Source organism: Chitinophaga agrisoli, from assembly GCF_008386695.1.
Taxonomy (GTDB): domain Bacteria; phylum Bacteroidota; class Bacteroidia; order Chitinophagales; family Chitinophagaceae; genus Chitinophaga; species Chitinophaga agrisoli.
On sequence record NZ_VUOC01000001.1, the window covers coordinates 634386 to 692056 of the forward strand.

Genomic DNA, 57671 nt, shown 5'->3' on the forward strand with positions numbered 1-57671 from the left:
ACAGACCCGGACCAGCGCCTGCAGGAGCAGGAATATGATAAATTGCTGCAACAGGCCGTAGCCATGCTGCCACCCCGGCAGGCGGAAGTATACCGCATGATAAAAATAGAAGGCCTTTCCCGCTTCCAGGCCGCCCAGCAACTGCAGGTATCCCCGGAAACTGTTAAGACCCATATGGAGTTGGCCATTAAAAAGATACGCGCCTTCTGCCTGGCCCATATTGGCCTGCAGCTGTTATGGATGGTGATTACCCGCCTTTTTTAAAAAATATTTTCCCCCGCATTCCCCCAACCGCATTTTTCCGCACTCAATACTATAAAGGGCCCATAAACCCCCTTTGCTCATAATGGCAAATACCCGGCTGGAATACCTGTTCATGCGTCACTACGAAAAAACGGCCACTCCCCAGGAGAAGGAGGAGCTGCTGTCCATGATACAGGACGAAGCACACGCGGCGGAGCTTACCCGCCTGGTGGATGAGGCCCTGCGCCGCCGGGAACCGGCCTTTGAGCTGGAAGACGATAAGGCAGACGCTATCCTGTCTTCCATCCTGCACACCGGATCTGATATTGGGGAGTACAATATGATCAACGTAGCGCCGCCAGCCAGGCGTAGTAAGAATTGGTACTACGCCGCGGCGGCAGCTATACTGCTACTGGGCATAGGCGGCATTTACCGCTGGCTGCAACAGCCGGTACGGGTAACGCCACAGGTAATAACGGCGCCCATGGCAAAAAAGGATGTGGCCCCGGGCACCAATAAGGCCATCCTCACCCTGGCAGACGGCTCCACCATTACCCTGGATGATGCCCATAACGGCGCACTGGCCCAACAGGGTAATGTGCAGGTCATAAAACAGGACAGCGGACAGCTGGCCTACCGCCCCATCAACGGCAACCAGAACAATTCATTACAATACAACACCATCGCTACACCACGAGGGGGACAATACCAGGTGGTTTTACCGGATGGCACTAAAGCGTGGCTCAATGCTTCCAGCTCACTAAAGTATCCTACTGCCTTTACCGGAAACCAGCGGATAGTGGTACTTACGGGGGAAGGCTATTTTGAAGTCGCCAGAAACGAGCAGCAGCCCTTCCTGGTACAGGTCCAGGGGGTAAATGTGGAAGTATTGGGCACGCATTTTAACATTATGGCTTACCCGGACGAAAGCGCCGTTAAAACCACCCTGCTCGAAGGTGCGGTGAAAGTGACCAAAGGCGGCGCTTCCGCGCTGCTTACGCCAGGCCAGCAGGCCAGTATTGGCCCGGAAGGCGCGCGTTTTATTACGAGGACAGTGGACGTGGAGGAAGACATAGCCTGGAAGAACGGCTATATCCAGTTCAGCGACGCCACCCTGCCGGCCATTATGCGCCAGGTATCCCGCTGGTACGATGTAGAGGTAAGTTATGCCAATACCATCCCGCAAAAGGAATTTGCCGGCAAAGTACCACGCACCGTGCCATTATCACAATTACTGAATATGTTACAGTATACGGGCTTACAATTTAAAGTGGAGGGGAATAGGATCACGGTGATCAACTAAAGGATAACACGTACACAGATCAACCAAAAGAAAGGAACAGGCTTAACACAAGAGCAAGTACAGTATAGTATTGTTTCACATCAAAAACAGTCGGCTATAGAGTAAAGAAACAACCACGATTATGATGCCCGTAAAAAAAACCGGAAGCGTTCGCTCCGCCCCCGGTTACAGGGCAATTTGAACAATTGTTATGGAACAACGTAATTAATCACCCACAATCCAAAACTATGAATTTTATCGCTTGGCGCCAAAACAAGCATGGCGCCGTATTGCTGTCAACCAAATCCGCTCCGGATCACACTACAGCACCGCGTCTGATACATTTCAGACGACGCAAAATATGGATGGTTATGAAATTAACGACGGTTTTACTTTTAGCAGGTTTTTTACAGGTAAGCGCCAGCGGGTACGCCCAGCAGGTGAAGCTCACCGGTAAACAGCTTAGCCTGCAAGAGCTTTTCCGGCAGATCGAAAGACAGACCGGCTATTCCTTCCTCTATGAAAAAAGCATTGCCAAGGACAGCAAACCTATTAACATAGACCTGGCCAGCGCGCCCCTCCCGGATATGCTGGAGCACTATTTGAAAGATCTTTCCCTTACGTACAAGTTCTTTGATAATAAGATCATTGCCGTAAAGGAAAAAGAAGCCGCCAAAGCGGCTGATAATGTCTCTCCTCCGCCACCACCTGCTATCAGCATATCCGGGCATGTAACGGATGATAAGGGTAATCCCATCCCGGGCGTATCCGTACAGGTAAAAGGCACCAGCAAGGGTACCGTTACCAATGCGGACGGATCTTATACCCTGGCCAATGTAGACGAGGGCGCTACGCTGCTGTTCTCCTACATCGGCTACACCTCGCAGGAACTGCCGGTAAAAGGCAAAAACACCCTGAATGTGCAGCTGATGCCCGGCCTGAATGCCCTTAATGAAACAGTGGTGATAGGTTATGGCGTACAGCGCAAATCAGACCTCACCGGCGCGGTTAGCTCCGTAAGTGGTGAAACGCTGCACGAGCGCCCCGCATCTACCGTAAACCAGGTACTGGGCGGGCGTATACCCGGCGTAAACGTGACCTCCAATACCGGCCGCCCCGGTGGCGAAACCTCCATCCGCATACGCGGTAATACCTCCATCAGCATCACCAACAACCCGTTGTATGTAATAGATGGTATTATCCTGAATGTGTCCAACCTGGCGAACGGCTCCAATCCTATTGATTTCATCAATCCAAATGATATTGCCTCCGTAGAGGTGCTGAAAGACGCCTCCGCCACCGCTATCTATGGCGCCCGCGGCGCTAACGGCGTGATCCTGGTTACCACCAAACGGGGTAATAAGAACGGCGGCAACGTATCCTACAGCACGGACTTCAGCCTGGGACAGCTGGCCCGCAAACAACGCCTGCTGAACTCCAAAGAGTTCCTGCACGTAGAGGATGTGGCCTACCAGAATGCGCAGAAATTTGATCCCACCGGCTGGGCTGCCGGCAAGTATGTGGATCCTAAGACCAAACGCACGGATCCCCGCCTGTTTGACGAGAACGGCAACCCGCTGTATGATACAGACTGGCAGGATGAGACCACCCGTAACGCCGTTTCCCAGAACCACCAGCTGGCCTTTACCGGCGGCAATGGCAAGGATAACTATGGCGTATTCCTGGGCTACCGCAATGAAAACGGTATCGTGATGGAATCTTTCCTGAAACGCTACTCCGCCCGCTTTGTGTTTGACGGCCATTTTAAGGACTGGCTCAAATATGGCGGCAGTCTTAGCTACAACGATCAGAAAGAGAACCAGGTAGATGTACAGGGCGCGGGTAATATCCACTCCATGCGTCAGCTGGTAGAAGAGCTGCCCATCATCCCCGTACATTATCCTGATGGCGGCTGGGGCGGCAACGTAGACTACCCCGGCATGGAAGGCGGTCCCAGCCCGGTGAACATCATCACCAACCGTACTTTTTATGTAAAAACACAGAATATACTGGGTAACGTATATACCAACATCACCCTGGCCAAAGGGCTGGAACTGCGTACCACGGTAGGCGTGAACACGATCAACCAGGAAACGGACCTGTACAGTAGCCGTGACCTGTACCGCGTATCGCTTAACCAGAGCGGTATTGCTACCGTTACCAACCGCCGCGATAACTCCTGGCAGTTTGAGAACTACCTTACCTATAACCGGAAGTTTAACGAGGTACACTCCCTCACCGGTTTATTAGGCGTGGCCTGGCAGCACATCAACAGCTTTAACGTAACCGCCAATGCGCAGAACTTTTCTGACGATTACTACCAATACAATAACCTGGGCGCAGGGGCTACGCTGATAGCGCCTTCTTCCGGCGCCAGCGCTTATGGCCTGAACTCTTATTTTGCCCGCGTGAACTACGGTTTTATGAACAAATACCTGTTCACTTTTACCGGCCGTATAGATGGCTCCTCCAAATTTGGCGAGGCCAACCGCTATGCGGTGTTCCCTTCCGCGGCAGTGGCCTGGAAAGCATCTGAAGAAGAATTCATCAAGGATATTCCCACTATCTCCAACCTGAAAGTACGCGCCAGCTATGGCGTTACGGGTAACTCAGAACTGACCGCCTACCAGGCGCTGGCAGGGCTGGGTAACTATTCCTATATCTTCAACGGCGTAAGGGCTACGGGTGTTGGGCTGGGTGTACTGGCCAACCCTGCCCTGCGCTGGGAGAAGACCTCTCAGCTGGATGCAGGTATCGAACTGGGACTGTTTAAAGACCGGGTGAACCTGGAACTGGATGTATACCGCAAGCTTACCAATAACATGCTGTTAAGCGCGCCCCTGCCGCCCAGCAGCGCGTTTTCCACCATCTTCAAGAATGTGGGCAGCATGCGTAACCAGGGTCTGGAATTTGCCATCAATACCATCAATGTAAGCGCTAAGAACTTTACCTGGAGCACCACCTTCAATATAGCCATTAACAAGAACAAAGTGCTGGCCCTGGCTGGCGGCAGCGATATCTTCCCCGGTTCCGGACAGGTAGTGCGGGTAGGCTATCCCGTAGGCTCTTTTTACGGTTATGTGAACCTGGGCACCTGGGGCACCAAAGAAGAAGCGGAAGCCGCCAAATACCTCAAGAAACCCGGCGATATCAAATACCAGGATGTGAATAACGATGGCGTGATCAATACCAACGACCAGGTGATCATTGGCAAGGGTATCCCGGACGGTTTTGGCACCTTCCTCAACACCTTCAGCTACAGGAACTTTGACCTTACCCTGGACCTCCAGTATATGTACGGCAATGATGTGCTGAATGTGACCGCCCTCACCGGCGAAGACCGCCAGGGTATCGCCAACAGCTACGCTACCGTACTGGACGCCTGGACGCCCGACCACCAGAATACGCATATTGCCCAGTGGAGGCCCGTAACCGCCGGTTACGATACCAAACTGGATTCCTGGAAAGTAAAGGACGGTTCCTTTATCCGTGGCCGTAACCTGTTGCTGGCTTACCGTTTCCCCAAGGAAACGCTGGACCGTTTGCACATTAGCCGTTTAAGGATCTATGGCGGCGTGGAGAACTTCTTCCTCATCACCCAATACAAGGGTTATGATCCGGAAGTATCTACCAGCGGCCAATCCTTTGCACAGGGTATTGTAAACAACGACTATCCCAAAGCCCGCACCTTCCGGATCGGTTTGGATATAGGGCTTTGATCTACAACATAGCACAGTCATTTTTTTGATCTTTTACTTATTACTTCATCACTATGCAGCATATAATAAAAACGGTACGGGAATTACTGCTGGGCGCTATGGTAGTAGCAGCCGGAAGCGGTTGTTCCAAGTTCCTGGATGAAACAGACCCGTCCAACTTTACGATGGACAATTACTTCACCAAACCGGCCCAGGCACAGAGCGCGGTGAATGCCATCTATCAGAGCCTCATATCCATCCCCACGGGGGACTACGGCGGAGCGCCCTGGATGATGCTGGAATTTCCCACAGGTCTGGCCAACACAGAATATGGCCAGTCTGTAGATAACCTCAACATCCGTAACCTGGTCAATACCGCAGAGAATAACCACGGCATCCAGAAATGGACCAGCAGCTACCGCGGCATAGGCAATGCCAACCTGGCTATTGAAAAGATACCGGGCATCAATATGGACGAAGCCACCAAGAACAAACTGCTGGGCGAAGCGCATTTCCTGCGCGCTTACTTCTATTTTGACCTGGTAAGGATCTTTGGAAAAATACCGCTGATCACCGGCACGGTGACCTCTACCTCGCCGGAGATCTATTCCCCCGCAGCAGCAGAAGAAGACGTATACAAACAGATCGTAGCCGATCTGACCGCGGCAGAGCAATCCGGCCTTCCCTGGACGGATGCCGGCGGCCGGGCTACCATGGGCGCGGTAAAATCACTGCTGGCCAGCGTATACCTGACCATGGCCGGTTATCCCCTGCAAAAGGGCAGCGAGTACTTTCAGCTGGCCGCTGCAAAGGCCAATGAGGTGATCACTTCCGGCAAGTTTGACCTGTTCACCTCCTATGATGACCTGCATAGCCTGGACAAGGAGAACACGGGCGAACATATTTTCATGGTGCAGTTTGCCGCCTCTAACTGGACGACCTCTATGGACTTCCAGAAATTTATACTGCCGTATACCAAGAACATTTCCCTGCTCAACAACCGCACCGGCGCTATCTATGCGTCCGATGAGTTTGTGGCCTCTTTTGAAACCGGCGACAAACGGGCAAAGGACAGGCAGTTCTTTTACAACACGTATACACTGACTACAGACCGCAATACCACTATTGCCCTGGGCGGCAACTACCTGTACAAGTTCTTTGACGTACAGGCCAATACCGTCACCGGCACCAGCGGCCTTAACTTTCCGCTGATCCGGTATGCAGAGGTGTTGCTGATCTATGCAGAAGCCGCCAACGAAGCAGGCGGGCCTACCGCCGCTGCTTACGAAGCGGTGAATAAGATCCGCAGAAGGGCAGAGCTGACAGAGCTCTCCGGGCTTACCCAGGGGGCTTTCCGCGAAGCGGTATGGCGGGAGCGCTACCACGAACTATGCTATGAGAACAAGGTATGGTTTGATATGGTGCGTTTGAGGAAAGTATTAAATATTACCAACGGCACATTTGACGCTTTCGAGGGACATAAATTTACATACGGTCCGGTATTGTCTAAACGGGAATTGCTCTTCCCCATCCCGACCGTAGAAATTAACAACAACAGTAACATTGACCAGAACCCTGGCTATTAACACAACTAAGAACTAAGACCCATGCACAGGAAAGACTTTATTAAGCTCACTCTCCTGGCCGGCTGTGGAAGCGCGGTGCTGCCTGCTTTTATGCAGGCGGCGCCTCCCTCCATACCGCCCTACCTGAAAAACTATGCCGCCCTGTATAACAAAGACCCGCGGGGCGCTGCCCTGCAATGGTTCCGCGATGCCAGGTACGGCCTGTTCATCCATTATGGCCTGTACTCCCTGCTGGGCCGTGGCGAATGGGTACAGCTGCGCGAAAAGATCCGCGTAGCGGACTACGCCAAACTAAAGGACCAGTTCACCGCAAATAAGTTCGACGCCGACATGATCACCGATATGGTATTGGATGCCGGCATGAAGTATATTAACTTAACTACCCGCCACCACGATAGCTTCTGTTTATGGGATACCCAGTACAGCGATTTCAAAAGCACCAACTCGCCCGCCAAACGCGACCTGGTGCGCGAAATGGCGGAGCAGTGCCAAAAGAAAGGCCTGGGCTTTTTCCTGTATTATTCCCATGGCAGGGATTGGAAACACCCGCATGCGCCCAATAACGATGAGTGGAAGAACTCTGCCCGCCCGGATTATGATCCACCGGAAACCGCCTATAAATACGGCAAAGAGCATCACCTGGAGCAATACGTGGAGTTCATGGATAACCAGATAAAGGAACTGCTTACCAACTACGGCCCGGTAGCCGGTATCTGGCTGGATGGCCGCACCGTACTGCTCTCGAACGATAAAACGCCTTTTCATGTACAGCAGTTGTACGACATGATCCACTCCATGCAGCCGCAGGTACTGGTATCCTACAAAAACGGCCTGCTGGGCACAGAGGATTTTATGGCGCCGGAACGTAACTGGAAAGGTGGCATGCAAAAGCCGCTGGAGCTCTGCGATACCATGCAGCCGGATGGCTGGGGTTATACCAAAAGCGACGATAACAAACATAAAACAGCAGACCAGGTAGTGCAGATGCTGAAGACCGCCGCCACTTACCCGGCTAACCTGCTGCTGAATACCGGCCCCCTGCCTTCCGGTGAGATACACCCGGATGATGTGAAAGCGCTGAAAGAAGTAGGCCGCCGCATCCGGGAACAGGGCTGGGAAAAACTATTAGCGAACGCAAATCATTAAACGACTTTTCAATACGTATGCCCGTCCTCAAAAGAACCCGCCGTCCTGTGCGCCCTGGTATGCCCGCCTTGTTACTGGTTTTATGCCTGCCACTGGCTGTACCCGCCCAGGTTCGCGTTAAATCAGCATCCACCGGTACACACGCCGGCGTCAAAATTGCCTGCGATACCAGTAACCAGCCCGTTGCCTTTGGCGTGGCGCATATTACTGGCGCCTTAAAGGCCGCCGGGCAAACGGCCACCCTCACGCCGGATAAAACCGGCGCGGATGTGGCAGTGTCCATAGCGGCCAATACCGGCCTGCAGAAAGAAGGTTTCCGCATCGCCCGGGAGGGCGGTACGCTGGCCGTTACCGCTCCGGATGCTGCCGGCGCTATGTATGGCGCACTGGAAGTAGCGGAGCAACTGGGGATGGGCAAAACATTAAACAGTATTCAGCCGCAGACACACACGCCGCACCTCACGGTACGGGCCATTAAGTTCGACCTGCCCTGGTCGCCCTACCGGCCGGGAGAGGCCCAGGAACAGCATGTAGCCGTATGCCGTGATCTTACATTCTGGCGCCGCTTCCTGGACCAGATGGCGGAGAACCGGTATAACATGCTTACGCTCTGGAACGTGCATCCCTTTTCCTACATGGTAAAACCCACGCATTTTCCGGAGGCCAACAACTACAGCCCGCAGGAAATGGCGCAATGGCAGCATTTCTGGACCACGCTGTTCCGCATGGCCAGGGAGCGCGGTATTGCCCCTTTTATCGTGAACTGGAATATTGCCGTATCACCGGAGTTTGCGCGCTATCATCACGTAAGGGAACGGAACGACACCTCCGCCATTGTTAAACAATACACAAAAGAAGTAGTAACACAGGTCATTAATGAATACCCGGACCTGGCAGGCATTGGCATTACGCTGGCCGACTGGATGAGCAATTTTAACCAATCCAGGGACGGCCTGCCCATGATGACGCCGAAAGACCGGGAAGACTGGATAGAAGAAACCGTGGTAGCCGGTATCAGGGCGGCAAACCGCCCGGTGCAGTTATTGCACCGGTCCGTACTCTCTGCCGATCCGGCAGAAATGCGCAGGGTGATTGACAACGCCGCCCTGCCGGACACCACACTGGTAGAGATCAAGTTCAATATGTCACATGCCTATTCCTCTCCGGTGCTCACCTTAACCCATGACTCCCAGTCCGGCAAAGTAGATGATAGATACTGGAACCCTTTACCGGATAATTACCGCGTGCAATGGATGGTACGTAACGAAGACTTTTTCATCCTGCGCTGGGGCCAGGCGGATTATATACGCCGCCATATTGCCCAGAACACCCATCCTTACATGAACGGATACTTTGTAGGCTCCGAAGGTTATATCCCCGCAAAAGATTATTCCCATTTACCGGGCCCGCACCGCAACTGGGATTACGCATTCGAAAAACAATGGCTGTTCTATCTCCTCTGGGGCCGTTTACTGTATGAACCAGCCACCCCGGATGCCGTTTTTGAAACGGCTTTTGAGCACCGGTTTGGCCCTCACACGGGCGGCCCTCTTTTTAAAGCTTATACCGCAGCCTCCAATATGCCTATACGGCTGGCTGGCTTTTTTGCCGCCACCTGGGATTATACCCTGTACTCAGAGGGTTTCCTGGCTCCTTTTGGCGCTAACGGCGGTTATTATGATGATGTTTCTTCCTTTATCTCGATAGATGAACTGATTGATCATCCCACGCTGGAGCCTTCCTGGATCTCTATACGTGATTTCATAAAAGGCGGGCAAACCGTTCCCACCGGCAAAATCAGCCCGCTCATGCTGGCAGACTCGCTGGAGGCAGACAGCCGCCTGATCCTGCAAACAGTACAGCAATTCCGGAAAAGCGCTGCCGCTCCCTTACAATGCGAACTGGATGATCTGGCCACCTGGGCTTACCTGAGCAGCTATTTTGCCAATAAATTAAGGGCCGGCGTAGCGCTGGCCATTTACCGGCAGGGGCATGATATGGCGCAACAACAGCAGGCCATTCGCTTATTGGGCAAATGCCTCACGGACTGGCAACAGGTATCCCGTATTACCAGCAGCCATTACCGCGAGGTAGCTTATGTGGATGATGAGGCTTTTGGCGGGAATGCGTTTAAGGATGCCAAACGTTTTTCCTGGAGTAAGTTCCTGCCGCAGGTGCAAAGGGATCTTGAACTGGCAAAAGGAGATGGGCCGGCTCGAAAAAAATGATACTATATTAACCAACATAGCCAATATATACCTTAAGCGAACCTTAGGCGAACCTAAACCGAAGGAGAAGCGAAGGAAAGACTGGCCAAATTACTATCAGTCAATGTATCGTTATGGCTTGCCGGCATACACCATCTATGGCTTGCTATAATAGTTTCAGTCAACACCGTTTATGGATAGAAGGCATTTTGTAAGATCCGGCGCAATAGTGGGTGGCGCTTATCTGTTAGGCCCTGTAGCGGGGCAAACCGCTATGGCTAGCATATTACCCGCACAGGCAAACCCATTTAGCGATGCTGTCATAGGGGATCCGTTACCAACGGAAGACAACCCTTTTGACCGCGCCATGCGCTGGGCACAGCTGGCATTTGTGGAGAACGACCCGGCAAATTATGATCCGGCCTTTTGGCTGGATTATTTTAAACGCCTGCATGTAGACGGCGTGCTATTAAGCGCCGGCGGCGTGACTGCCTTTTACCCTACAGATGTACCCCTGCATCATCGCAGCGAGTGGCTGGGTAATACAGATCCCCTGGGAGATATGATGAAGGGCGCCCGTAAACAGGGTATGTCCGTGATTGTGCGTACAGACCCACATGCCGCCCGCCAGGAAGTCCTGGATGCCCACCCGGACTGGATAGCCGTAAAACCAGATGGACAGAAACAACGGCACTGGGCCAACCCGGAGCTCTGGGTAACCTGCTGCCTGGGTCCTTATAACTTTGAATTCATGACCCAGGTGCACCGGGAGATCATGGAACGCTATCAACCAGACGGCATCTTCTCTAACCGCTGGAGCGGCCCCTGGGCCTATACCGGCATCTGTTATTGCGAGCATTGCACCGCCAATTTCAAAGTCTTCTCCGGCATGGAGCTGCCCCGTTCCAACAAACTCTTTGATGAAAGCACCCGCCTGGATCCCATATACATACAGTACCGCAAATGGAGCACCGCCCGCCTGCGGGAACTATGGCTGTTATGGGATAAGGAGATACGCCGTATAAAACCCTCCGCCCGTTTTATTCCCAATGGTTTCCCGGACAAGCTGGTGATAGGGCAGCAGAGTGATGTGATCTTCTCAGACACCCAGTTCCGTAATGGCGCGGTGCCCCCCTGGGCCAATGGCAAAGGCGCCAAAGAACTACGCGCCTCCATGGGCATGAAACCCCTCATGAACATCTTCAGCATTGCCGCCAGTGGTCCTAACCGTTGGATGGACTCCGTACAATCCGATGCAGAGATCAGGATCTGGGCGGCAGACGGCGTAGCCAATGGCATGCGTCCCTGTTTTGTAAAGTTTGGCGCTACGGTAAAAGATAAACGCTGGATGACTACCCTGGAAGGCATGTACCAGCGCTACTACCGTAACGAGCGTTACCTGCGGAACACCGCGCCCGTAGCCCGGGTAGGCCTGCTCACCAATGAAGCCCATTTTTCCGGCAGCTCCGCCAAACCCTGGCAGCAGGATAGCAATGATCATGCGCTGGGTATGTATCACGCCCTGGTAGAGCGGCATATCCCTTTTGAGTCTGTAAATGCCGGTCTGCTGGATGAGGAGCACCTGCGGCCTTTTAAACTGCTGATCCTCTCCAACGTAGCCTCCCTTTCTGATAAGCAGTGCGATCAGCTGCGGCAATTTGTAGCCCGTGGCGGCAGCCTGGTAGCTACGTTTGAAACCTCCCGTTATGATGAGCAGAACAAAGAGCGGCCAGACTTTGGCCTCAGCGATCTCTTAGGCGTATCCTACGATAACGGGGTAGAAGGGCCTATGAAAAACAGCTACCTCCGCCTCCGGAACGATGCCGCCACCGGTAAATTCCATCCCGTGCTGGCAGGCCTGGAAGACGCCTACCGTATTATAAACGGCTATTACCGGGTAAAAGTAAAACCCAACGGCAGCTTTCCCAGCCCCGTTACGCTGGTGCCCTCCTACCCGGATCTGCCCATGGAAGATGTATACTCCCGGATACCGGACACCGATACACGGGAACTCTATCTCCGCGAAATGGGCAACAGCCGTATCGCCTACATTCCCTGGGATATAGAGCGTTCTTTCTGGAAACTGCTTACCCCGGACCATGGTAAGCTGCTGGGCAATATCATCACCTGGGCACTGAATGAGGAACCGCTATTGGAGATCAGCGGCGGCGGCGTATTTGACGCTACCATCTGGCGGCAGGCCCACTCTATGACCCTGCACCTGGTCAACCTCACCAACCCTATGATGATGCGGGGCCCTTTCCGGGAGCTGATACCTGTAACCGCGCAATGCAGCCTGCAGTTGCCGGCCGGCGCAAAGATCACCGGGGTACACTTGTTAATGAGCGGACAACGGCCATCTTATGAAATTAAAAATGGGAGACTCCATATAACGGTACCGCAGATAACGGACCATGAAATTGTAGCGTTGGACCTGGCTTAGGGGAATTAAAAAAGCCGGAATATGAGTACTCCGGCCATTTACCTAAACCTACAACTGTTACACTGTTAGTAACTATCCTTAATGTCTTTATGGGGTGATCATTTCTTTGTCTTTTACCAGTTCCCGCTCCATTACTTCCCGGCCGGTTGCGGTGGCAATACCCAGGATATAGTTGGCCGTTACCTGCTGCATTACTTCATGCAGATCAAACTGGGCGGCCGGGTATTGCTCCGGATCAAAAGCGGATTCCAGCTGCAGCTGCCGCAGGCGCGCCAGGATATCCATCTTCAGGTTAGGCTGATATAAGCCTTCCTTTACGCCTCTTTCCAGGTTGCCACGGATGCCCTTGAATACCCGTTCACGTTTAAAATCTTCCACCGCCTGGCTCACTTCCGGGTGATATTTCTTTACCTCGTGCATCATGAGCGGGTTCATGGTGCGGGCCAATACTTCCATCTGGTGGGTGGTCTGTATCATTTCCGCTATGGCGTTCGGTTCGCCGTCGCGGCACTGTTCCAACTGTTGCTGCAGGCCATTCAGCAGGGCGTTTACGCCTTCTTTTATCAATGCTTCCTTATCTGCAAAATGCTCATACACTGTTTTCTTGGAAATCCCGCATTCCCGGGCAATGTCAAACATTGTTACGCTTTTGATCCCGTAAGTCCTGAATAACCGTAATGCCGTTTCCAAAATCCTTTCCTGCCCCGTCATGACTCCTCTTTTATTGCTTCAATGCTTTAATGAATATATCTGTTAGTAATTGCTGCTGCTGGGCGATGCCTTCCAGCTCTTCCGGATCCAGGGTATCGTAATCCGGGGAGCGGTCCGGTACAGTGAACCGTAATCCCATGGTAGCCTGGTTGTACAGGATGGCCATTTTCTCCGGGTCCGTGGGTTTCAGCTCACCAGAGCTGATGCCCGTACGGATCACCCTTGCCAGCACCTCGTTATCCTTATTCCTTACGCGTCTAACCATCTCCGTCATGCCGCCGTTGCGGTGATGGGCCTCGTTGAGCATTTTAAACAGCTCCAGGCGGCTAAAGCGCTGCAGGTAAGTGATACGTATCTCGTTGATGCTGGAGAGGCACTGTTCCGCAGATTCCATCTTTTCTACTTCTGCTTCGATGGCGGCCATAAACTGGCCGGCGATCTTTTCGAGTACTGCCTTGTGCAGTCCTTTTTTATCAGGATAGTAGTAGTAGAGGGAGGCTTTTGAGCAACGCAGGTCGTCCGCTATATCGTTCATGGTGGTCTTTGCCGATCCGTAATGGGTAAAGCGTTTAAGCGCCACATCCAGGATCTTTTCCCTCATTTCGTCTTTCGTCTCCGCCAGCATTTTACTTTTTGACTTTTTCGGTTTCCTGGTCTAAAAGTAGACAATTTTTGATTAGTTGGTAATCAAGGTTGACTTATTTACGTTACGGTGACAAAGGGTGTTGCAACATGTTTTTGGGAGGATGGAGGGGGTGGAGAACAGCGCGGGGTGAGGGGCAGTAAGCCGGAGATGCGCTGGTGGTGAGTATGGCGGCGGAATGGCATTGGCGCCTGGGGGAGGTAGCGCACTTGGGGAAACGCGGATAAGGGGTGACGAGGGCGACAAGGGGCTATGCCGGCAGCGTTCCCCAGCGTGCTGCGCCTGCCGCGGGTGGCTGTTTTGCAGGTTGGCTGTAGGAGCCGCGCCAGCCAAGGCACGCCAGGGAACCTGCCGGCAACGCAGTATGCACGTAAGGCAGCAGGGGGCATTTCGTGGTAGGGAGTAACGTTTACATGCAGTTGCAGTAACCTTTCTATGCAGTTGCGATGCAATAGCGCGCTATGGATGATAACCCAGCGTTTCTGAAGGTTAACGTATAGTTGAAGGATATACAAAGCATAGATAAAGCATATCCTATAAGGAATGCCTTATCTATGCTTTATGGATGCTTCATGGATGCTTCATGGATGCTTTATCTATGCTTTATCCTACTTGTAACGTAGTGTGGTACTGCAATTGGGCATGATTGAGCCATACAACAAACACAAGTCTGGTCCAATTGCTTATATGGAGCTTAGCACTAAGCCGTTCCGCACTGGCGTTGGGTCTGACCGGTTTACACGCTGGTAGAAAAGGCCATGCTGATCAAGAGACTGCTACATCCTACCAATAAAAAAAGTGGCCGGTATATGCCGGCCACCTTTGTATAACGAATAATGTATAACGAATAAAGTAAATGACTACTGCAGTTGCTCCAGCGCTGCTTTCAGCTTTTCCAGCATGGCGGGGATCTCTTCCTTTATGCAGGTGCCTACGCTCAGGCGGTACCAAGAGGAGTCTTTAGAGGAACCAAAGGCGTAGAAAGGCACTACGGCCAGTTTAGCCTCGTCCAGGATGTAGGAAGTAACCGCGGCCTGATCTGCCAGTACGGTACCGGCGGCAGTTTTCTTGCCTTTCAGGTCCAGGCGGATGGTGAGGTAGATAGCAGCCTGCGGGGCGATACAATCTACTGCATGACCAGCTTGTTTAAGCGCGGCAAAGCCCTGGTAGATCTTCTGCAGGCGCTCTTCGATCTCTGATTTAAAGTGCTGCAGGTATTTGTCTACGGCTGCTTTCTGCGGTATGTAACGGGCAGCGGCCTTCTGCTCTGCCATCGGGCTCCAGGCGCCTACATGGGAGAGGATGGCTTTCATCTTGCCAATTACGTGCGCGGGGCCTAAAGCCCAACCCACCCTTACGCCAGTGGCGGCAAAGGCCTTACTCATACCGTCAATGAAAATGGTGTACTCTTTCAGTTCCGGACGGAGGGATACCGGGTTATAATGTTCCGTTTGGCCAAAGGTGAGCACCCAGTACATCTGGTCATACATGATATACAGGGGCTTCTCATCGGCGCCACGGCTTTTGTTCTCAGCGATTACGAGGTCGCAGATCTCTTCCAGCTGCTGTTTGCCAAAGGCGGTGCCGGTAGGGTTCTGCGGGGAGCAGAGGGCCAGCAGGGTAGCGCCTTTCAGCAGGGGCTTCAGCTCTGCCGCGGTGGGCATGAAGTTGTTCTCTGCGGAGGTTTCCAGTACCACGTGCTCAGCTTCCAGGAAATGCGTGTAGTGGTTGTTGTTCCAGGAAGGGGTAGCGTAAATGATCTTTTCGCCACGGTCTACGATAGTACGGTAAGTAGCATAGATAATAGGACGGCCGCCGCAGGAGATCACGATCTCCTTATTGGGATCATAGCTCAATCCTTCGCGCTCGCTAATGAAATCGCCAACGGCTTTACGCAGTTCCGCAATACCATCCGCAGGGGGATAGTTGGTATAATGCTCTTTGTAAGCGTTGATGATCTCCTGCTCAAACTCTACAGGAATAGGAAAAACCTTGGGATCAAAGTCGCCAATGGTAAAGTTGTAGATCTTTTCGCCCTTAGCGATCTTTTCCTTTATCTCACCGGCCAGCTTAATAATTTCAGACCCAATCAATGTTTCGGCTAAATGAGACAGTTTCATAAAATCCCGGTTTTTATAGTGAATGATTTTTTTTAGCGCGCCAAAGGTAACCGATCTGTATATAATTTGAAAGAATTATAATATTCTTTTCACAATATTTAATAAAAGGTATGATTAACAAAATATTATTTAATGGAACGGCTAAAATACTCGTTTCTTCACTAACATTACGTTTAGGCCTAATGTTTGAAACCTTACTTCTAAAAAGAATAAAGCGCTAAATTAGGGGGAATGGCAAAACTTTCTATCTTTGTTCGTCCCGCAACTTTGCATTGCGGAGGTCGTGTTTTTTAGCAAAGCAATCTATCGCGTGCATCCGGGGCATGATAACCCGAACAAACATCAAAGAATAAGTAACTACGAAATAAATATTAATAACAGATGAAATTTATCGTTTCTTCCTCCACTTTGTTAAAGCAATTACAACAGATCAGCGGGGTAATTAACTCCAATACGGTGTTGCCTATACTGGAAGATTTCCTTTTTCTGATTGATAAGAACGAACTAACGGTAGTAGCTACCGATCTTGAAACGGTGATGAAAGTAAAGCTGGAGGTGGAAGCCAAAGAAACGGGCCGCATCTGTATACCGGCCAAAATATTGATGGACTCCCTGAAGAACCTGCCGGACCAGCCGCTGACCTTCCATGTGGATATGAACTCCTACGCGGTAGAGATCACTTCTGACAATGGTAAGTACAAGGTAATGGGCGAGAACCCGGAGAACTTCCCCAAGGAGCCCGCTGCTGATGATACAACTTCCTTTACCCTGGTTTCATCTGCCCTGGTAACGGCTATCAATAAAACACTGTTTGCCGTAAGTAACGATGATCTTCGCCCTGCGATGACCGGCGTTTACTTTGAGCTGACCAACCAGAGCCTCACGTTTGTAGCTACAGACGCGCACCGCCTGGTGAAATATGTAAGAACAGACGCAGCCTGTCCGCAGACAGATACTTTCATCGTGCCCAAAAAGCCGCTGAACCTGCTGAAGTCTGCCCTCCCCGATAATGATACCGAAGTGAAGATCGCTTACAGCCAGAACCACTTCTTTGTATCACATGCCGGTTCCCAAATGATCTGCCGCCTGATAGACGCCCGTTTCCCGGACTATAAGGTAGTGATCCCCAAGGACAACCCTTACCGCCTGACCGTGGCAAAATCAGATTTCCAGAACGCGCTGAAACGCGTAAGCGTATTTGCCAACAAGAGCACTAACCAGGTAGCGCTGAACATTACCGGTAGCGAGCTGCAGCTCTCCGCCCAGGATGTGGACTTCTCTTTTGAAGGTAATGAGCGTATGAGCTGCCAGTACACTGGCGATGATATGCAGATCGCTTTTAACGCCAAGTTCCTTATTGAAATGCTGAATGCGGCAGAGGGCGACGAGATCAGCATTGAGCTGTCAACCCCCACAAAAGCGGGTATCCTTCGCCCTTCTGAGAAAGCAGATAATGAGGATCTGCTAATGCTGGTAATGCCGTTAATGTTAAATAACTGATCATTTGAGCGTAGTCAGCAATAAAAGCTAACTGCTAAAAGTAATAGCTAATTTCTTCCATACATAAAGCAATCTCTTCCAAAGAGGTTGCTTTTTTCTTTGCTGGTATTGGGTTCCAGGCGAAATAATTTCCCCGAAAATTCGTAATTTATAGTGGAAAAAGTACGGACAGGACAGTAACTACATTAGCGTAATGCACCTATGCAGGACAGGCATGGGGTGTACCATTACGAGACTTCGCGCATACAATTGGCCCTGATTTGTTAAAATTTCCGCGATACACATTACTTGTTTTATTCCGCGATACAGGTAGCTGTATTTGATACACGTAGTTGTATTTGATCATACTGGTAGCCGTATTTAAAGATGCAGATAGGTGTGCGTAATGATACTGAAAAGGGTATTTAATGATGCACAAAGCTGTACTGATGATACTGAGAACGGTATTTAATGATGCACAAAGCTGTATTGATGATACTGAGAACGGTATTTAATGATGTACAAAGCTGTTTGTAACAATACCAGTACCGGGTTTAAAGATACACGTAACTGCATTTAGCAATGCACTACTGTATTCCCAATACACGTTACTGTATCCCGCGGGTTACGAACACTACAACATATGGAAGCATTTTTTGCACATATTCCACCTTATTACCGGACCGCCTTCCTTGTTGGCGGGTTATTACTCCTTTGGATCGCAGAAGGATTTATACCCCGTTTCTACTTCAGGTACAACCGTTATAAACATGCCAGCACCAATCTCTTCTTTACTGTTACTACTGCGCTCATCAACCTCGCATTTGCTTTTATAGTGGTAAAAGCCGCACAATGGACCGGGCAACAGCGTTTTGGCCTGTTATACTGGACCGGCGTGCCGGTTTGGCTGCATACCCTGGTGGCTTTGATGATGCTGGATTTTATAGGCGCCTACCTTATTCACCTGGTACAGCACAAAGTTGCCTGGATGTGGCATTTCCATAAGATCCATCATATTGATACCAATATAGACGTTACTACTGCCTTGCGGCATCATCCGGTGGAAAGCGTGTTCCGGGTAATGGCGCTGGTAGTGGCCATTGTTACGATGGGCATTCCTATCTGGATGGTGATGCTTTACCAGACGATCTCAGCGCTGATGTCGCAGTTCAATCACGCCAATATAAAGCTGCCACCAGCGATAGACCAGGCGTTGAGCTGGGTGATCGTATCACCGGACATGCACAAGGTGCACCATAGCCGGTATCAGCCGGAAACGGATTCCAACTACGCCAACATTTTTTCAATATGGGACCGCATCTGCGGCACGTATGTAATGGTACCGGACACCACAAAGCTCCGCTACGGACTGGATGAATACCAGGATACCCGTTACCATGACATTGGGCCGCTGCTGAAGGTTCCCTGGGAGAAGACTGATGTTTTAGTGAAAAAGCCCATTTAATCCTGGTGGAAAGATTTCAATATTCCTATAATCTAATTAATGTAAAACACGTATGGCACACGAACATCATGTTGCAACTACGAAAATAGCAGGTTTCATAGGCCTGGGTGCAGGCGTTATAGCCGCGCTTATTTCGTTTATCACCAAAAGCCCTAATACATCCGTTATACTCGGCGCCATCGCCGCCGGCATAGGCATTGTTTGTTTATGGATGTCCCGCAAGAACATTGACGATATGCAACTGGCAACCGCCGGCCTGTTTATGGCAGTGGTATCGCTAGTGATAGGGCTGTGGATGATATATAGCTGAGCAGGCCATTAACCTATTGGCAACGCAAAAAGTAAAGCATACTATGTACTGGTGTGAGGCTTACTTTTTGCGTTTTTTTATGTCCTTTTCGTATTGCTCCAGGTAACCTTCTGCTGCTTTAACGGGGAATAATACCAGTGTAGAGTCTGTGAGGGTTTTGATGATGGTGGTATCGATAGTGGCGGCGGAGTCTTTATCATGCACGCCTTCCGTATGGTTCCATAATAAAAGGGTATCCTTTACCAGCGCCCATTTTTCATATACCAGCGTATACATATTAATGGACCGGGCCACGCTGTCCTTGCGGAGGTCAAAGCCCTGTTTTTCCTTATCCAGTCCGGGTACCGGCTGCAGCCATTTACCCAGCAGCTGTTCCGGGCGGTAACTCACCGTATCCGGCTGTATAAAACTGGTATCGGGCCCGGGCGCAATCCTGCTGCTGTCTGTTACTGCCATCAGGCTGCTATCCTCGTCCCCGGCGGGCGTATCGGTCTTAGCGCGCTGCCGGCAGGCAGCAAACACTATACAGCATGTCAGTAAAAACAGTGGATGCTTGATCATATGTTTCCAAAGATAATTACAATTAATAATTCGTAATTGACAATTATAAATTATCCGTTACCTTTACGGCTCACTTTAGGGGTGTTTCCTGGTGACCAACATTACCGGGAAGCTGAGATGATACCCTCAGTACCTGACGCAGCTCATACTGCCGGAGGGAAAAGTTACTGAACTCTCTCTTACATCACATCCTTAAAGTTTATTGTTTCATCTTAAAATTCCTGTCACATGGAAGTACTTGTGAACAATAAACTTTATGCGGTGCAGCCAGAAACCACAGTGGCTGCGCTCTTACAGTTTATCGCTTTACCATCTGCCAAAGGCATTGCCATTGCCATTAACAACGAGGTTATTCCCAAAAGCAACTGGGAACAGCAATTGCTGCAGGCAGCGGACAAAGTCATGATCATCCGCGCTACACAGGGGGGATAGCTATCACCACGGATCGTTGTTTACAACATACCCAATGGCGGTTCATGAGCGCCATTGCAGGTGGTTATCCTTGTGTATGATCCGGACGGTCAGGAGGCTGTTTGCGCGTAATGGTTGTTACTTATTATGCAATACAGTCAGCAGATAGCTGGCCACTTTATGGTGGATAGTGATTGGCTATAACTTAAGGCGGTAGCAATTCTTCCTGATCACAGTGACGGTTGCTGGTCAGTTAAGGATAGTAATTGTTACAGACCGCTGCTGATGTTACCGGATCATCGCAATACATCCACAAGGACCCTTACCCACACTGTTGTAATTAACGGCTCCGTTCATTATGCCTTCTCTCCGGCAACCTGTTACATGCATCTTATTCATTGGTAATTCTCTAAAAAACATTTTCGTTATGTCTCAACAGCCTACTGAGCATACTATCAGCCGTGCGCCATTTCCTGCCTCCGAAAAGATCTATATTCCCGGGCAGCTGCACGATATTAAGGTAGCCATGCGTGAAATCTCCTTAACGCCCACCCGTTTAAACGGCAAGCAACACGGGCAGAGTGAGCCTAATGCGCCCGTAGTGGTATATGATACCAGCGGCCCTTACACAGACCCTGCTGTGGCCATTGATGTGCGCCAGGGCCTGCCCCGTTTGCGCCAGCCCTGGATAGAAGGCCGTAACGACACCGCGCCGCTGACCGGTCTTAGCTCCGCTTACGGACGGGAGCGCCTGGCAGATACCAAACTGGACGCCTTACGTTTTTCCCATCTGCAAACACCGCTGAAGGCCAAGCCGGGTCATAACGTGTCGCAGATGCATTATGCCCGCAAGGGTATCATCACCCCGGAGATGGAATACATTGCCATCCGTGAGAACCAGTCCGCAGAGCGATTATTCCGCGAAAACAATGAATTATGGCAACAGCATAAAGGCCATTCCTTTGGCGCCAATACCCCGGTGCAGTTCATTACGCCCGAGTTTGTAAGGCAAGAGATAGCCGCCGGCCGGGCCATCATCCCATCCAACATTAACCACCCGGAAAGCGAGCCAATGATCATTGGCCGTAATTTCCTGGTTAAGATCAACGCCAATATCGGTAACTCCGCCGTTAGCTCCAGCATAGAGGAAGAAGTAGAAAAGGCCGTATGGGCCTGCCGATGGGGCGCAGACACCATCATGGACCTGAGCACCGGCAAACATATCCATGAAACGCGGGAATGGATCATCCGTAACTCGCCTGTGCCCATTGGCACGGTGCCTATTTACCAGGCGCTGGAAAAAGTAAATGGCAAAGCAGAAGAGCTGAACTGGGAGATCTTCCGCGATACCTTAATAGAACAGGCAGAACAAGGGGTGGATTATTTTACCATCCATGCCGGCGTACTGCTGCGGTATGTACCGCTTACGGCCAAACGCACTACGGGTATCGTATCCCGCGGTGGCTCCATTATGGCCAAATGGTGCCTGGCCCATCATAAAGAGAATTTCCTGTACAGTCATTTTGAGGAGATCTGCGAGATCATGAAAGCCTATGACGTAGCCTTTTCCCTGGGGGATGGCCTGCGCCCCGGCAGCATTGCAGACGCCAATGACGCCGCGCAGTTTGGCGAGCTGGAAACCCTGGGCGAACTCACTACCCAGGCCTGGCAGCATGATGTACAGGTGATGATAGAAGGCCCCGGCCACGTGCCCATGCACCTCATTAAGGTAAATATGGAAAAACAGCTGCAGCATTGCCATGAAGCGCCTTTCTACACCCTGGGCCCTCTGACTACGGATATTGCGCCCGGTTATGACCATATCACGTCTGCCATTGGGGCTGCGATGATCGGTTGGTTTGGCACCGCCATGCTGTGTTATGTAACGCCTAAAGAACATTTGGGCCTGCCCAATAAAGAGGATGTGCGGCAGGGTGTAATTGCCTATAAAATAGCCGCCCACGCCGCAGACCTGGCCAAAGGCCATCCCGGCGCACAACACCGGGACAATGCCCTGAGCAAAGCACGTTTTGAATTCCGTTGGGAAGATCAGTTCAACCTGTCCCTGGATCCGGAAACGGCTAAATCCTATCATGATGAAACACTACCAGCAGAAGGCGCCAAGATCGCGCATTTCTGTTCTATGTGCGGGCCGCATTTCTGCTCTATGAAGATCACGCAGGAGGTACGGGATTTTGCCGCTACCCAGGGCGTAGCAGAGCAGGAGGCGCTGGAAGCAGGGATGAGCGCGCAGGCGGAGGCGTTTAAACTGCAGGGTGGGGAGATCTACCTGTAATGATACTCATCATCACCCACCCGGAACCGCTGCCCAATGAGACCATTCTTTGGCAGGAGCTGCTCGCTGCCGGCGCTGACGCTCTGCTGCTACGCAGGCCGCATTGGGGCCCGGATGAATACGGACAGGTGTTAACGCAAACCGATCCGGCCTGTTATGACCGCATACTTATTGCGGGGCATTGGCAGCTGTATCAGCGCTTTGGCCTGATGGGCGTACACCTGAGCGAAAACCTGCGGAACAGTACTCCACGCGCGCTGCTGGAAGCATTGCGCCACCAGCGTTGCTGTTTAAGCACCGGGATACATAGTACGGTTGCATTGCCGGGTGCAGGCGATCCCTGGGATCTGGTGTTGTTAAGCCCTGTGTTTGACAGCATATCTAAGCCGGGATATAAAGGGCAGTTTAACAGTGGCTTCCGGCTGGTGCGTGATGGGGGCGGGCCAAAACTGCTGGCATTAGGCGGGGTAAACGCCACCAATGCCGCACAGGCGCGGCAAATGGGATTTGACGGTATAGCCCTATTGGGGGCCATCTGGCAACAGCCGGCCCAGGCAGTGGAACAATTTCATGCAATTAGTCAACAATGGAACGCGAACGCCCATATGTAATGAGCCTGGCCGGCCTGGATCCCAGCGGGGGCGCCGGGCTGCTGGCAGACATCAAGACCTTTGAGGCCCATAAGATCTATGGGCTGGGGGTTTGTACGGCGCTGACTGTGCAAACGGACCGGCAATTTCTTTCCGTGGACTGGCTTTCTGCTGACCGTATTATGGCGCAGGCACGGCCACTACTGGAACAATTTGCGCCGGCCTATTGCAAAATAGGCATCGTGGCCGATGTGCCTACCCTGCTGGAAATAGTGCGCAGGCTGCATATGCTGCGGCCCGGTATCCGTATTATCCTGGACCCGGTGCTGAAGGCTTCTGCCGGCTATGATTTCCACAGCGCATCGCAGGCAGCCGCCTGGCAGGAAGTACTGCCCTATCTGTACCTGCTCACGCCTAATTACGACGAAGTGCTGGTACTGGGCGGAGCCGCACCCGATGGACAATCTGCCGCACTGCAATTAAGCCGGCACTGCGCTATACTGCTGAAGGGCGGGCACCGCCCGGACCGTAAAGGCTGGGATACCCTGTATGTATCGGAAACGGCCTGCGATCTGCCGCCCGGGCAGCACAAGGTGTATCCCAAACATGGATCGGGCTGCGTGCTCTCTGCCGCTATCACTGCCCAGCTGGCGCTGGGTCATGCCTTACCATTGGCCTGTACTAACGGTAAGGCGTATACAGAACAATTTTTATCCAGTCATTCATCATTAATAGGATACCATCAAGTATGATCAGCATCTTACATTACATATCACAAGCAGACCATATTGCCAATATCCAGGCCGCCTGCGATGCAGGGTGTAACTGGATACAATTACGCATGAAGGACAGCACGCCGGAAGCCGTGCTACCCGTTGCGCTGGCCGCCAGGAAGATCTGCGAGGCCTATAACGCTACCCTTATCATTAATGATTATCCTCAGGTGGCCAAAGAGGTGGGCGCCCATGGCGTACATGTTGGCAAACAGGATATGACCGTAGCAGCCGCCCGCGAAATACTGGGCCCCGGCTTTATTGTAGGCGGTACCTCCAATAGCTTCGAAGATATCTTACAGCACGCTAAAGACGGCGCGGATTACGTAGGGCTGGGGCCTTACCGTTTTACCACTACCAAGCAGAAACTAAGCCCCATACTGGGACTGGAAGGTATTAGCGGCATCGTACATCAGCTGGCCTCGCAGGGGATACAAATGCCGGTCATTGCCATTGGCGGCATACTGCTGGAAGATATACCGGCGCTGCTGGCGGCGGGTGTGCATGGCGTAGCGGTCAGCGGATTGATCACCCATGCGGATAACAGACAAGCGGTTGTGCGGGAGATCTTTGCAGCGGGTAATCTGCAGCACGTGCAGTAGCAGAAAGGATACCAAGGTAGCGAATCATTTGCAGCGGGTGCTGCAATAGGGGCATAACGGAATGCAATGAACCCTGGATCAGGCAACCGCTTTTGAAATCATTAACCCGCTGCTGTTGATCAGGCAGCGCATCACTTTAAAACATCTTTACAATGCAATCATTGGTCATAGCCGGACGCAGTTTTCAGTCACGCCTGTTCACCGGCACAGGCAAATTTTCATCGCCTCAGATAATGGAAGCGGCTTTGCTGGCCTCCGGTTCTGAGCTGGTGACGGTAGCCCTGAAACGGGTAGATATGCATGACAAGGGCGACGATATGCTGCAGCACCTGGCGCATCCACAGCTGCACCTGTTGCCCAATACCTCCGGCGTACGTACGGCCAAAGAAGCGGTATATGCCGCACAGCTGGCCCGGGAGGCGTTGGAGACCAACTGGGTGAAGCTGGAGATCCACCCTGATCCCCGGTACCTGCTGCCAGACCCGGTGGAGACTTTGCTGGCCGCGGAAGAGCTGGTAAAACTGGGTTTTGTAGTGCTGCCCTATGTGCACGCAGACCCGGTATTATGCAAACGGCTGGAAGATGTAGGCACTGCCGCTGTAATGCCACTGGGCGCCCCTATTGGCAGTAATAAAGGGCTAAAAACATTCGATTTCCTGGAGATCATTATTGAGCAAAGCCGGGTGCCGGTGGTAGTGGACGCCGGCATAGGCAGCCCATCAGACGCCGCCAAAGCCCTGGAAATGGGCGCAGATGCGGTGTTGGTAAATACGGCTATTGCAGTAGCCCAGGACCCGGTAGTAATGGCGCTGGCCTTTAAGCACGCGGTAAGCGCCGGCAGGCTGGCTTATGAGGCAGGATTGGCGGGTAGTCAGCAGCGGGCAGTAGCCAGTAGCCCTTTGGTGGCTTTCCTGGATGAAATGTAAAAGCAATGGTTGTGTACGGCTTTCCGGACAAAACGAAAGCTTGCTGCGACCGTTCAAACTAAGCGTAAACAAACATAATAACGGCAATATCCACCAGTGATGACAGCCGCTGATATTACGTGCTTTATTAAGATTTATGGTCAATACCAATCACTATGAGCAGTTTTCAAGACCTCTTTGATCAATACGACTGGGATACCGTAAAAGCAGGTATCTACAATAAAACAGCGTTGGATGTGGAAAGAGCGCTGGCCGCTCCCCGGCGCAACCTGGAGGATTTTAAGGCCCTCCTGTCTCCCGCTGCAATGCCGTACCTGGAGCAGATGGCGCAGCTTAGCCATCGCCTCACGCGGCAGCGGTTTGGTAATACGATGCAGCTGTATATACCGCTATACCTTTCCAATGAGTGCCAGAATATCTGCACTTACTGCGGGTTTAGCCTGGATAATAAAATACGCCGTAAAACGCTGCAGCCGGCAGAGATCCTGCAGGAAGTAGCCGCCATTAAGGCTATGGGTTATGAGCATGTGCTGCTGGTAACCGGCGAAGCCGCTCAAACCGTGGGCGTAAACTATTTTCAGCAGGCGCTGGAACTGATACGCCCGCATTTTGCGCACATCAGCATGGAAGTGCAGCCGATGGACGAGGAAGATTATGCATCACTCATCCCCCTGGGACTGCAAAGCGTACTGGTGTACCAGGAAACCTATCACCGGGCGGATTATAAACTGCATCATCCTAAAGGGCGTAAATCCAATTTTGATTACCGGCTGGAAACGCCGGACCGGCTGGGCCGCGCGGGCATCCACAAAATTGGGCTGGGCGTGCTGATAGGGCTGGAAGACTGGCGTACAGACAGCTTTTTTACCGCCCTGCATCTGCAGTACCTGGAAAAGACCTATTGGCAAACGCGGTATAGTATTTCGTTTCCGCGGCTCCGGCCCTGTACGGGAGGTTTGCCTCCTAAAGTAGAGATGAAGGACCGGGAGCTGGTACAGCTTATCTGCGCTTACCGGCTGCTAAGCCCTGATGTAGAGTTGAGCCTCTCTACCCGGGAATCAGAACAGTTCCGCAATCATGTGATCAAGCTGGGTATTACTGCGATGAGCGCCGGATCTAAGACCAATCCCGGTGGGTATGTAGCCGACAGGGAATCCTTGGAGCAGTTTGAAATATCAGATGAGCGTAGTCCGGCAGATATTGCGCAAATGCTGCAGACGCAAGGATATGAAGCAGTGTGGAAGGACTGGGACAGGAGTTTAACGAAATAGGATGAATGGTCTTAAATGAAAAGATTGGGATGGATGTTCAACGGATCATTGAATGAGCAGTTTAATAAGCGCAGGGATAGTCAAGTCAATTTTACGATATAGAAAAAGCCCTCCAGGAGCGGAGGGCTTTCCTTGAAAACCTAAAATCCATTAATCATATTAGAATATCTGAGTGGGGCTTATAAAGATAAGCTGCTACATTACATACCATTCGAATGTAAGCTCCCTCTACTGAACAACCTACAAACGAGTTCAACTTGAACAAAATGAACAGCAGTAATGTAAACTGCACAACATAAGTTGCTAGCTTACTTTTTCCATGTCCCTGTATGTTTTAATGGTATCGTGCGAGCTCCTCAATGCGCCTTTCTGGTTAGCGATCAGTTCCCTTACGCTATAAGGCATGGGAGCATCTGAGCGAAGCGCTTCTTCATATGCGCGCTGTGCAGCATCTTCCCCGTATTCGCAGCTGGCCAGTATAGCATGGCGGTCCTGGCCGGTAAATGTCGCTTTCACATCCATCCAGGTGCGGTATATCTTACCAGAGGCGGTAGTGCCTGTTTCAATATCACCACCAAACTGAACGCGCTCCTGGTTCAGCTGGGCCGAGTAGGTCCTGCTTTCGTCTATCATCCGTTGGAACAAGGCTTTCAGGTCTGCATCATCGGTCTGATCCATTGCTTTTTCATAACCTTCTATACGGTCGTTGTTGATCTTTACGAGGTCGCTTAAAAGTTCTGAGAGTTTTTCGTTCTGTTGCATGGCATTATTTGTTTTGATGTTTATTGTTAATGAGTTTCCAGTACGCATCCGTAAGGCATGCGTATTTCAAAAGGGGCGGGGGCCGGGGGCCTTTCCAATACCTGTTCAAAAATGCGACCAGTTGGAAATGCACACTGGCGCGCATCCGGGACTGCCTTTAAACACCCCATTCCATGACGTATTTTTTTCCCGCATGGTGGAATCCCTTCCACAATGCAGGGCTTGTAAAACGGTTGCAATATTGTGTGTGTTATTATTAAGAGGGGATTAGGGATTGGCACAGATTTTTTACTGTACTATTTAACCAAACATTTTTCATATGAGAAGCATATTGTATCTAATAGCCCTTATTCTTATCATAGGATGGGTGTTAGGCTTTTTCGTTTACTCAGCTGGTGGCCTGATACACGCACTGCTGGTACTGGCTATTATTGCAATCCTGTTGAGCATCATCCGTGGCAGAGCGCCCGTAGAGTAATGGATGATAGATTGAGCCTGATTAAGAAATTGATATTAAAGATGAATAATTAATAACAGCATGCCTGTTGTGCACCTATTGAGTGAAAGTGAACCATACAACCGCGTGCATGCGAGCTTATTAATTATTCATCTTTTCCTTTTGCGTTAGTTTCTTTGTTATTGCTTTCCGTAGCTGAAAGTATTAGGTAATACCCAGCGCGCTTTATAGATCTTCAACCCCTCCTGATAAAATATACGTTGCCCTTTTGTATCCAGCACTTCATCCGTCCACCAGGAAACCTTAGGCAGGATAATGATCCCCGGAAAACCTGCGGGGCCGTCTGTAATACTTTTTATATTCTTCTGATAATCTGTGTTGGCAGTAGTTAATGCACGCGTAGCGGCATTTACCTGGTATACATTGGTAGTATTAGTAAGCCACAAGGCATCACTGTTATAGACGGGAAAAAGATCATGGGCTTCTTTTCCGGGCAGTGCAACGGCGGTATCGGGGATCAGGTCCGGTTGTTTTTTGTTGAAATTATATTTGAAGGTACGGAGCTGTGTTTGCGCGGCAGACCATAATAGCTGCCGGTGCTGGTCCCATACTACATTATGCCCAAAGGCAATAGGCACTTTATGACTGTATACCTGTTCTGCCGCCTGCGTGGTATCTACACTGAATATAGTAAGATAGTTGCCGGTGCTGGAAGCGGCTACAATATTGCCATCCGGCAGTACCTCCGCAGAATGTGTATTACCGCCGGCATAGGCATAAAATAATGTTTTCTTATCTGCGATACGTACCAGGGCTACGCCGCCACCGGAGGCGCAGGTAAGTATATATTTGCCGTTGTATACCACTTTGGCGTCGCTGGGGCTGCTGAACCATTTTACATGTTCGGGCTTTACGTTGGAAAGCTCAGGTTTCCATTCCCAGATGATCTGTTGCGAGGGTACATCCGCAATAACGATACGGTGCTGCGATTGTTCCGCCAGCACGATACATTGTTTGCAGCTATCTACCGAAGGCGTGGCGATAGCGGTAATAGCAAACATTAACCAATTAAGCATTAACATATTGTCCCAATGATTTTGAATAAGGTACAGCGGGTTAAGTTATAATTATTTGGCGGCGCGGGGAAGCCGTTTGTAAAAAATAATGGAAATGTGATGAGGGGTGGAAAGGGCCCCTACCTGTAAATACGGAACCCTGTACTATCCCGGCTTACGTGCAGGCGGTTCAGCTCTGCAATGGTGCCCAGGATAACGGCCAGGGAGTCTTTTTTGCGGACCTGTCCGGTGAAAAAGCTTTTGCGCAGCTGCTGCGGGGTATAACTGATGCGGGTGTGATACTCGGTGGAGAACCGGTTCACGACTTCGGGGAGGGGGACATTAGTAAACAGGAGCTCATCGCCGTTGTCAGTGATATTGCCTTTTACCAGTTCCGGGGATGCGTTGTCCGTTTTACGCTCACAGTCATAAACTGTCAATGAGCGCTTCCCTTTATTAAAGGCGCATTCCTGGCCGGGTGTTAAGTACACCATCTCTTTGGCGGCTTGAGCTCCTGTTGTGTTTACCATGACCTTACCGGTCAACAGTCTTATTTTCACGGTCCGGTCCCCCTCGTAAGCACTGATCCTGAAGGCGGTGCCCAGAACAGTGGTTGCTACATTTCCAGAATATACAATAAATGGTCGTCCCTCGTCTTTAGTTACGGTAAAGGTGGCGGCTCCTTTCAGGTACAGCGCCCGCGTAGTGGCGTTGAATCCGGCCTGGTATTGCAGGGAGCTCCCTTCTTCCAGCACGGCGGTAGAACCGTCCGGCAGGGCAATGAGCCGGGTACTGTTACCTGTGTATTGCACTAGGGTATCCCGGTGCGGCGCCTCTTTACCGTTATAGGCTACCCTGTTTTGCGGCAGGGTTGGCTTTGGATAATATTGCCACCATATGCTACCGCCCAGCAGTAATGCGATGGTGGCGGCGCATGCCCAAACGCTGTAACGGCGTTTGCGGGCGGCACTGGCTTCCCGGCGTACCTTATGCAGCATATGGCTGCTGTAGGCGGGGTGCAGATGATTGTCCGGCTCGAAAGCGTCCCAATCCTGCTCCGGCAGCAAAGCCGCCAGTTCCTCCGGGTGATTTTGCAGATAATATCCTACCGCTGCTGCTTCCTCGGCTGTACACTGGTCCTTTAGGAACCTTTCTATTAATGCACGGTTGATGTTCATCTGGCAAAAATATAGCCCTGTTTGTAATATTACGCAGGAGGGGTGCGGTGCACCCACGGGCAGGGAAAATATTTTTCAGGAGGGGATCAGGTTCTCAGGAGTTGAGGGAATTAAAGAGGTTTTACTGGCGAATTGTTGGAGGGCAGCGATGCAGAAGGATCAAGGCGCTGGTGTGGTGAAGACCGGGGACAAAAAGAGCTGCAGGAGGATTTTGATGCAGAGGAATTAAGGCGCTGGTGTGCTGAGGCCCAGGGATAAAGAACTGCCAGAAGGCTCGATGCAGAAGGATCAAGGCGCTGGCGTAACGAAGACCAGGAAAGAAAAAGGGCTTTCCGGCAAACTGCAGGAAGGCCGCAATGCAGAAGAATCAAGCAGGTTGGCCTGACAGACCATCAACTGCATACAAACAACAATACCAGCACAATCGCCTCCCTGATCTGCTTAATAGCCCTGTTCACCTGGTTCTCTACTGTCTTTACAGAAAGCGAGAGGCGGGCAGCTATTTCGCGGTTGGTAAGGCCTTGTATGCGGTATTGGAAGATCTTCTTTCTTTCCGGCGGCAGGGTTTCCATAGCACGGTGTACCTGGTCCAGGTTTTCGCGTTCCTGCAGCGCCATGGTGGTCTCTTCCATTTCCGGCAGCTGGTGGATGGCCATGGGAACGGAACGTTGCTGGGCCTTACGGCGCAGTACGTCTATCAACGTGGTCCGGGCGATCCTGAACAGTTGTTGTGACAGGGGAAATTCTTCGTTAAGGTGGCTGCGGTAACGCCACAGTTTGATGAAGGTGAGCTGCACCAGCTCTTCGGCCACGTCTGCAGCAGCCGTACGTTTCAGGAAATAGTAATACAGTTTCTCATGAAACTGGTAATAAACCTCCTCAAAAGCGGCAACGGTCCCTGTTTTTATGGCTGATACGTGGTCCAATATGTTTTAGATTACATCAACGAATTACTACGGAAGGGGCAGCAAATCTAAAACATAGATACTATTTTTCTGTGGGAAATAAAAGGAATTACGGATTATCCGTCATAATCCGCAATGCTTGTTGCAACGTACTTTCGCCGCACCCATGCGCATCCACGGTTATCAGGATAATCCGTAATGGTGTATGTATTAGCCTTTGAGGGAAGCAATATCTATTACAAAACGATATCTCACATCGTTCTTGACCATACGTTCGTAGGCGTTATTGATATCCTTAATGTTTATCACCTCTACATCAGATACAATGTTATGCTCCGCGCAGTAATCAAGCATTTCCTGGGTTTCGCGGATACCGCCGATCATAGAGCCGGCTATGCTGATGCGGTTAGCGATCAGGCTAAAAGGAGGGATCTGGGCGGGCTCCGGCGGAACGCCTACACAGATCAGCGTACCATTTGTTTTCAGCAGCCGGGTGATGGCGGTAAAATCATGCGGTGCAGATACGGTATCCAGTATGAAATCAAACTGGCCGGCGAGACTTTTCATTACTACCGGATTAGAAGTGAGGGCAAAATGGTGTGCGCCCAGGCGTTTGGCATCTGCCTCTTTGGAGGGGGAGCCGCTCAGCATAGTCACTTCTGCGCCAAAGGACGATGCGAACTTCACGCCCATGTGGCCCAGGCCACCTAAACCTAATACACCTATCTTATGGCCGGGCCCTACTTTCCAGTGGCGCAGGGGCGACCAGGTGGTAACACCGGCGCAGAGCAGGGGCGCTACAGCTTCCAGTGCTAATTTGGGAGATACCTTCAGGGTATATTGCTCATCTACCACTATCTGGGTAGAGTAACCGCCATAGGTAGGCGTTTTGCCATCGCGCTCGTAAGCGTTGTAAGTACCTACCAGATGCGTTAAACAGTATTGCTCATCACCAGCTTTACAGTTGGCACATTCCCGGCAGGAATCCACAAAACAACCTATGCCGGCCAGATCGCCCACCTTAAACTGTTTTACATGATCGCCCACTTTTGTTACACGGCCTACAATTTCGTGGCCGGGTACCATGGGATAGATGGAATTGTTCCATTCGTTACGTGCCTGGTGAAGATCGGAGTGGCAAACACCACAATACAGGATCTCCATCTGCACATCGTGCGGACCTGGCTCCCTGCGGTCGAAACTGAAGGGGCCTAACTGATCTGTTGCGTGTTGTACCGCATAAGCTTTAGTATTCATAGTACGGATTATGTTGGTGTTATAATAATTGCAATGGTGGAAATCCAATCCAGCTTATATGGTATGCGATCCCTTAGTTGCCTAAGCGTACAAATTTATAGTATTAAGTATGATAGTACAGCGTCTGGCCTTTGCTCTTTTATAAATTAGTAACCTCACCCAAAAAACCCACCCGTTATGAGAAAAAAATCTATCCTCTTACCCTTTTTGTTACTCCTGCTCCATTCCCCATTATTTGCCCAGAAACAGATGGAGCGGCTTAACCGCGGCGTAGTGGCAGTACGCAGCAGCGCCGGACAGGTATATATAGGCTGGCGCTTATTTGGCACAGACCCGTCCAATATTGCCTTTAATGTGTACCGGGGATCGGTGAAGGTAAACCCCACGCCTATCACCAACTCCACCAACTATGTGGATAATACCACGGCCAATGCTTCCTATACCGTAAGGCCGGTGCTGAACGGGCAGGAGCAGGCCGCTTCTGAATCCGCTACCGTGTGGGCGCAGCAGTACCTGACCATTCCCATACAGCCACCGGCAGGCGGCACAACACCAGACGGCGTGGCTTATACGTACAATGCCAATGACTGCAGCACCGGCGATCTGGATGGGGACGGGCAGTATGATATTGTGCTGAAATGGGACCCGTCCAATTCAAAGGATAATTCCCAAAGCGGTTATACCGGCAACGTATACCTGGACGCCTATAAACTGAACGGCACGCGTTTGTGGCGCATCGATCTTGGCAGGAATATCCGTGCCGGGGCACATTACACCCAGTTTATGGTCTATGACCTGGATGGCGATGGCCGGGCAGAACTAGCCTGCAAAACGGCAGACGGTACCCGGGATGCCGCCGGCGCCGTAATTGGCGACCCTAATGCGGATTACCGGAACAGCAGCGGTTATGTGCTGAGCGGACCGGAATTCCTGACCATCTTTAACGGTCAGACCGGCCGGATCATGGCCACCACGGATTACCTGCCCGCCCGCGGCACGGTATCTTCCTGGGGCGATAACTACGGCAACCGGGTAGACCGTTTTATTGCCGCCGTTGCCTACCTGGATGGCGTACGTCCCAGCCTGATCATGGGCAGGGGCTATTATACCCGGCTGGTACGGGTGGCCTGGGACTGGCGCAACGGGCAGCTTACCCGGCGCTGGACCTTTGACAGCAATACCTCCGGCAATAATGGCTACGCCGGGCAAGGTAACCACCAGATGACGGTAGGCGATGTGGATGGCGATGGCAAGGACGAGATCTGTAATGGCCCCAGCGCTATCAACGATAACGGTACCGGCCTGTATGTAAATGGGCTGGGCCATGGAGACGCCCTTCATATGACGGATATGGACCCGGACCGTCCGGGCCAGGAACTCTGGCAGTGTCATGAAACGCCTTCCCAATACGGCGTTTATGGCTTAGAGTTCCGCGATGCCCGTACCGGGCAACCCCTCTGGGGCGTGCCTGCCACCACAGATGTAGGCAGGGCCATGGCAGCGGATATTGATCCCCGTTATAAAGGGCTGGAAGTATGGGGCGCCTCTGTAGGCGGTGTGTTTACCTGTAAAGGGGTACAGATCTCCAGTTCCAAACCTTCTGTAAACTTTGGGATCTGGTGGGATGGCGATCTTTCCCGCGAACTGCTGGACGGCGTTAACCTGGATAAATGGAATTATACCAGCAATAATACCACCCGGCTGGTGACGTTCTCCAGCTTTGGCGCAGCCTCTAATAACGGTACCAAGGCCAATCCTGGGCTTACAGCCGACCTGCTGGGGGACTGGCGGGAAGAAGTGGTTTTGCGCAGCAGCGATAATACCAAACTATTGCTGTTCACCACCGTTATACCCACCTCTACCCGTATCTATACACTGATGCATGATCCACAATACCGGGTAGCGGTGGCCTGGCAGAACTCCGCCTATAACCAGCCGCCGCATCCCGGATTTTACCTGGGTACCGGTATGGCAGCACCCCCGTCCCCCAATATCCTGCTGACGGGCACGCCGACTGGTAATAACTATACGCCGCTGCCGCCGGTAAAATCGCCATTCCCCGCGCAGGCGCCGCCGGTGTATCCTAATCCTTTTGCGCATACTTTTACTTTAAACGTGAAGGGGGATTTTAACTACGTGATATATGACCAGGCCGGACAGATGATAGAAAAAGGCATGGCTACTGATCAGAAAACCATGGGCGCGCAACTGGGCAGCGGTATTTATGTGATAAAGGTGGATGGTGGTACTGGTCCGCAAACGTTTAAAGTTATCAAACAGTAATGTTTTAGGCCTGATGCTACGCTACCCTTGATCCTTTTAATAACAGCGCCTCCAAAAGTACCTGACTTTTGGAGGCGCTTCTGGTTATTGTGAGTGTGAACGTTTTTGTATCTTTGCATCACACCTCTCTATTCCCTTCTTTATTATTTCACTTAAACTTTATTGCTGATGACTGACACAAGTATTTTGTGCAAGCCACACTATTTTATACTTACAGGTGGCCCCGGCGCTGGTAAAACCACTGTAAAAACGGCACTGGAGCAAAAAGGATATACCTGCGTACCGGAAGTAGCGCGGCAGATCATCCGGGAGCAGGAAGCTACCGGCGGTAATGCAGTTCCCTGGAAGGATATGGAGGCTTATACACGCCTGATGCAGGAGCAATCTATTGCTACGTTTTATACGGGACCTTCTGCTGATAATGGTAGCTGTTTTTATGACCGGGGCATAGCGGATGTGATCTGCCACGCCCGGTTGAACAGGCTGCCGGTGGATGATGCTTTACATACGGCAGCGCTGCAATGCCGCTATAATGAACATGTGTTTATGTTCCCGCCGTGGGAAGAGATATATTGCACGGATGCGGAAAGGAAACAAACCTATGCGGAAGCAGTGACTACTTATAATGTGTTATGTGCTATTTACCGGGAGTATGGTTATACATTGATTGAGGCGCCTAAAGTGCCGGTGATGGAGCGGGTGGGGTTTGTATTGGAATACCTGGAGGCTATCACAAAGAAAGCATAAAAAAATCCCACCGGGTTAGCGGTGGGATCTGTATAGACCATATATATTTTTACACCGCGTCTGACAAAGACGTAAAGGTGAAGTCCCGCAGTTTCATGGGCGGGATCAGGTAGCTCCGGTAAGATTCTACGCTGATGGTCCTTTCCGGTTTACCCAGGGCTTCTACGTTATTAAGCATGATCACCGGGCTTTCGTTGAAACGGAAGTTCTTGATCGGGTGTTTGATAACGCCGTTCTCGATATAGAAAGTCCCGTCGCGGGTAAGGCCGGTCAGCAACAGCGTTTGAGGGTCCACCATACGGATATACCACAGGCGGGATACCAGGATACCTCTTTCTGTGCTCTTGATCAGTTCTTCGAGGGAGGCGTTACCACCTTCCATAATAATATTGCCGGGAGGCGCTACCGGTTTTACCCCTTTCTGCTGCGCCCAGTAGCGGGAATAGCTTAGATTTTTCACTACGCCTTTTTCTATCCAGTTGATCTTATCCTGCGGTTCGCCGTTGTTGTTCCAGGTAGCGGAGGGCAGTTCCGGGTGAAAGGGATCTGAGTAGATGGTCACTTTATCATCCATGAGCTGTTCGCCCAGGCGGTTGCCGCCTCCGGGTTTGCTCATAAAACTGCGGCCTTCGTCTGCATTACGGGCATCCAGCGCGCGGAACATGTTCTCCATCATATAGGCAGCCGCTACCGGCTCCAGTATCACGGTATATTTACCCGGTTCTATGGCCTTTGCATTGGCGGAGCCATTGGCTTTGGAGGCCGCGATCTGCGTAGCTGTATGGGTATCCAGCTTGCTTATATCATTATACCCACGGGCCGCATAACCGGAGCCGGTGCCGGCCTGGTTACGGGTGGTGATGCTGAAGATCACATCCGTATCCGTATTATAGGCAAACAAGCCTTTGGAGTTCATGAGGGCATCAAAGCTGGTGGTATTTTCCAGGAAACCGGCTGCTTCCAGTTTGGCTTCTTTAGACACCTGTATGCTTTTGGCTACGGCCTCTGCCCGGGTATCGGGCGTAATAGCAGCGGTACCGGGTACGTACGTGATACTTTCCTTAAAGGTCTGCGGGCCAGGCAGGGGCATGTACTCCGGGTCTTCCGGGGCCAGCTGCGCCAGCTCTTCCGCGCGGCGTACTGCTTTTTCCAGGGAGGCGTCATCAAATTCGTTGATGGTAGTGGAGCCGGTACGTTTGCCAAAGGTAGCGCTAACGGTAAGCGTAAGGGTGCTTACATCGCCGGCTGTAGACACCGCGTTGCGGGCGTAGCGGATATTACCGCCTTCGCGGCCGGCGAGGCTGGCCTCGCACTCATCCGCTTTTGAAAAGCCCAGCACTTTTTTGAGCAGTGCCTGTGCTTCTTCTTTTTTTAGTATTGCCATGGTAGGATCAATCAGATTTTTCTTGCTGTGTTAATAACATTTACACCATTAAAGCGGGTAGTGGCGCTGCCGTGCGATACCGCATTGGACTGCCCGGGCTGGCCCTTGCCATCATTAAATGCGCCGCCTAAGCGGTAATCGCTTTTATCCGCAATGGCGGTGCAGGAGTTCCAGAATTCCTGCGTATTAGCCTGGTAAGCCACATCCTTGAGCATGCCGGCAATCTTGCCATCCTTTATTTCGTAGAACAGCTGTCCGCCAAACTGGAAATTGTAACGTTGCTGATCTATGGAGAAGGAACCATCCCCTATGATGTAGATACCTTTCTCTACATTTTTGATCATGTTATCTACGCTCAGGGGTGTTGCACCGGGCTTCAGGGATACGTTGGGCATACGCTGGAACTGCACATCTTCCCAGCTTTGGGCATAACAGCAACCCTGTGATTCGTTGAGGCCAATGATATGGGCCTGGTCGCGGATGGCCTGGTAGTTTACCAGCACACCGTCTTTTATAAGATCCCATTCTTTACATTTCACGCCTTCATCATCATAGCCCACGGCGCCCAGGGAGCCGGGTTGCAGCTTATCTGCCACGATGTTCACCAGTTTGCTGCCAAACTGGAAATTCTTAGACTTCCATTTATCCAGCGTAAGGAAGCTGGTGCCGGCATAGTTGGCTTCGTAGCCCAGCACGCGGTCCAGTTCTGTGGGGTGGGCCACCGATTCGTGGATGGTGAGCCAGAGATGGGAAGGGTCCAGCACCAGGTCATATTTGCCTGGCTCTACGGATTTGGCCTTTATTTTCTGGTTTACGTTATCGGTAGCGTGTTTAATATCCTCCAGTATATCGTAGCGGTTCTTATAGCGGGTTACCACGCCGGCTACTTTACTGTCTGCAGATGGGGTAAGGTATTCATAACCCATACCCACGGGGGAGCTGAGGGAGCGCCTGGTCTCAAATTTACCGCTGGCCTTATCTATTTTGGTCACGGTAAAGAAGGGGTACAGGCGGTGTATGTCCTGATCGATATAAGAGCCGTCTGTAGAAGCAAAGAATTTTTGCTCATTTACGGCCAGTATAGCGGAGTTTACAAAATTAGCGCCACCCTGCAGGGCGGTATTATTCACCTGCAGCAACAGATCTACCTTATCTTTTACCGGGATGGCAAAAGCGTTCTGTTCGATGGGGGTTTTCCAGTTAACATCGCCATAGCCTTTTTGCGGCGCCAGCTGCACGGGCTCCGTCATTATTTTGGCGTTGGCTTTGGCTACTGCTACCGCTCTTTCCGCCGTCTTAACAATATCTTCCTTCGTTACGCGGTTAGAGGCGGCAAAGCCCCAGCTACCGTTGGCAATAACGCGGACGCCTATACCAAAGGATTCTGTGTTGGAAATGCCCTGTACCCTTTTTTCGCGGGTAATGATAAACTGGTTCAGGTAGCGGCCGATCCTTACATCGGCATAGGTAGCGCCTTTGGCGCGTGCTGCCGCCAAGGCAATATCAGCCAGCTGTTTTTTTACGGCAACATCCATCCCATCTACCAGCGCCTGGGCCGGGTCAATGATATTGCCGGCCAGCAGTGAGCCGGGCAACATTATCGCGCCAAGGCTCATGGCTGAAAGCTGAAGAAAATCTTTTCTGTTCAATGCGTAGCCCTCCTTAAAATTTAAGTGATAAAATGCGGTTTAGATTTTGGTTATTTCAGATGCTATCATGTCTTACTGACACAAATGAAAGTTATATAATTCCAGTAACTATATCACACCGTCAGACCCATTTTTTCCTCCACCCATAAAAATGCTGCTGCCAGTATGAAGGCCAGGACAAAATAAATTTTAGGCAGGGGCATAGCGGTTGCCTGCGGCCCTATTGCAGCTTTGCTGTCCTGGCCCTGGTTTTCCAGGGTAGCGATTGCCGGCCAGTCATTTGGTTCAAATGCATACCACCAGCTGGTATCCCCGGGTGCGGCCACGGCGGCCTGCCAGCCGGCGCGGGTTGGCCAGTAGGTACCCTGCCAGCGGAAAGCCAGCGTGCCATCCTGTGCCAGGCTAAGCGGCGCGCCATTTACGGTGGCCGGGGGCGATGGCATGGCTGTTTCCAGGTAGAGCTGCACGGGCATATTTACCCTGGGCAGGGCAGTACCTATATGCCATTGAATGGATTGTGGCAATGGGCGGGCGGCTTTTTGCAGCAATAAGGACCAGATGGTTTCATAAACCTGGCGATTGCCGCTCAGTAGCCAGGTATAGCTATTCCGCAGGGTGGTATTTACGAGCCGGCCGGCGCCATATACGCCGGCGGCGGCCATTGTATGCTGTTGGGCATCCCAAACCAGGGCCTGGGTACCGGGCAAGGGTTGTATGTATACCGGCGCTTCCATTTGCAGTGCGCCGGCTGACCCACTGGCGGTTTGCAGGGAAACGGCGCGTTCGCTTTTATCTGCTGCGGCGGTGAGGGGAAACGGTTGGTTATAAAAGGTACGGCCGCCGGCGCTGCTATCTGCTTTTATAATAAGGCCCAGGCCTTTCTCTGCTACCTGTGTGCGTATACTGCCCAGCTCTGTGCTGTTTAAAGCTGCCCGGTCGCTGATCAGGAGGTCAAAGGCGGATAGTAATGCGGGTGTGATATGGTCCAACTGGAAGCGGGCGGTATCCAGGAAAGTATAGCTGTATTTGTTTTTGCTGATGGCGGTACGCATGGCGACCATATTACCATGCTGCCCCAGCCAGCTGGCCAGGAACCTGTTCTCAAAGTCTGGGGCGGATGCCAGTATTAATATTTTTAAAGGGCGAAGAGGCAACACGACTACTGGAATGGGGGCTTTTTCAAGGGTGTCTTGGGCTGATTTTCGTGGTTGTACTGGTTGTGCTACGGCGGATAACAGGTAGGTAGCGCGGCCAGTGTGGCGGGGGCGGGTATTAAGCGTAAAAGGCAACTGTTGTCCGGCGGGGATGGTGATGGAATCCAGGTGTTCGTTAAAGCCGCTTAGTAATAGTTGTACCGGGTTGGCGCTGCTGTTATTATAACGCCCTTGCAGTTGCAGCGGCTCACCCGCATGCAGTTGTTGGGGCCAGTAGATGGCTTGTATGCCAGGTGGTGGTTGTACAGTGATCCGGGAGATTGGTTTATTGGCGGGCGGTTCCTGACGGATAGCGCGTTTTAATGGCAGTGCGATACAGGCCAGGCTGGCCACTGCTATTACGGATGCCAGCAGCCGGGCGGCGAGGCGCCGGCGGTTGGGTCTTTTTACTTCTTTCCAGCATAAAAAAGCCAGCAATAATAAAGAGGGCACTATTATGTAGATCCAGGGCATCATGCTTATTAATGCTGGTTCAGGTTCATGAAATAGTATAGTTGCGTGGCGGTAGTAGTATTGTGCGTCATGATGTTTATGGCTGGTTCAGGTTCATAAAATATTGTTGTGACAGGCTTATGCCTGTGGTAAGGTTTCCGGCAAAGGGCAACCTGGCTGGAGCTGGCAACAGGCTATATATGGACTGTGCTGCCAGGGTAATGGCAGCGGCATCTGCCGGTTGGCGCTGTTCCAATGCGGTGATCAGCTGCCGCATGGCCTGCAGGGCAGCCAGGTAACGGGCCGGGTTAGCGGTGGCCTGGCGGCTCATTTGCTGTGCGGCCTGTTGTAAAATTTTTAGGCCGGATGGACCGGGAATGGCGTTTGGATCTGATGCAAGGTTTGGACTGGATGCGCCACCGCCAGTTTTCAGGGTTTCCAGTACGGCCAGGGCATAGGCCAGCTGGTCTGTGGCGGCACTACCTTGCTCATAGCCGCGCTGCGTAACGGGTGTGATGATCCTGTCCAATTCGCCCGTCAGGCGTTTCTCTGGTTTCAGTGGTGGTGTTTTTACACTGGTTTTGGCCACATAGGCCCTTGATTTTTGCTGCAGGTCTTTTAACAGGCGCAATGCTTTATACTCATAAGGCAGGGCCTCCTGCGGTTTAAAAGTGCGCAGGCGGAGCTCTGCATTCCACATTTCTGTAAGCGTGGCTTTTAGCTGGCTTTTTGTTTCCGGATCGAAGAAAGTGGCGTCTTCTGCAATGTCGTGTTTGTGAGAGAACTGGTCGATGATCTTTTCTGCGTTGTTGAAGTCCTTTGCATCATTGCTTTGATGATCATGATCTTCGTCGCTCACGCGCTCATCGCCGATATTGGTTTCCGTTTCTTCACCCAGGAACTTGCCGTAGCGCAGGCGCAGCAAGCGCTGATCTATACCCAGGTCATTGCTACGACTCTTGAATAGTTTTTCGCTGAGGGTATCCTTATCGCGTATCAGCTGTTCTGTTTCGATGATGATCTGGCGCTGACTGCGGAAGTATTCCGGTTTCAGGTTCAGGCTGTTGGCCATACCCTCAATATTCATTAATTGGGCGGTGTCTGGTAACACTACCATGTATACCCCGCTGCGGGCGGTTTGCCGGTGATTATCGGTAGCCTGGATATAGAAATAGAGCTCTCCGCCTGGTTCCATACCCAGGGCGGCCAGGTTAAGGGACTTTTCCAGGGCGTATTGGGTACGGGCGCCGCCAAAGGATGCGTCAAAAGCAATGGGCTGTTCTTTGAACTTTACGGCTTCTCCGCTGCCGCTGGCCACGGTAGCTTGAATGGTGGCGCCGGTAATACCGTAGTCGTCTGTTACGTTCAGTTTCAGCGCCACGCGTTGCGGTTCGCCATAGTCGATAGTGGTATACGGTTTGGGCGTTTGAATGGTGATAACAGGCGGCTGATCTTTGATGATGGAGATCTTATACAGATCAGACAATTTGCCGCCTAGCTGTAACTGGTAAAAACCGTTGCGGGCGATGGTGGTGCGACCCTCCCATAGGGTAGCTGTTTTATCTGTTGGCTGTAAGGGCAGGCGCAGGGAATCATTAAATACCAGTGACAGGGAGGCGGCGGCCTGGTTAGTATGGAGCTGCCAAAACACGGTAGCGCCTTCTTCTACTTCCAGCCCCAGCTGTTGCTGCTGCCGTTTGCTTTTGCCGGTATAGGCAGGCGGTTGAATGGTGATGGTGACGGCGGCTATCTCCGGCGGGCGCGTTTCATTTATGGCCGCTGTTTTGGCGGGCCGGCCGCTTTTTAAGGTATGGGGGGCTGGTAAAGGCCCCCAGCGGAAGGCCGCAGCAGCTAACATGATACCGGCGATAAAAGCCCAGATGGATAACCGCAGCTGTGTTCTTAACGGCGGCTGGGGGTGGATGCCGGTGAGTGCCTGCCTTATCTTGGCTGCCTGTAGCTGCTCCAGTAAAGCCAGGTTATCCTGCGGTTGCAGCAGCAAGCCGGCGCTCTCCTCCAGTTCCGGGTAGGTGACGTTGAAATAGCGGATCACATCATTTTCCGTAACACGCCAGGACCGGGCGGGCAGCAGCAGTCCCAGTAAAGCGGCCACCGTAACCGGCAGCGCCCACCAGGGGGAACCATGCACCATGTAAATGATACCGCTTACAACAGCAGCTATGGTCAGCGCCAGGAGTATGCGGCTTATCAGCCTGTATAACTGCCAGCGTTGCCCAAAGGCATGGATCATATGGATGGGTGTTTGCTCAGCCATGTGTTCCTGTTTTTTGGTTATACCATACCAGGATCCGTTCCGCGAGGAAGAGGGCCATCAGCCCTAACCAGCAAAAAATAGTAAGATCGCGGTTGACGGCAGCTGCGCTTTTCTGTACGGTCCTTTCCATGTGCCCATCTGGCTGCAGCTGCGCGGCTGCTATGATACGTTTATCCTGTACAAAGGTATCCCTTGTGGGGTATAATAACTGCAGGAGCAGGCCGGGAAAACTGGCGCTCCAGGGCAGCCCATTCCAGGCGGGGTCTAAGCGGCCGGCGAAATGATATACGGTAGCACTCCCCTGCTGTTGGCGGTATAACAGTGGCTGCCCCCAGCCATCCCGCCAGAGGGGTGTTATGGCAGCAGTATCTGCTATCTGTAGTTGCGGGCGTTTATAGAGCGCCAGGGGCGTAAATGCACCGGTAATGATATGGGAGGGCGCAGTGGTTAGTTTGCCGTTTTCATATTGCCAGATAAAGCGGGCATTTATATGATCCGGTAACAGGCGGGTAGAGAGCCAGTACAGCCAGTCTGTTTCCGGTGGTAATGATGATTGCTGGTTAATAGCCCTCACCTGCATGCGGCGTTGCGTGTACTGCTGTATAGCGTCTATGGCCGCTTTCAGGTAACGGGCATCCTGCGCGTATGTATCTGCAAAAATGGTGATCCGTAAGGTAGCCGTATCAGCAGGTGGCGCGGTGGCTATTGGAGGCTCTTCGAAGGTATAGGCGGTACCTGCGGGATGGCTGGTCACCTGTTTTACACGTATTTTACCGGACGCGGTGGTATAAGCGTCTGCCTGCCAGGTAGCTACAGAATCTGCCGGGGTATAGGCATACCAATGTACGCCGGTATCTATTACCGGGCGGGCGCCGGTAAAGCGGTGCAGGTAATTGGTGGTGAACAGAAAAACGGGGTAATTGCCGTTACGCTGCTGTTGCAGGGCGGATAATAAGGCCCAGTAAGACAGGGTGCTGTCTGCAGCGTCATTGGCGGTAGCCTGTAAAGCGGTAGAGAGGCTCACCTTTTCAAAGCCAGGCTGGAAATAATGCAAGGTATAACCTGCCTGTAATAAGGAATCTATCTGCGCCTGGAACTGCTGGTATGTTTCCGCCGCCCGGTCCTTTTCCAGCAGCACCCAACCCTTTTCCCTGTTGGCGGGGCGCTGCCGCCATACCGGCTTTGCCAGCAAGAAAGCCAATAGTACAATCAATAAACAGCGCAGCAATAACAGCAACAGCTCTGTAAGCTGCAGGCGGCGGGACTGTTGTTTGCCTTCTTCTTTTAGTAAAGCAATACTGCCTACCTGCAACACCTTACCCAGGCGGATGTTCCATAAATGGATCAGCACCGGAATAAGGATGCCGGCCATTGCATAAAGCCATATGGGTTGTAGTAGCTGCAACAAAATTTAGATCAATGATTTTTGCCGTTGGTTCAGGAAATCCCTTAATGCTTTATCGAGGGGCTGGTCCATTTCGACCAGGCGGTAAAAGATGTTTTGCTCCAGCAGCTGCATACGGGTAGCCGCCAGGTATGCCTGCAGTTTGGCGGTATATGCTTTTTTCATCTGTGCGTTGTTAAGCGGTGTGGTCTCGCCGGTTTCCAGGTCCTGCAGGGTGGTATAACCGGAGAAATTCATTTCCAGCTCATTCCTGCCCATGAGATGAAAAACGATGATCTCATGTTGCAAGGCGGCCAGGGAATTAAGGAGGGTCGTGATCTCCTGCCGCTGCTGGTACATATCCGTTATAAAGATGAGCAGCTCCTTACGGCGCTCGCCGGTGAACAGCTGTTTATAATGCACTTCATTAGTGAACTGTCCGGCGGGTTGTATGTTCTCCAGCTGGTAAAAGATGCGCGACAGGTGCTGCGGGTCTTTACGGGAAGGGAGAGAAAACAGCTGCCCGTCCTGGAATACATACAGGCCGGTGGCATCGCCCTGCATAAAGGAGAGGTAGGCCAATGCGGCTGCCAGGTAGCGGGCATAATCCATTTTAGAGAGGCCGCTATCCTGGTGATTCATGGAGTTGCTGGCATCTATAAGGAAACGCACGGAAATGCTGGTTTCCATCTCCGACTCCCGGATATAATAGCGGTCAGAGCGGGCGTACATTTTCCAATCCAGCCAGCGCAGATCATCCCCGGGCTGGTAGCTGCGGTACTGGCTAAACTCCAGCCCTGTGCCTTTTACCTGGCTGCGGTTAAGTCCGGCCATAAATCCATCAATAACGGTGCGGGCCACTAAAGACAGGTCTTTGATGGCCGTTAATACTTTTGGATCTAATAGCGGACGGCTGCTCATGGGCATAATATAAAACGGTGAAAACCGGATGCTTTACGACAGGACGTTTGTACGGGTGATAGCTTTTAACAATTCTTCCGTTACCTGGTCTGATGTGATATGTTCTGCCTCTGCTTTAAAATTCATCAGTACACGATGCCGGAGTACAGGATAGGCCATCGCCTGCAGGTCTTCCATCAGCACGGCATACCGTCCCTTGAAAAGAGCCCTGGCCTTGGCGGTTAAGATCAGGGCCTGTCCTGCACGGGGACCGGCGCCCCAGCGTACCCATTCCTTTATATAGGGCACGGTGCTGGTATCTGGCCGGGTGGCACGTACGAGCGTGGCTACATACTGCACCAGGTCGTCATTTATGCTTACCTGCCTTACCAGCTGCTGCAGCTGTTGTATTTCCGCAGCGCCCAGTACAGGCGTTACCGTTACCTGTTTATTACCGGTAGTGCTGCTTAAGATAGCGGTTTCTTCCTGCGCGGTAGGATAACCTATCTTTATATATAACAAGAAGCGGTCCAGCTGCGCTTCCGGCAGCGGATAGGTGCCTGCCTGTTCAATAGGGTTCTGGGTGGCCAGTATAAAAAAGGGACGATCCAGCGCGTAAGTTTGCCCGCCATAGGTGACCTCGAACTCCTGCATAGCTTCCAGCAGGGCGGATTGGGTCTTGGGCGGCGTTCGGTTTATCTCATCTGCCAGTACAATATTGGCGAATAATGGCCCCCGGTTAAACTTGAAGAAACGTTTGCCGGTGGCGTGGTCCTCTTCCAGGATCTCTGTACCTATGATATCTGTGGGCATGAGGTCCGGGGTGAATTGTATACGGCGGAAGCTGAGGTCCAGCGCCTGTGACAAGGTCCTTACCATGAGGGTCTTGGCCAAACCGGGCACTCCTTCCAGCAGGCAATGCCCACCGGCCAGCAGGGCCACCAGTATTTCTTCTACAATGGCTTCCTGACCAACAATAACTTTTTGTATTTCCTGCTTTAATTGCGCCAGCTTTTGTTGTAACTGTTGCACGGCATTGGCTGTGATCTCCGACATGGACCTGGTTGATATATAAAAAATCGAAATAACTGCTATCATAAGCAGCTTGCAAGGAAATTAGACATAAATACAGGATTTTTAAAGCAAACGCCGGTTTTTTATATGTACGGTTAATATAAGTTGGGGATTGCTGCATATATTGGGGACGCCCTGTTGCAGCCGGCAGGCCAGGCTAAAGATCAAATGATGGTGCGTGCTACATTTACATTTACCCGTTTACGTTACCGTTCCGGCGATTGGGACACGGACCAGCGTATGCCTGCCAACCTGCTGAACTCCCTGATAGAGTATACTACCATCCCGGTGCAGCCACAGGAAAAAGTAATTGACCTTAGCAGCGCCGAGCTTTTTAATGCTGCTTTCTGTTACCTGAGCGGTCATAAGCTGGTGCAGTTTGACGCCCAGGAAGCCGCGAACTTTAAAAAGTATGTGCAGAACGGCGGCTTTGTATTTGTAGACGATTGCAATCATGATATTGACGGGCTGTTTGCCAAATCTTTTGAGGCGCAGATGAGCAGCCTGTTTGGCCCGGATGCACTGCGGAAGATCCCCAATACGCATGAGATCTACCATTCGTTCTTCCAGTTTGAGAAGGGACCGCCTACTACCTCTTTTGAGCTGAATGGCTGGGGCGATGACCTGGTGCATGATTACCTGAAAGCCATTGAGATCAACGGGCGTATTGCGGTGCTGTATAGTAATAAAGACTATGGCTGTGAGTGGGATTACGATTTCCGCAACAAACGTTTTATGGCAGAAGATAATACCAAATTTGGGGTGAACATTGTGCTGTATGCCATGGGGGCCTGAGGTACATTCCCCATTAAAAAAGCCTTGCCGGATGTGGGGGTAAAACACCCTTAATCCGGCAAGGCTTTTATTATTGCGCTTTATTTTATTGCATAATATCCTTCCTTCACATTCCAGCCATACAGCTCTATGCCGGTGGTCTCATTACCGGCAGTGTAACTGATGGTAATGGTTTTCTGCTCGCCCGGCATTACGGAAATATAGTTGTCGCTATAGAAAGCCGGCAGGATCCTTTTCTTTGTTTGCATATCCACCAATGCCACGCGGTTAAAGAAGGCCACGGGGCCATTGGCCGGGTTGCTGATGGTAACTGCTACGCTGTCTTTGGTAATACGTTTTGCTGTTACCTGCGCCGCTGCCTGGGCCATTTCCTGCAGACCGGAATAGTTGCCTTTTTCATCCGGCAGCCAGTAGAAGTTTTCGCTTACCGGTTGCTGATGTACGTCCAGCAGGCGTAAGCGCAGGAAAATACCTTTGTCTTTACGCAGCTTATCCAGGCCTCTTTTTACTGACAGGTACCTTTTGGTGATGGTGGGCCCGATATCTGCAAACACCTGGGTCAACGTATCCACGCTGCCCTTCATATCATAGGCAAAGATCTGCAGCATCAGGTCGCGGCGGGGCGTAAAGGTGTTATTTGCCACCTGTACCATACCATCAATAGGGTTGTACATGATATGCAAAGGCTCGCTGCCGTTATGCAATCCGTACAGGCAGGCATTGGGATCCAGGTAGTAATCATACATCTGGCCGCGCATGGCAGTCCAGGGGTTCTGGGTTTTCCAGATGATCACGCCGGTGTACCAATCCCACATATGGGCGCTGAAACCTTCCATTAAGCCGCGGTACTGGTCATAGTTCACCAACTGGGCTTTGTTGGCAAAATCCTTTGCGTCTTTGGCCTTACCATAAGGGTCAATGAATCCATCATACCCGATGTATTTATGATAATACCATACGGAATCCACTTTATTGCCGGGATATTCCGGCGCTACCATATTCTCTTTAGGAATAAATCTTTCGAGGGAGGCATAATCGCCAACGCCTACGGAGCCGATCTCTGAGTTGAAAGGGAAAGTGCGGTGCTCCCAGAAAGTGGCCAGCGGCTGTACGCCGTAGGGGCCGTCGCCATTACCACCCAGGGTGTTATGGGACATGCTGTCTGAGTTAGAGTAGTCGAAGAAATAACGCGTACCATCCAGCAGCGGCAATATAGAATCCTTTACAGCGGTAAGGATATCTTCCGGCGGGGTGATCTCATTGCCACCGCACCAGAGCGCCAGGGAGGGATAATTGCGGATCATCTTTATCTGGTCTGTCAGAGAGGACAGTACCAGGCCGTGATCATCCGGGTATTTGCGCCGTGTCCACTGGTCTTCCTTCTTCATAGGATCTACCCAGCGGCCATTACAGTCACCGGAAAACCAGAAGTCCTGGAACACCAGCATACCATATTTATCGCAGGCCTCATAAAACTCCGGCCGTTCTGTTAACGCGCCACCCCATATGCGGATGAGGTTCAGGTTCATATCACGATGGTACCTGATCTCTGCATCATAGCGCTCTTTGGAAAAGCGCAGCATGGCGTCAGAAATGATCCAGTTACCGCCTTTGATGAATATTTTTTGTCCGTTCACGGCTACTTCGCGGCTACCGGTGTGGGCGTTCCAGGAAGTCTGGATCTCGCGCACGCCTACTTCCACGGTTTCTTTATCGCTTACCTTACCGGCGGCATTCACAAACTGCAGCTGCAGGTTATACAGCGCCTGGGGGCCATAACCATTAGGCCACCATAATTTAGGATGCTGCAGGGTGTAATCAGGCAGCTGTACCTGGGTGGTGGCATGCGGGGCCAGTGTCACTTTTTTAGACACCGTAGTGCCGTTGATGGCGTATTGTACGGCGCCGGTTACACTTTTATCAGACGCGTTCTCCAGCTCCGCGCTTACTTGTACGATCGCGGGGGCCTGCGGGCCTTCCGGCAGGCGGATACCCGGCACCTTCGTTACCACATGGGGATGTTTTACATCCACCGCGCCGGTGTGCTCAATGGTGACTTTATCCCATATACCGGTATTACGGTCGCGGATGGGCTGGATCCAGTCCCAGCCGGCGGTATATTGGTGTGCCACGCTCTTTGCGATGATGCCGTCGCCACCCTGGCCGCCGTTAGGATTACCGGCCAGCGGCGCGGGATATATGATCACTGCCAGGCGGTTATGCCCATTCTTTGCCAGCAGGCGGGTAATGTTATATGTCTGGCGCAGGAACATGCCATGGTGTGTTGCCGCATTTACTTTTTTACCGTTCAGGTAAATATCGCAGCTGTAGTTCACCCCGCGGAAATGCAGCCATACCTGCTGGTCTGCGGCGGCAGGTTGCTCTGTGAAGTCCTTTACAAACCAGTAGGTGTAATAATCGTTGCCGGTGTTGTAGATGTCCGGGATCTTTTCATTGTTCATCCCATAAAAAGGATCCGGTACCTGTTTGTTGTTGAGCATCGTAGTAAGCACGGTGCCTGGTACGGTGGCCGGCTGCCAGCCTGTTAAGGCATGTGCCGGATCGGAAATCGTCTCTCCTTTTTCAGTAACCCGGCTAATATTGGCGCATTGCCAGCCGGTGTTTAATTCATACTGATCCTGGGCCTTTACGCTGCTCCAACAGCAAAGCAGCAGGCCTATTAAGCTTAGTTGTCCCCTGTTCATTCTCATAGCAGGGTAAAGATTATAATAAAAATGCAAAAAGGAAAAAGAAAAAGGAGGAACGGGCACAGGCCTGTTCCTCCTTTTGTATCATGTAAACGGGGACGCTTATTGGTAACCCGGATTCTGGTACATCTTTACCGGATCCAGTTTGTATTCATCAAACGGGATGGGGTAGTAACGGTCTTTGGTACCGAAGTTGGTGAGCTTAGCTTTTCCGTAGTCTGCCTGGTCTTTGGCGTGCATATACGTTACCAGGTCTGCCGTGGTAAAGAAACGCAGCAGGTCAAACCAGCGGTGGTGCTCAAAGGCCAGTTCTACGCGTCTTTCATGCAGGATAGCCAGTTTAAGGGTAGGGAACTTGCTGCTGTAGTTAGGATCTGCCTTGGCAGCAGCATACAGCGGAACGCCGGCCCTTTCGCGCACCTGGTCCAGGAACTGGATGGCGGTAGCATCGTTGCCCTGGTACATGTATACCTCTGCCAGCATGAGCGCCACATCCGCATAACGGATCAGCACCCAGTCATTACCGCCATAGCCGCTTTTACCGGCGCCATCGCTGGCATCGCGGAACTTGGTGATGAAATAATTTTTTACGGCAGCATCATTCGCAAATTTCACGCTAAAGTCCTTTCTGGGATCGCCTTCTTCATACTCTTTCACCAAGTCTGGCGTTACGTTACCGTCTGTGGCAGACATTACTTTCTGACTATTGATGGTTTCCCCTTTCACCTGGTTATTGGCTGCAATGGTGGAGCAGAAATTAATATCGCCTTGTTTGTTAACGATCTGGAAGATCAGTTCCGGGCAGGTACCTTTTTTATTCACGTCAAACACATCGGTATAAGGGATCTCCTTTAATGTACCGAACGTGCGCGCATCCCAGGCAGCGGTAAGGGACACCCGGGCGTTTTCCAGGTTAGCGGTACGGTTAGCCGCATCCAGGGTAGTGGCCATGGTCAGGTACACTTGTCCCAGCAGGGCGTTGGCGGCAGCTTTAGATGCACGGCCCCTGTTATCGCCGGAGGCCTGGGCCGGCAGATTACTGTTCACCGCGTCTTTCAGATCAGCTACGATCTGGGCGTATACTTTTTCCTGTTTCTCACGGAAAGTATTGGCGGCTACTTCGTCGAGCGTGCGGAGCTGTTTTGTTACCAGCGGCACATCGCCCCATTTACGCACCAGGTGAAAATAAGCCAGGGCGCGGATGAATTTAGCTTCCGCGGTGTAACGGGTCTTATTATCAGGATTAAGGAATGTTATACCATCAATATTGGTCAATACCAGGTTAGCGCGGGTAATGATCTGGAAAAGCCCCAGCCAGTGCGTTTTCAGGTAAGTATTACTGGGCAGCAGGGAGAAATCGTTGAACTGGAAAGGCTCGCCGGCATTGGACTGATTATCGTTGCGGCCAGCGTCATCAGAGCGCTCATCCGTATATAAGCCGCTATTCTCGCCCAGGCCATCGCCGGATCTCAGTGACTGGTAAGCGCCATTTACTGCCAGCAGCACATCATTCTCAGACTGAAAATAATCTTCAGTAGGAATGGCATTTGGATTGGTTTGCTCCAGGAAACTCTTGCCGCAGGCGCTGAATAGTGTCAGCGCCGTTAAACAACCTATTATTAAATATCTTTTAGTCATTGTTGCAGATGTTTTAAATCATTAGAATGTAGCCTTCACGCCAAAGTTGTAAGCACGTACCAGCGGATACATACCATAATCCACACCGGGCGTAAGGTTTGCGCCAGCGTTATAATCCACTTCCGGGTTGTAACCCAGGTATTTAGTGATGGTGAAAGCATTATCCACAGCAGCATATACCCGGACATTGGTTAGCCCTTTTATGTTCTTTACCAGCGTTACCGGCAGGTTATAACCCAGTGTGATGTTGGTGCAACGGAAATAAGAACCGTCCTGCAGGTAGAAGGAAGAAAGGCGGGTACTATTGCTTTGGGTACCGCCGCGGGAAGCGCGGTATACGCTACCATTACCCGGCTGCGCTTCTGAACGGTAACGGTCTGCTACTTTAGCGTACTGGTTGCCGGAACCTTCCATATTAAACAGGTAGTAGTCCTGGCCATCCAGCACCTGGTTGCCATAGGAACCATTGAAAGAAGCGCTCAGGTCAATAGATTTATAGCTGAAATTCAGCGCAAAACCGTACGTAAATTTGGGATAGGGCGTGCCTATCACAGTCTTATCCGCATCATTCACGATGCCATCGCCATTGGTATCTTCAAAATAGATATCACCGGGGGTTAAAGGAGTGCTGGAAGCAGTAGAACGGGGAGGGCCTTTGAGCACATATCCTTTAGGGAAAGACTGGGTGGTTTTATCAAAAACGGCATTATCTGCAGCGATGTTTGCCATATCGCTTTCCCTAACCATCCCTTTTACCTTAAAGCCATAGAACATGCCAATGGGTTGTCCTTCTTCCGTGATATGGGTTTTGTAGGAACGTTCCGCACCGGCGGTGATGATGGTGCTGGCGCCGCCCATATCCAATACCTTGTTACGGTTTAAGGAGATGTTGCCGCTCAGGTTAAAGGCAAAGTCTTTGGTAGAAACGATCCTGCTATCTATCTGTATATCAAAACCCTTGTTCTGCACCTTGGAATTACGCAGGTTGGTGAGCACCGCAGAGTTACTGGCATTAGACACACCGGCTACCCCGGAAACAGGCTGGTTAAATAACAGGTTATAGGAGCGGCTGATGTAGTAGTTGGCGATCACAAATACGCGATCGTTGAACAGGCCTATATCTGCGCCAAAGTTATACTGGGAGGTAGATTCCCAACCCAGGTGATCATCCTTTAAATCGCCGGACCAGATGGCGGTATTAACAACGCTGGAGGTTCCATATACCACGCCGCCCAGCGGCGCCATTACCTGCAGCTGATTGTAGTTACCGATATTGTTATTACCACTCAAGCCCCAGCTGGCACGCAGCTTCAGGGAAGAAGAGGTACCCAGCATATTGGTATAGAAGGGCTCTTTAGACACATTCCAGCCGGCGGATACGGAAGGGAATTTGCCCCAGCGGTTAGCCGGGCCAAAACGGGAAGAACCATCTGTACGGAAGGAACCGGTAAGGAAATATTTGTTCTCGTAGTTATACACTATACGGGCAAAGTAGGAGAGCATGGTCCAGGTGGCCTTGCCGGAAGTGTTGATCAGCGAAAAGAGGGAAGCATCTGCCCCTTTGCTGGTGATCTCTTCTATACGGTCATTCTGGTAACCTTTTGCCGTTACACCAATAATATCGCTGTTAAACTGCTGTGCAGAATAACCCGCCAGTACATCAAAATTATGTTTGCCGAATTTCTTCTTGTAGTTCAGCGTGAACTCTCCCAGCTGGTCTACGGTGCTGATGGTCCTGGCCGTGTCCCTGGCGGCTGCCTGCGCCAGTACAGAACCGGGAGGATTAGCATCTGAGCTGAGGCTGGTGGGGCGGTAGTAATCATACTTCTCATTGTATGTTTGCATGCCCAGGTTAGCTTTGAACACCAGGTTGGGTATCAGCTCATAGCTTAGATAGCCGCCATAGGTAGCGCGCAGACCTTTGCGGGTGATATTGGTTTCTTCCGCAATGGCTACGGGGTTCTCTATACTCTGGTAACCGTACAGGGATGATTGCGCCGCAGCTTCGTTCTTACGGAGGGTGCCGTCATCATTATAGGCCCGGAAATAAGGCATATAGATCAGGGCGCCCAGGATGGGACCATGGTCAAAACGCCCTTCTTCCACCTCGCGGTTGTTATTAGAGGTAAGGGACAGGTTGGCGCCTACTTTTAACTTAGGGCTTACATCTGCATCCACATTGGCGCGCAGGTTCAGCTTACGCGAGTAGGTGCTTACGATAATGCCCTGCTGATCCTGGTAACCGCCGCTGAGCGCATAGCGCATACCATTCTTGCCTCCGGTGAAAGACAGGTTATGGCGCTGCACCGGCGCATTGCGATACAACTCATCCTGCCAGTCTGTATTCACCTGCTGGTGAATGAGCTTTTGGTTGGCAAAATCATAGATGTAATCAGGGATCTGCACGCTGCCGGCGTTATTCACGTTGTCCACGCGCGTTTTATTATTATCACTATACATAGCATCTGTCCAGGTTTTCCCGGCGCCCAGCATCAGGTCTTTGTAAGTGTTATTGCGGCCGTCTATCACCAGTTGGGCGTATTGGTCCGCATCCAGCAGTTTTACCTTGTGGCTCAGCTGGTTGATACCGTATTGGTAATCATATTCAAACTGGCCTTTGCCTTCCTTACCGTGTTTAGTGGTGATCATTACCACACCGCCGGCGGCTCTGGAGCCGTAGATGGCGGCGGAGGCGGCGTCTTTCAATATATCTATGGTCTCAATATCGTTAGGATTGATATAGATGTCGTTCCCTACGGGGTAACCATCTATTACATATAAAGGGTCTGAGCTGGCGTTTACGGAGCCCACACCGCGCACGCGGATCTTGGTGCTCACATAAGGAGCGCCGCTTACCTGCGATACCTGTACGCCGGCCACTTTACCTACCAGGGCCTGTCCTACGGTAGGCGTGGTAAGGTTCAGCTCTTTAGCCTTTACGCTGGAAATAGCGCCGGTAACATCGCTTTTCCCCATTTTCTGGTAACCTACGGAAACTACTTCGTTCAGCTGTCTTACATCTTCGCGCAGCAGTATATTCACTGTTTGCTGATCTGCGATCACTACTTCCTGCGGCACATAGCCGGTGAAGGAAAAGATCAGGGTAGCGCCCGCATCTGCTGTAACGGCATATCTGCCGTTTGCATCTGTAACGGCGCCCCTGCGGGTGCCTTTCACCATTACATTCACCCCTATAAGAGGTTGATTCTTTTCATCCGTAACGATGCCTGACACCTTAGCGGCCGCCGGTTGCTGTATAGCATACAGGGCGCTGCCTGCTGCATATACCGGCTTTACCGCTACTGTACCACAGACGGCCAACGTTAACGTAAACCCACATTGTAAAATTTGTAGTGCTCTTTGCATAACTCTACCAGTTGACATTTATAAAATGAACATTATCCTTTCTTGAAGAAGTAACTGCGATCCCGGTTTGATTGGTGGATAAAAAGGTGAAGCCTTCCAGCTCATCCGGCTTATCTATATCCACCACTTTCAGCACAACAGCCTCGCCGCTGGCTACGGATCTTTCAAAATCGAGGTACGTGAGGCGCCATTTGCGGCCTTCTACCTGGTTCTGGATCAGTACCAGTATGTTTTTTTCCGCTATCCAATGCAGGTTCTGCACCCAGGGACCGCAGGTGAATTTTTTGAACAGTACGCCATCTTCTTTGGTGTGGGATACCTGTGCCAGGCGCTCCGGGTTGTACAGCCGTACTTCGTTGCCATGGTTGCCATAGTCAGCGGTGGCTACATACCATTTGCCTTTATATTTTACATACTCCGGGCGGGCGCCTTGTATACAAGCGTCGTCTTCGATCACGCGCAGCACATTACCATCGAGGGTGTGCGTTTTGAGCAGGCCTTCCCAATTGATGCTGTAAATCACGGCCCTCCATTGGGTACCTTCTGCATTGAGGCGGATGCTGTTGCCTATAAAGGTGGGCCCCACGCCATTCCAGGCAATACCAGTGGGGTGGTTGATCAGGTCTTTACCATCCTGTGTAAGCTTATATTCCTCACCCGTCCAGGTAAGGGTATCTTTTCCCGGTATGTAGGCGCGCATCATGCCTGTTTCCCTATCCCCATAGAGATATACTTTTCCATGCTGATAATGCGCTCCCTGGCAGGCTCCAAGCGAGTCTACAGTATACGAACGGTTTATCTTCACATTGGCCGGCGGGATAATATAGAACAGAAAACTGCCAGTCAGGGCAGCTATCGCTACAAGTAATTTCATTTGTTCACTTTTTAATGTCTACAAGGTTTTCCGTGGCTTAGCAGGCGTATATATGTTGTGTCCGATGACTCTTTTTGCAATAAACAGGTGTATGATCCGGATTATGCTAAGCGGGGGCAAAATGAATAATTCAATATTATGGAAGGGTTAACCCTATATTATGCAATTGTTACGGTTTTACCGGATACCTATATGAATAAAATTTGCATATGTGGCTGAAAATTACGTACTTAGAAGGTCTCTAATAACCATATACACCTAAAAAACTACCCTTATGAAACTCGTTTCTATGAATGCCGGCGTTATGATCCGGACTGTTTTCCTTGTTAGCCTAGCCTTCACTGCCTGTAAAAAAGATGATGATCCGCAGCCTCCCCCGCAGTATAATATGGATGAGCTGTATGCGCATTCCGTTACGGATGCGATGGTGGCAGATGATGCGGAGGTGATAGACACGCTGTGGGCTATCTCCCATGACAATCCCAACCTGCAATGGAAGACCATTAACGGCAAGGAGTACGTGTTAATGGCCACTTTTATGAAGTATCCATCCAGCTATCCGGCAGGGGATTCCATTACTAACACCTGGGGAGAATCCTGGGTATTTGCGCCTACGCAAATGAAGCGTAGGGTGGCGCCGGACCTCAAGGCGGATACGGATACCATTATGCGCTTATGCCAGTTATTGGGATTGCCGCCGGCCAATAGCGGCAGCAATACGCATATTGCGGAATTATGGGTAGACCCGCAGCAACTGGTACGGCCCGCAGGCAATCCTGCCATCAATGCCGCTACTACCGGTGCGGCGCTGGTTAACAGCGTAACGGAAGCCTACAAGACCTGGTTTGACAACAACATTATCTATTCTTATTACCGCACACTCTCTGCTGCAACGGATTATCATTATCCGTGGACCCGGTTGGGTTATACCTATGACTGGGCGCCGGAGAAGAAGGAAGTGGGGTTGAGCGAGTTTGTGCTGCAACCTAATTCCGGGATATGGGTGGAAGAAACGGTGACGGCGGGGAATTTCTTTAAGAATTGATGCGTGCTAGCGGCGAATGTAAAAGCTGCTAGCGGTATTAAGTAAAACGCGGCCTGTACTGATACTATTTTAGCAAAGGCGCCCGGTGCTACAAATAACCTACCTGAAGCCGAGGAGTATCCTGGGTGAAGCCCTGGAGAAGTTAGCTAAAATAGTATCAGTAACGCCGTTTATAGCCGGTCAGGGATGGTAATGCCCTGCGAGGAAAAATGTTGATCCATATATTGCCCAACGGTTGCCGGCAGATTAACCCTATTTTACTTTCCGCGTACGTCCGCGCCTATATGATTATTATCCAATAATTTATACCTGCGTTCCTGCATTCCCGGTTACCGTTCAAATATTATTTAGTGTTAAACCCGTTAAAAAACTTGCGTATTTGATTATTTGTAACTTTATTTGTGTCAAAATAACGCAAACGAAAAATGAAAGCATTCTCCTCTTATCAAAATCCTGCCCTGGCAATAGACCTGGTGGTGTTTGGTTATCACGAGAAAACATTGTCTGTGTTATTACTGAACAGGAAGGAAGCGCCTTTTAAGGACCAGTGGACATTACCGGGGGCTTTTCTACAAATGGAAGAAAGCTTTTTGCAAACCTGCTCCCGGATCTTGCAAACAAAGCTGGGGATGGATAATGTGTACCTGGAGCAGTTATATTCTTTTGATGATCCGGCCAGGGACCCAAGGGGCCGTGTGATCTCCGTTACCTATTATGCGTTGGTGAACCCGTCAAAATTCCAGATCGTAGCGGGGCAGATGGCTAACGATGCACAGTGGTTCAATGTACAGGAAACACCCGCATTGGGATTTGATCACCAGGATATTTTTGATAAGGCATTACAACGTTTAAAGGCCAAAATCCTGTATTTCCCGGTGGGCTTTCAGCTGCTGGATGAGCTCTTCACCATGCCGGAGTTACATGAGCTGTATGAGTGTATACTGGGTATTAGTATAGACCGGCGCAATTTCCGCCGTAAGATACTGGATGCGGAATACATCATTAACACCGGCGCGAAGCGGGAAGGCTCGCAGAACCGTCATCCGGATTTGTACAAGTTTAACAAACAACTAAAACAAAATAATTTCCAACTTAATATTAGCTAACCATGACAATTACTCCCATCCTCCTGAAAGATGGCTACAAAGTTGGCCACAAGTTTCAATATCCCGCAGGCACTACCCTTGTTTATTCTAACCTAACGCCTCGTAAATCCCGCAATCCCGATGTTCAGGAGATCGTTTTCTTTGGCTTACAGTATTTTATAAAAGAGTACCTGATACGCCAGTTTGATGAATACTTTTTCAGTCAACCCAAGGAAGCAGTACTGAAACAATACGCCCGCCGTATTGATAATTACCTGGGCAAGGACAGTATTAGCTATGATCATATTGCCGCCCTGCACGACCTAGGTTACCTGCCGCTGGAGATCAAGGCGTTACCAGAAGGCTGCCTGGTGCCGATGCGTGTGCCGGTTTTCACCATCAAGAATACAAAGCCTGAATTCTTCTGGCTTACCAATATGC

At 51.2% G+C, this 57671-nt stretch carries 44 protein-coding genes and 1 riboswitch (2 of these 45 cut by a window edge); of the genes, 24 read left to right on the plus strand and 20 right to left on the minus strand.

The genetic code is table 11. The annotated features are described in order from the left end of the window. The 7 genes from F0L74_RS02585 to F0L74_RS02615 all read left to right on the plus strand — a co-directional run. Nucleotides 1–264: the 3' end of an RNA polymerase sigma factor gene (locus F0L74_RS02585; RefSeq protein WP_188315827.1), read on the plus strand. It extends 330 nt beyond the left edge of the window; the window shows 264 of its 594 coding nt (coding positions 331–594); its start codon lies off the left edge, out of view; its stop codon occupies nucleotides 262–264. Nucleotides 265–346: 82 nt separating this feature from the next. Next, complete coding sequence (locus F0L74_RS02590; protein ID WP_149836265.1) at nucleotides 347–1546, plus strand: FecR family protein; 1200 nt, start codon at nucleotides 347–349, stop codon at nucleotides 1544–1546. A gap of 350 nt (nucleotides 1547–1896) precedes the next feature. Then, nucleotides 1897–5244, plus strand: coding sequence for a SusC/RagA family TonB-linked outer membrane protein (locus F0L74_RS02595; RefSeq protein WP_213086870.1), 3348 nt, complete (start codon nucleotides 1897–1899; stop codon nucleotides 5242–5244). Nucleotides 5245–5297: 53 nt separating this feature from the next. After that, a complete protein-coding gene (locus F0L74_RS02600) occupies nucleotides 5298–6809 on the plus strand; it encodes a RagB/SusD family nutrient uptake outer membrane protein (RefSeq protein ID WP_149836267.1) in 1512 nt (503 codons plus the stop codon). 21 nt (nucleotides 6810–6830) lie between these two features. Then, entirely contained in the window at nucleotides 6831–7955 is a 1125-nt protein-coding gene (locus tag F0L74_RS02605) for an alpha-L-fucosidase (protein WP_149836268.1), read from the plus strand. Between the two features lie 17 nt (nucleotides 7956–7972). Beyond that, nucleotides 7973–10183 (plus strand): beta-N-acetylhexosaminidase family protein, encoded by a 2211-nt coding sequence (locus tag F0L74_RS02610; protein WP_149836269.1) that lies wholly within the window; start codon nucleotides 7973–7975, stop codon nucleotides 10181–10183. 172 nt (nucleotides 10184–10355) lie between these two features. Then, complete coding sequence (locus F0L74_RS02615) at nucleotides 10356–12605, plus strand: alpha-amylase family protein (protein WP_149836270.1); 2250 nt, start codon at nucleotides 10356–10358, stop codon at nucleotides 12603–12605. 87 nt (nucleotides 12606–12692) lie between these two features. Here F0L74_RS02615 and F0L74_RS02620 read toward each other — a convergent pair whose 3' ends face one another. The 3 genes from F0L74_RS02620 to F0L74_RS02630 form a co-directional block, all read right to left on the minus strand. Then, entirely contained in the window at nucleotides 12693–13316 is a 624-nt protein-coding gene (locus F0L74_RS02620; protein WP_149836271.1) for a TetR/AcrR family transcriptional regulator, read from the minus strand. 10 nt (nucleotides 13317–13326) lie between these two features. Continuing rightward, nucleotides 13327–13941 carry a TetR/AcrR family transcriptional regulator gene (locus F0L74_RS02625; RefSeq protein ID WP_149836272.1) on the minus strand — a complete coding sequence of 205 codons (615 nt, stop codon included), beginning with the start codon at nucleotides 13939–13941 and terminating at the stop codon, nucleotides 13327–13329. 878 nt (nucleotides 13942–14819) lie between these two features. Further along, entirely contained in the window at nucleotides 14820–16079 is a 1260-nt protein-coding gene (locus F0L74_RS02630; protein ID WP_149836273.1) for a pyridoxal phosphate-dependent aminotransferase, read from the minus strand. Nucleotides 16080–16460: 381 nt separating this feature from the next. On the opposite strand from F0L74_RS02630, the gene dnaN reads away from it, so the two are divergent. From dnaN to F0L74_RS02645, 3 genes are all read left to right on the plus strand, one after another. After that, entirely contained in the window at nucleotides 16461–17579 is a 1119-nt protein-coding gene (dnaN, locus tag F0L74_RS02635; protein ID WP_149836274.1) for a DNA polymerase III subunit beta, read from the plus strand. Nucleotides 17580–18201: 622 nt separating this feature from the next. Next, entirely contained in the window at nucleotides 18202–19023 is an 822-nt protein-coding gene (locus F0L74_RS02640; protein WP_149836275.1) for a sterol desaturase family protein, read from the plus strand. Nucleotides 19024–19075: 52 nt separating this feature from the next. Further along, nucleotides 19076–19333, plus strand: a complete 258-nt coding sequence (locus F0L74_RS02645) for a hypothetical protein (RefSeq protein ID WP_149836276.1) — start codon at nucleotides 19076–19078, stop codon at nucleotides 19331–19333. A 60-nt stretch (nucleotides 19334–19393) separates the two neighbouring features. On the opposite strand, the gene F0L74_RS02650 is transcribed toward F0L74_RS02645, so the two are convergent. Next, nucleotides 19394–19894 (minus strand): lipocalin-like domain-containing protein, encoded by a 501-nt coding sequence (locus F0L74_RS02650; protein WP_149836277.1) that lies wholly within the window; start codon nucleotides 19892–19894, stop codon nucleotides 19394–19396. 67 nt (nucleotides 19895–19961) lie between these two features. Further along, nucleotides 19962–20071: riboswitch (TPP riboswitch) on the plus strand. A 51-nt stretch (nucleotides 20072–20122) separates the two neighbouring features. On the opposite strand from F0L74_RS02650, the gene thiS reads away from it, so the two are divergent. The 7 genes from thiS (at nucleotide 20123) to thiH (ending at nucleotide 26763) form a co-directional block, all read left to right on the plus strand. Next, nucleotides 20123–20326: a sulfur carrier protein ThiS gene (gene thiS / locus F0L74_RS02655; protein WP_149836278.1), complete on the plus strand. Its 204-nt coding sequence runs from the start codon at nucleotides 20123–20125 to the stop codon at nucleotides 20324–20326. 406 nt (nucleotides 20327–20732) lie between these two features. Further along, the gene (thiC, locus tag F0L74_RS02660) at nucleotides 20733–22601 is read left to right on the plus strand and encodes a phosphomethylpyrimidine synthase ThiC (RefSeq protein ID WP_149836279.1); all 1869 of its coding nucleotides are present in this window, start codon (nucleotides 20733–20735) and stop codon (nucleotides 22599–22601) included. Further along, a complete protein-coding gene (locus F0L74_RS02665; RefSeq protein ID WP_149836280.1) occupies nucleotides 22601–23212 on the plus strand; it encodes a thiamine phosphate synthase in 612 nt (203 codons plus the stop codon). Before thiC ends, F0L74_RS02665 begins: the two co-directional genes overlap by 1 nt. Further along, nucleotides 23188–23943, plus strand: coding sequence for a hydroxymethylpyrimidine/phosphomethylpyrimidine kinase (locus F0L74_RS02670; RefSeq protein WP_149836281.1), 756 nt, complete (start codon nucleotides 23188–23190; stop codon nucleotides 23941–23943). The genes F0L74_RS02665 and F0L74_RS02670 overlap by 25 nt, the downstream gene beginning before the upstream one ends. Next, nucleotides 23940–24566: a thiamine phosphate synthase gene (locus F0L74_RS02675; protein WP_149836282.1), complete on the plus strand. Its 627-nt coding sequence runs from the start codon at nucleotides 23940–23942 to the stop codon at nucleotides 24564–24566. Before F0L74_RS02670 ends, F0L74_RS02675 begins: the two co-directional genes overlap by 4 nt. Nucleotides 24567–24718: 152 nt before the next feature. Then, nucleotides 24719–25492, plus strand: a complete 774-nt coding sequence (locus F0L74_RS02680; protein ID WP_149836283.1) for a thiazole synthase — start codon at nucleotides 24719–24721, stop codon at nucleotides 25490–25492. Between the two features lie 155 nt (nucleotides 25493–25647). Further along, complete coding sequence (thiH, locus tag F0L74_RS02685; RefSeq protein WP_149836284.1) at nucleotides 25648–26763, plus strand: 2-iminoacetate synthase ThiH; 1116 nt, start codon at nucleotides 25648–25650, stop codon at nucleotides 26761–26763. Nucleotides 26764–27066: 303 nt separating this feature from the next. Here the strand turns inward: thiH and F0L74_RS02690 are convergent, their stop codons facing one another. Then, nucleotides 27067–27525, minus strand: coding sequence for a ferritin-like domain-containing protein (locus F0L74_RS02690; protein ID WP_149836285.1), 459 nt, complete (start codon nucleotides 27523–27525; stop codon nucleotides 27067–27069). A gap of 319 nt (nucleotides 27526–27844) precedes the next feature. Between F0L74_RS02690 and F0L74_RS02695 the strand changes: the two genes are divergently transcribed. Further along, on the plus strand, nucleotides 27845–28003 hold the full coding sequence (locus tag F0L74_RS02695; RefSeq protein WP_149836286.1) for a lmo0937 family membrane protein: 159 nt from the start codon (nucleotides 27845–27847) through the stop codon (nucleotides 28001–28003). Nucleotides 28004–28161: 158 nt separating this feature from the next. On the opposite strand, the gene F0L74_RS02700 is transcribed toward F0L74_RS02695, so the two are convergent. From F0L74_RS02700 to F0L74_RS02715, 4 genes are all read right to left on the minus strand, one after another. Beyond that, nucleotides 28162–29064, minus strand: a complete 903-nt coding sequence (locus F0L74_RS02700; RefSeq protein WP_149836287.1) for a DUF6528 family protein — start codon at nucleotides 29062–29064, stop codon at nucleotides 28162–28164. A 113-nt stretch (nucleotides 29065–29177) separates the two neighbouring features. Further along, nucleotides 29178–30215 carry a FecR family protein gene (locus tag F0L74_RS02705; RefSeq protein ID WP_149836288.1) on the minus strand — a complete coding sequence of 346 codons (1038 nt, stop codon included), beginning with the start codon at nucleotides 30213–30215 and terminating at the stop codon, nucleotides 29178–29180. A gap of 392 nt (nucleotides 30216–30607) precedes the next feature. Then, nucleotides 30608–31141, minus strand: coding sequence for an RNA polymerase sigma factor (locus F0L74_RS02710; protein ID WP_188315829.1), 534 nt, complete (start codon nucleotides 31139–31141; stop codon nucleotides 30608–30610). A gap of 189 nt (nucleotides 31142–31330) precedes the next feature. After that, a complete protein-coding gene (locus tag F0L74_RS02715) occupies nucleotides 31331–32377 on the minus strand; it encodes an NAD(P)-dependent alcohol dehydrogenase (RefSeq protein WP_149836290.1) in 1047 nt (348 codons plus the stop codon). A gap of 177 nt (nucleotides 32378–32554) precedes the next feature. On the opposite strand from F0L74_RS02715, the gene F0L74_RS02720 reads away from it, so the two are divergent. Then, nucleotides 32555–34660 (plus strand): rhamnogalacturonan lyase family protein, encoded by a 2106-nt coding sequence (locus F0L74_RS02720; protein WP_188315830.1) that lies wholly within the window; start codon nucleotides 32555–32557, stop codon nucleotides 34658–34660. A 168-nt stretch (nucleotides 34661–34828) separates the two neighbouring features. Continuing rightward, the gene (locus F0L74_RS02725; RefSeq protein ID WP_149836291.1) at nucleotides 34829–35407 is read left to right on the plus strand and encodes an AAA family ATPase; all 579 of its coding nucleotides are present in this window, start codon (nucleotides 34829–34831) and stop codon (nucleotides 35405–35407) included. A gap of 49 nt (nucleotides 35408–35456) precedes the next feature. Here F0L74_RS02725 and F0L74_RS02730 read toward each other — a convergent pair whose 3' ends face one another. The 7 genes from F0L74_RS02730 to F0L74_RS02760 all read right to left on the minus strand — a co-directional run bounded on the left by F0L74_RS02730 (nucleotide 35457) and on the right by F0L74_RS02760 (nucleotide 45701). Next, the gene (locus tag F0L74_RS02730; RefSeq protein WP_149836292.1) at nucleotides 35457–36791 is read right to left on the minus strand and encodes a TldD/PmbA family protein; all 1335 of its coding nucleotides are present in this window, start codon (nucleotides 36789–36791) and stop codon (nucleotides 35457–35459) included. A gap of 11 nt (nucleotides 36792–36802) precedes the next feature. Beyond that, a complete protein-coding gene (locus tag F0L74_RS02735) occupies nucleotides 36803–38440 on the minus strand; it encodes a TldD/PmbA family protein (protein ID WP_213086871.1) in 1638 nt (545 codons plus the stop codon). A gap of 113 nt (nucleotides 38441–38553) precedes the next feature. Next, nucleotides 38554–40110: a hypothetical protein gene (locus tag F0L74_RS02740; RefSeq protein WP_149836294.1), complete on the minus strand. Its 1557-nt coding sequence runs from the start codon at nucleotides 40108–40110 to the stop codon at nucleotides 38554–38556. Between the two features lie 73 nt (nucleotides 40111–40183). Further along, the gene (locus tag F0L74_RS02745) at nucleotides 40184–42361 is read right to left on the minus strand and encodes a DUF4175 family protein (RefSeq protein ID WP_149836295.1); all 2178 of its coding nucleotides are present in this window, start codon (nucleotides 42359–42361) and stop codon (nucleotides 40184–40186) included. Continuing rightward, nucleotides 42354–43769, minus strand: a complete 1416-nt coding sequence (locus tag F0L74_RS02750) for a BatA domain-containing protein (protein ID WP_149836296.1) — start codon at nucleotides 43767–43769, stop codon at nucleotides 42354–42356. The genes F0L74_RS02745 and F0L74_RS02750 overlap by 8 nt, the downstream gene beginning before the upstream one ends. A 3-nt stretch (nucleotides 43770–43772) precedes the next feature. Further along, nucleotides 43773–44666 carry a DUF58 domain-containing protein gene (locus F0L74_RS02755; protein WP_149836297.1) on the minus strand — a complete coding sequence of 298 codons (894 nt, stop codon included), beginning with the start codon at nucleotides 44664–44666 and terminating at the stop codon, nucleotides 43773–43775. A 33-nt stretch (nucleotides 44667–44699) separates the two neighbouring features. Beyond that, nucleotides 44700–45701 (minus strand): AAA family ATPase, encoded by a 1002-nt coding sequence (locus F0L74_RS02760; RefSeq protein ID WP_149836298.1) that lies wholly within the window; start codon nucleotides 45699–45701, stop codon nucleotides 44700–44702. Between the two features lie 123 nt (nucleotides 45702–45824). On the opposite strand from F0L74_RS02760, the gene F0L74_RS02765 reads away from it, so the two are divergent. Further along, nucleotides 45825–46514, plus strand: coding sequence for a DUF4159 domain-containing protein (locus F0L74_RS02765; RefSeq protein WP_213086872.1), 690 nt, complete (start codon nucleotides 45825–45827; stop codon nucleotides 46512–46514). A gap of 80 nt (nucleotides 46515–46594) precedes the next feature. On the opposite strand, the gene F0L74_RS02770 is transcribed toward F0L74_RS02765, so the two are convergent. From F0L74_RS02770 to F0L74_RS02785, 4 genes are all read right to left on the minus strand, one after another. Continuing rightward, on the minus strand, nucleotides 46595–49225 hold the full coding sequence (locus F0L74_RS02770) for a glycoside hydrolase family 2 protein (protein ID WP_149836299.1): 2631 nt from the start codon (nucleotides 49223–49225) through the stop codon (nucleotides 46595–46597). 99 nt (nucleotides 49226–49324) lie between these two features. Beyond that, nucleotides 49325–50860, minus strand: coding sequence for a RagB/SusD family nutrient uptake outer membrane protein (locus F0L74_RS02775; RefSeq protein ID WP_149836300.1), 1536 nt, complete (start codon nucleotides 50858–50860; stop codon nucleotides 49325–49327). Between the two features lie 21 nt (nucleotides 50861–50881). Continuing rightward, nucleotides 50882–54226: a SusC/RagA family TonB-linked outer membrane protein gene (locus F0L74_RS02780; protein ID WP_149836301.1), complete on the minus strand. Its 3345-nt coding sequence runs from the start codon at nucleotides 54224–54226 to the stop codon at nucleotides 50882–50884. 4 nt (nucleotides 54227–54230) lie between these two features. After that, on the minus strand, nucleotides 54231–55100 hold the full coding sequence (locus F0L74_RS02785; RefSeq protein ID WP_149836302.1) for a hypothetical protein: 870 nt from the start codon (nucleotides 55098–55100) through the stop codon (nucleotides 54231–54233). Nucleotides 55101–55374: 274 nt separating this feature from the next. Between F0L74_RS02785 and F0L74_RS02790 the strand changes: the two genes are divergently transcribed. From F0L74_RS02790 to F0L74_RS02800, 3 genes are all read left to right on the plus strand, one after another. Next, nucleotides 55375–56145 carry a hypothetical protein gene (locus F0L74_RS02790; RefSeq protein ID WP_149836303.1) on the plus strand — a complete coding sequence of 257 codons (771 nt, stop codon included), beginning with the start codon at nucleotides 55375–55377 and terminating at the stop codon, nucleotides 56143–56145. 425 nt (nucleotides 56146–56570) lie between these two features. Continuing rightward, nucleotides 56571–57251 (plus strand): NUDIX hydrolase, encoded by a 681-nt coding sequence (locus F0L74_RS02795; protein WP_149836304.1) that lies wholly within the window; start codon nucleotides 56571–56573, stop codon nucleotides 57249–57251. A gap of 2 nt (nucleotides 57252–57253) precedes the next feature. After that, nucleotides 57254–57671 carry the 5' portion of a nicotinate phosphoribosyltransferase gene (locus F0L74_RS02800; protein WP_149836305.1) on the plus strand. 1118 nt of this gene lie beyond the right edge of the window, so the window shows 418 of its 1536 coding nt (coding positions 1–418); the start codon lies at nucleotides 57254–57256; its stop codon lies off the right edge, out of view.

What these genes read in the sequence shown, in the direction of transcription:
- F0L74_RS02590 (WP_149836265.1), top strand. Translation starts at nt 347, where the DNA reads ATGGCAAATACCCGGCTGGAATACCTGTTCATGCGTCACTACGAAAAA.
- F0L74_RS02595 (WP_213086870.1), top strand. Translation starts at nt 1,897, where the DNA reads ATGAAATTAACGACGGTTTTACTTTTAGCAGGTTTTTTACAGGTAAGC.
- F0L74_RS02600 (WP_149836267.1), top strand. Translation starts at nt 5,298, where the DNA reads ATGCAGCATATAATAAAAACGGTACGGGAATTACTGCTGGGCGCTATG.
- F0L74_RS02605 (WP_149836268.1), top strand. Translation starts at nt 6,831, where the DNA reads ATGCACAGGAAAGACTTTATTAAGCTCACTCTCCTGGCCGGCTGTGGA.
- F0L74_RS02610 (WP_149836269.1), top strand. Translation starts at nt 7,973, where the DNA reads ATGCCCGTCCTCAAAAGAACCCGCCGTCCTGTGCGCCCTGGTATGCCC.
- F0L74_RS02615 (WP_149836270.1), top strand. Translation starts at nt 10,356, where the DNA reads ATGGATAGAAGGCATTTTGTAAGATCCGGCGCAATAGTGGGTGGCGCT.
- F0L74_RS02620 (WP_149836271.1), bottom strand. Translation starts at nt 13,316, where the DNA reads ATGACGGGGCAGGAAAGGATTTTGGAAACGGCATTACGGTTATTCAGG.
- F0L74_RS02625 (WP_149836272.1), bottom strand. Translation starts at nt 13,941, where the DNA reads ATGCTGGCGGAGACGAAAGACGAAATGAGGGAAAAGATCCTGGATGTG.
- F0L74_RS02630 (WP_149836273.1), bottom strand. Translation starts at nt 16,079, where the DNA reads ATGAAACTGTCTCATTTAGCCGAAACATTGATTGGGTCTGAAATTATT.
- dnaN (WP_149836274.1), top strand. Translation starts at nt 16,461, where the DNA reads ATGAAATTTATCGTTTCTTCCTCCACTTTGTTAAAGCAATTACAACAG.
- F0L74_RS02640 (WP_149836275.1), top strand. Translation starts at nt 18,202, where the DNA reads ATGGAAGCATTTTTTGCACATATTCCACCTTATTACCGGACCGCCTTC.
- F0L74_RS02645 (WP_149836276.1), top strand. Translation starts at nt 19,076, where the DNA reads ATGGCACACGAACATCATGTTGCAACTACGAAAATAGCAGGTTTCATA.
- F0L74_RS02650 (WP_149836277.1), bottom strand. Translation starts at nt 19,894, where the DNA reads ATGATCAAGCATCCACTGTTTTTACTGACATGCTGTATAGTGTTTGCT.
- thiS (WP_149836278.1), top strand. Translation starts at nt 20,123, where the DNA reads ATGGAAGTACTTGTGAACAATAAACTTTATGCGGTGCAGCCAGAAACC.
- thiC (WP_149836279.1), top strand. Translation starts at nt 20,733, where the DNA reads ATGTCTCAACAGCCTACTGAGCATACTATCAGCCGTGCGCCATTTCCT.
- F0L74_RS02665 (WP_149836280.1), top strand. Translation starts at nt 22,601, where the DNA reads ATGATACTCATCATCACCCACCCGGAACCGCTGCCCAATGAGACCATT.
- F0L74_RS02670 (WP_149836281.1), top strand. Translation starts at nt 23,188, where the DNA reads ATGGAACGCGAACGCCCATATGTAATGAGCCTGGCCGGCCTGGATCCC.
- F0L74_RS02675 (WP_149836282.1), top strand. Translation starts at nt 23,940, where the DNA reads ATGATCAGCATCTTACATTACATATCACAAGCAGACCATATTGCCAAT.
- F0L74_RS02680 (WP_149836283.1), top strand. Translation starts at nt 24,719, where the DNA reads ATGCAATCATTGGTCATAGCCGGACGCAGTTTTCAGTCACGCCTGTTC.
- thiH (WP_149836284.1), top strand. Translation starts at nt 25,648, where the DNA reads ATGAGCAGTTTTCAAGACCTCTTTGATCAATACGACTGGGATACCGTA.
- F0L74_RS02690 (WP_149836285.1), bottom strand. Translation starts at nt 27,525, where the DNA reads ATGCAACAGAACGAAAAACTCTCAGAACTTTTAAGCGACCTCGTAAAG.
- F0L74_RS02695 (WP_149836286.1), top strand. Translation starts at nt 27,845, where the DNA reads ATGAGAAGCATATTGTATCTAATAGCCCTTATTCTTATCATAGGATGG.
- F0L74_RS02700 (WP_149836287.1), bottom strand. Translation starts at nt 29,064, where the DNA reads ATGTTAATGCTTAATTGGTTAATGTTTGCTATTACCGCTATCGCCACG.
- F0L74_RS02705 (WP_149836288.1), bottom strand. Translation starts at nt 30,215, where the DNA reads ATGAACATCAACCGTGCATTAATAGAAAGGTTCCTAAAGGACCAGTGT.
- F0L74_RS02715 (WP_149836290.1), bottom strand. Translation starts at nt 32,377, where the DNA reads ATGAATACTAAAGCTTATGCGGTACAACACGCAACAGATCAGTTAGGC.
- F0L74_RS02720 (WP_188315830.1), top strand. Translation starts at nt 32,555, where the DNA reads ATGAGAAAAAAATCTATCCTCTTACCCTTTTTGTTACTCCTGCTCCAT.
- F0L74_RS02725 (WP_149836291.1), top strand. Translation starts at nt 34,829, where the DNA reads ATGACTGACACAAGTATTTTGTGCAAGCCACACTATTTTATACTTACA.
- F0L74_RS02730 (WP_149836292.1), bottom strand. Translation starts at nt 36,791, where the DNA reads ATGGCAATACTAAAAAAAGAAGAAGCACAGGCACTGCTCAAAAAAGTG.
- F0L74_RS02740 (WP_149836294.1), bottom strand. Translation starts at nt 40,110, where the DNA reads ATGATGCCCTGGATCTACATAATAGTGCCCTCTTTATTATTGCTGGCT.
- F0L74_RS02745 (WP_149836295.1), bottom strand. Translation starts at nt 42,361, where the DNA reads ATGGCTGAGCAAACACCCATCCATATGATCCATGCCTTTGGGCAACGC.
- F0L74_RS02755 (WP_149836297.1), bottom strand. Translation starts at nt 44,666, where the DNA reads ATGAGCAGCCGTCCGCTATTAGATCCAAAAGTATTAACGGCCATCAAA.
- F0L74_RS02760 (WP_149836298.1), bottom strand. Translation starts at nt 45,701, where the DNA reads ATGTCGGAGATCACAGCCAATGCCGTGCAACAGTTACAACAAAAGCTG.
- F0L74_RS02770 (WP_149836299.1), bottom strand. Translation starts at nt 49,225, where the DNA reads ATGAGAATGAACAGGGGACAACTAAGCTTAATAGGCCTGCTGCTTTGC.
- F0L74_RS02775 (WP_149836300.1), bottom strand. Translation starts at nt 50,860, where the DNA reads ATGACTAAAAGATATTTAATAATAGGTTGTTTAACGGCGCTGACACTA.
- F0L74_RS02780 (WP_149836301.1), bottom strand. Translation starts at nt 54,226, where the DNA reads ATGCAAAGAGCACTACAAATTTTACAATGTGGGTTTACGTTAACGTTG.
- F0L74_RS02785 (WP_149836302.1), bottom strand. Translation starts at nt 55,100, where the DNA reads ATGAAATTACTTGTAGCGATAGCTGCCCTGACTGGCAGTTTTCTGTTC.
- F0L74_RS02790 (WP_149836303.1), top strand. Translation starts at nt 55,375, where the DNA reads ATGAAACTCGTTTCTATGAATGCCGGCGTTATGATCCGGACTGTTTTC.
- F0L74_RS02795 (WP_149836304.1), top strand. Translation starts at nt 56,571, where the DNA reads ATGAAAGCATTCTCCTCTTATCAAAATCCTGCCCTGGCAATAGACCTG.